This window comes from Micromonospora sp. WMMD1120, from assembly GCF_029626235.1.
Lineage (GTDB): Bacteria > Actinomycetota > Actinomycetes > Mycobacteriales > Micromonosporaceae > Micromonospora.
The window spans coordinates 3340258-3397928 of the sequence record NZ_JARUBO010000005.1; the positions used below are offsets into that span (position 1 = coordinate 3340258).

Consider the following 57671-nt stretch of genomic DNA (forward strand, 5'->3'; position numbering starts at 1 on the left):
GTGGGCTGCTCGCCGCGTTGCGGGACGACCTGCACACGCCCGTCGTCTTCGAGAACGACGTGAACCTGGCCGCGGTGGCCGAGGCGCAGTCCGGCGCCGCACAGGGGTTGACGGACTTCGTGCTGGTCTGGGTCGGCGCCGGTGTCGGTCTGGCGATCATGCTGGGCGGTCGGCTGCACCACGGCAGCAGTGGCGCGGCGGGCGAGATCGGTTACCTGCCGGTGCCCGGCGTGCCCATCCCGCGCGACGTCTCCCGTCGCGCCAAGCCCGCCTTCCAGCAGCTGATCGGCGCGGACTCGGTGCGGGCGGTGGCCCGGGAGCACGGCTACCCGGACGCCGACGCCGCCGAGGCGGTCCGTGCGGCTGTCGCGGCCGGGGCGGACGGTGGGCCGATGCTCGACGAGTTGGCCCGCCGGCTCGCCCTCGGTGTGGCCAGCACCTGCGTGGTGCTCGACCCGCCGCTGGTGGTGCTGGCCGGCGAGGTGGGACAGGCCGGCGGCGCCGCGCTCGCCGACCGGGTGCAGCAGGAGGTGTCCGCGATCACCCTGGTCCAGCCCCGGGTGGTGACGACCGGGCTGACCGAGGAGCCGATCCTGCACGGGGCGCTGCGCACCGCGCTCGACGCCGTCCGCGACGAGGTCTTCGGCTCCACCGTCGGCTGAGCCCGCTGCGGCGGTCATGCGAAGAAATATTTCACCGCTCGGCCGTGCGCTGCAAGCTGTTGCCGTCGACGGGCCGGCCGGGGTTCGCCGGTCGCCCGGACGGGGCGACCGGCGAACCGCGACTCAGATCAGATCCCGGCGACGGAAGGCGGCGAACGCCGCCACCGTCAGCGCGCCGGTGAGGGCGAGCAGCACCAGCAGCGACGGCCCCCAGGTGAGGGCGTAGAAGCCGGCGCAGTCGCTGGCGCCGCTGCCGGTGCAGATCCGGCCGTCGAAGAATTCCGTCCTACCGCTGAGCCACGTCGCGATGTGGCTGGAGAGCATGAACCGGTCCGGCCGCGCGGCGTCGACGATCTCCAACACCAGACGGCCGCCCAACTCCCAGAGCACCGCGTACGCCGCCGCCGCCCCCAGCGCCGCCGCGGTGTGCCGGCCCAGCGTGGCGATCGCGAAGCCCACCGCCGAGGCCATCAGCACCAGCACCAGACCGCGGCCGTGCACCGCGCCGAGAGAGCGCCAGAACTCGCCGTCCAGCCGGCCCGGCAAGCCGGCGGTCTGCCCGATCGTCCAGAACGTCGCCAGGTAGGCCAGCGACGCCAGCACCGAGAGAGCCAGCACCGCCGCGAGCAGGGTGCCCAGCTTGGCCGTGAGGACCGCCAACCGGCGCGGTCGCCAGAGCAGCAGGTTCACCACGCCGCCGGAGTTCAGGTCCGCGCCGATGTAGGACGCGCCGACCAGGAAACCGAACAGCGCCAGGAACGCGATGAGGAAGTAGAGCAGCGGCCGCGCCTGCCCGGCGAAGCTGAAGACACCCGGCAGGAAGTCGGCCGCGACCGGCAGCCGATCCTGCCGGATCGGGTCGATCGACGCGCACTCCTCGGGGAAGTAGTTCCCCATCTCGCTCTGCGGAAGCGTGCCGTTCTGGCGGGCCAGACACTGCTGGTAGGCGAGTTCCATACCCTGCCGCGACTCGGCCGCCTGTGCGCGCGCCGCGTTCATCTCCTCGGCGGTCGGCCGGTGTGAGCCGGCGAGCGTCGTCGCCGCCGTGACGGCGAACGCCGCCACCAGCAGGACGACCATGAGTTGTACGAAGCGACGCGCGGACAGTCGCTCCACCTCGGCACGTACCAGATTCACGCGTCCACACCCCGATCGAGTTCGATGACCGCATCGTCGGCGCCGGCGTACGACCGCGCCGAGTCGTCGACCTGCCGGGGCACCGACGGGTCCGCCTGCGCGCCGGTCAGTTCGAGGAAGACGCTCTCCAGGTCCGGCCGGAGCGGCGTCAGCTCACCCACCCACAGCCCCTGCTCGCCGAGCACCCGGCTGACCACCGTCGGATCGCCCACCCCGCTCACCACCAACGCGTCACCGTCGACGACAGCCGTCAACCGGGCGGCTTCCAGCAGTTCGACGGCGCGTTCCGGCTCGGCCACCCGCACCAGGAACTCGTGCCGGTCGTGGCCCGCCAGCACCTCGTCCACCCGGCCGAAGGCCACCCGCCGCCCGCGCGAGATGATCGTGACGTGGTCGCAGATCAGTTGGATCTCGGCCAGGATGTGACTGGACACCAGGACGGTGACCCCGTTCGCCGCGAGCGACAGCATCAGGTCCCGCATCTCGCGGATGCCCGCCGGGTCCAGCCCGTTGGCCGGCTCGTCGAGGATCAGCAGCCGGGGGTCCTTGAGCAGCGCCGACGCGACAGCGAGGCGCTGCTTCATGCCCAGCGAGTAGCCCTTCACCCGCTCGTCGCCGCGGTCGCGCAGGCCGACCAGCTCCAGCGACTCGTCCACCCGGGAGACCGGCACCCCACCGGCCCTGGCCAACAGGCGCAACGTGCGATGCCCGGTGAAGTTGCCGAAGAACTGTGGACTCTCGACGATCGCGCCGACCTGGCCCGCCACCCGGGGCAGCAGCTCCGGCGACGGTTCGCCGAGGATCCGCATCCGTCCCGCGTCGGCGCGTACCAGCCCGAGCAGGGCCCGCAGCGTGGTGGTCTTGCCGGAGCCGTTGGGGCCGAGGAAGCCGTGCACCTGGCCCGCCTCGACCAGCAGGTCGAAGCCGTCCACCGCCACCCGCCGACCGTCGCGAACGCTGTGGAAGGTCTTGCGCAGACCCTCGATCTCGATGACCGCGCTCATTTACGCGGCTCTTTGACTCGGCGGGGCATGGACCGTCCTTCGGGCTGGGTGATCAATGACACGGCGTTTCAGCCTAGGGCGGGAGTGCCGCCCATGGGGGGCGTCACCGGCCTGCGTGGTTGGATGGAGCGGTGACTGGTGATCTGATCCCCGGCGCTGCCGGCGCCGCGCCCGCCGCCGCCCCCGTGGACCCGGATCTGGTGGTCAGCCTGGACAGCGTCGGCGTACGCCGCTCCGGCACCGCCCTGCTTGAGGATCTGACCTGGCGCGTCGAACTCGACGAGCGGTGGGTGGTGCTCGGCTCCAACGGCGCCGGCAAGACCACCCTGCTGAACATCGCCGCCGGCCGGCTGCACCCCACCACCGGTGTCGCGCACGTTCTCGGTGAGCGGATCGGCCGCACCGACGTCAACGAGCTGCGCACCCGCATCGGGCTCACCACCGCCGCGATCGCCGAGCGGCTGCCCGCCGACGAGCGGGTCACCGACGTCGTGGTGACCGCCGCCTGGTCGGTGGTCGGCCGCTGGCGGGAGAACTACGACCCTGGCGACGAGGCGCGAGCGCGGGCCCTGCTGAGCCAGCTCGGCGTCGGTGGTCTCGCCGAGCGCCGCTACGGCACCCTCTCCGAGGGCGAGCGCAAGCGGGTGCAGATCGCCCGGGCCCTGATGACCGACCCGGAGCTGCTGCTGCTCGACGAGCCCGCCGCCGGGCTGGACCTGGGCGGTCGGGAGGACCTGGTCGCCCGACTGGCCGAGCTGGCGTACGACCCGGACGCTCCGGCGATGGTGCTGGTCACCCACCACGTGGAGGAGATCCCACCGGGGTTCACCCACGCGCTGCTGCTGCGTGAGGGCGGCGTGGTCGCCCAGGGGCTGCTCGCCGACACGCTCACCGGTGACAACCTCTCCAAGACCTTCGGCCTGCCCCTGGTGGTCGAGCGGTCGGGCGACCGCTTCACCGCCCGCGCCGCCTGATCGTCGCGCCGGACGGGAACGACGATGCCGCAGACCCAGGTCGCCGTGGTGGGCAGCGCCAACATGGATCTGGTCGCGATGGCGCCTGCGCTGCCGAAGGTGGGCGAGACCATGCTCGGCACCGACTTCGTGATGGTCCCCGGCGGTAAGGGCGCCAACCAGGCGGTCGCCGCCGCTCGTGCCGGCGCCGCCTGCTCCTTCCTCGGCGCGATCGGCTCGGACGCCTTCGGCGTCACCCTCAGGGCGCGCATCACCGCCGCCGGTGTGGACACCGAACACCTGCGCGTGGTCTACGGCACGTCCGGCGTGGCACTGGTCATGGTCAACGCTCAGGGGGAGAACGCCATCGTGGTCACCCCCGGCGCGAACGACGCGCTCGTCGACCTGACCGAGCAGGAGTTGGCCACGGTACGCGCGGCGGACGTCCTGGTCGCCCAGTTGGAGGTCCCGGTCGAGACCGTGACGGCCGCCGCGGTGGCCGCCCGCGAGGCCGGCACCCGGGTGATCCTGAACGCCGCCCCGGCGCGGGACCTCCCGGCCGAACTGCTCGCCGCAGTGGACCTGCTCGTGGTCAACGAGGGCGAGGCCCAGACGCTCGCCGGCCGGGGTCGAGAGGAGCCCCGGGCGCTTCTCGACCTGACCCCCCGGGCCGTGCTCACTCTCGGCGGCGCGGGCGCCTGGTACGTCGACCGGGACGGCATCCAGGCGCACGTGCCGGCGGTGCCCGTCGACGTGGTCGACTCCACCGCCGCCGGCGACGCGTTCACCGCCGCGCTGGCCGTCGGCTGGGGTGAGGGCCGTGACCTGGTCGACGCCGTGCGCTGGGCCTCGGCTGCCGGCGCCGCCTGTGTCCGCAGGCTCGGCGCGTCGGTGGCGCTCCCGCACCGCGCCGAGATCGACGAGCTGTACTCGCCCGCCTGACCCGCCCCGCTCAGCCGACGGATTCGTCGCTGATCTTCTCGCCCCGACGGCGCAGCATGCCCAGCCCGGGGATGCCGGCCACGGCGAGCTTGAGGTCGCGGGTCACGTCCAGCAGGTCGTGCAGGTCGGGGCCGACCCGGTCCAGGGTGGCCAGGATGGGCAGGATGTCGGCGGTCAGGTGCTCCTTGAGCTTGGGCAGTTCGTCGATCAGGTGGATGGCCGCGCTGATCTCCTCGTGGCTCAGCTCCCGCACGAACCTCCCGGCCATCGGCGCGGCCCGACGCAGCGCCGGCTCGTACGCCGACAGCAGCTCGGCCGCGGTGGCGGCGGCCTCCGCCGCGGTGCCCACGGTGTCGGTGGCCCGGCCGGCCACTCCGTCGGCCTTCGCGACCACCGTCGCGGCGGTCCGGGCCACCCGGTCGGCCTCGGCCACCACGACGGCGGCGGAGGCGGCCACCTCGGTGGCGGTGTCGATGGCGGTGGTCGCGGCGGCGCTGATCACGGCCACCTCACGGACCGCCGCCTCGGCGTCGGTGAGCACCTGGTCGGTCCGTTCCAGTGTGGTTTCGATCCGGTCGACCACGCCGTTGATCCGGGCCAGCAGCGCCTCCACCCCGTCCAGCACCGCGAACGCGCGGGCGGGCACGGCGGCGAACGAGGCGGCCGAGCCGAGCGCCTGGTCGAGGGCGGAGCGGGTCAGGCCGACGACAGCGGTCGGGTTGGGGAGGGGGATCGCCATGGGATCAAGTGTGCGTCGGCCATGCGAGAACCGCCCGACGGGCAGGTGGTCACCCCTCGCCGTGCTGTTCGACGGCACGCTGCACAGCCCGGTAGATCTGCCCGAACCGCAGCGCGTCCGGGGTGCGCACCAGCAGATCCTCCCGGCCGTGGTGCTGCACCCACAGCTCGTGCACGTGGCTGCCGCGCTCGTAGGAGCGGTCCAGCCAGCCGAGCGGGATCTCCAGGAACGGGGTGAGCGCCAGCGCCCCCACCGCGCAGGCGGCGAGGATGATCAGCGCGAGCTGCCAGTTGCCGCGATCCTGTGCCGACCAGGCGAGCGAGAGGACGCAGACCACGGCGACCAGCGGCGGCAGCGAGAGCAGCAGGACCAGGACACCGCGACCCAACACCCGGCCGCGTACGGCCAGGGTTTTCTGCCCTCGGGCGTGCCAGACGAACGTCACGTCGGAGAGAGCGATCACGTGTCCGCCGGCCCGGATCGACTCGGAGGTCACCTGCACCGCGTCGTCCCGGTAATAGAGGGTCATCACTAAGCCTAACCACCGGACGGCAACCCCGCCGAGCGCGGCGAGGGGGCCGAGCGGGCTCCGCGCTAGCGGCGGAGGGCGGGGCGGGCCGGTTGGCTGTGCTCGACCGCGCGCTGCACCGCCCGGTAGATCTGCCCGAACCGCAGCGCGTCGCCGGTGCGCAGCAGCCGCACCGGCTGACCGCGCCAGCGGGCCCAGATCTCCAGTTGGCGGCTGCCCCGGGCGTACGAGCGGTCCAGGTGCTCGAACAGGAAGTCGGCGACCGGGCCGACGGCCAACCCGACCAGCACCGACGCTCCGACGATGGCGATCGTCACGGTGAGTGAGCGGTGCAGCCAGACCGCCACGCCGATGCCGAGCACGGCGGCGACGAGTGGACCGGCCATGGCGGCGCCGAGCGCGCCCCGCCCGGCGAGCACCCGCCAGGAACGGCTGCCCCGGTGGTGCCAGATCGTGGTGATGTCGGCCAGGGCGTAGGCGCGGCCGTCGACCCGGATGGTGGTGGACGTGACCTGCACCGACCTGTCGTCGTAGTACGTCATCATGGCTGGACTCCCGTCCACGGCGCTGACACCACAGTACTTACCCAAACGAGCCGGGTCGTAAGGTTGGCACGCGACTTCGACGAGGAAGTGAGGGCAGCGTGGGCGAGTTCGTTCGGCTGGAGACCAGTGGCGGCGTCGGCACCATCCGGTTGGAGCGGCCGCCGATGAACGCGCTCAACACCCAGGTGCAGGAGGAGTTGCGCGCCGCCGCCACGGCGGCCACCGCCGACCCCGAGGTCCGCGCCGTCGTGGTGTACGGCGGGGAGAAGGTCTTCGCCGCCGGCGCGGACATCAAGCAGATGGCCGAGATGTCCTACGTGGACATGGCCGACCGGGCGGCTGCCCTGTCCAGCGCGCTCGGCGCGATCGCCCGGATCCCGAAGCCGGTCGTCGCCGCGATCACCGGGTACGCCCTCGGTGGCGGCTGTGAGCTGGCGTTGGCCTGCGACTGGCGGGTGGTCGCCGAGGACGCCAAGCTCGGCCAGCCGGAGATCAAGCTCGGCATCATCCCGGGCGCGGGCGGCACCCAGCGGCTGGCCCGTCTGGTCGGCCCGGCCCGCGCGAAGGATCTGATCATGTCCGGCCGGATGGTGGACGCGCAGGAGGCGCTGCGGATCGGCCTGGCCGACCGGGTGGTGCCGGCCGCCGAGGTCTACGACGCGGCCGTGGCGCTGGTCACCCCGTACCTCACCGGGCCGGTGCAGGCGCTGCGCGCGGCCAAGCTGGCGGTCGACGGCGGCCTGGACATGGACCTGAACTCGGGGCTGGCCTGGGAGAGTCAGCTCTTCGCGGCGCTGTTCGCGACCGACGACCGGCGGGAGGGCATGGCGGCCTTCGTCGAGAAGCGCAGGCCGGGCTTCACCGGCCGCTGACACGGCTTAGCCGAGAACGGTTCACATTGTTCCTACCGGCCAGTAGCGTGATGCCTCGGTCACGAGGAACGAAAGGGAGCGGCGAATGACGGAGCGGATCGAGGGTCACGGCGGCGAGCTGGCGCTCGCGGCACTACGCGCGCACGGCGTACGGGAGATGTTCACGCTGTCCGGCGGGCACGTCTTCCCGCTCTACGACGCCGCGTACAAGACCGAGTTCCCGATCTACGACGTCCGGCACGAGCAGTCGGCGGTCTTCGCCGCCGAGGCGGTGGCCAAGTTGCAGCGCCGTCCCGGCCTCGCGGTGCTCACCGCCGGGCCGGGTGTCACCAACGGCATCTCCGGCATGACCAGCGCGTTCTTCAACGCCTCGCCGGTGCTGGTGCTCGGCGGTCGCGCGCCCGCGTTCCGGTGGGGCTCCGGCAGCCTCCAGGAGATGGACCACCTGCCGCTCGTCGCCCCGGTCACCAAGCACGCCGAGACGGTGTTCAGCACCGACGACATCCCGCGCGCGGTGGACGCGGCGCTCACCGCCGCGCTCACCCCGCACCGCGGCCCGGCCTTCCTCGACTTTCCCCTGGAGACGGTCTTCTCGGTCGCCGAGGCGGACCTGCCCGACGTGACCGGCGTCGACCCGGTCGTACCGGACCCGGACGAGGTCGGCCGCGCCGCGCTGCTCGTCGCCGGGGCGCAGCGGCCGGTGATCATCGCCGGCTCCGACGTGTACGCCGGCGACGCGGTCGCCGCCCTGCGCGAGGCGGCCGAGTCGTTGCAGGTGCCGGTCTTCACCAACGGCATGGGTCGCGGCTCGCTCCCGCCGGAGCACCCGCTCGCGTTCGCCAAGGCCCGCCGGGCCGCGCTGGCCGGCGCGGACGTGGTCGTGGTGGTGGGCACCCCGCTCGACTTCCGGCTCAGCTTCGGTGACTTCGGCGACGCCAAGGTCGTGCACATCGTCGACGCGCCCAGCCAGCGCGCCACGCACGTGCAGCCGGCCGCCGCCCCCGCCGGCGACCTGCGGCTGATCCTCTCCGCGCTGGCCGACCACGCGGGCGACCGGACCGACCACGCCGACTGGATCGCCGACCTGCGGGTCGCCGAGGACGCGGCGAAGGCGCGCGACGCCGCCGAGATGGCCGCCGAGACCGACCCGATCCGCCCGGCCCGGATCTACGGCGAGCTGCGCCGGGTGCTCGCCCCGGACGCGATCACCATCGGCGACGGCGGCGACTTCGTGTCGTACGCCGGCCGCTACCTGGAGCCGGCCCAGCCCGGCACCTGGCTGGACCCGGGCCCGTACGGCTGCCTGGGCACCGGCATGGGCTACGCGATGGGGGCCCGGGTCAGCCACCCGGACCGACAGATCTGCGTGCTGATGGGCGACGGCGCGGCCGGGTTCTCGCTGATGGACGTCGAGTCGCTGGTCCGGCAGAAGCTGCCGGTGGTGATCGTGGTCGGCAACAACGGCATCTGGGGTCTGGAGAAGCACCCGATGCGGGCCATGTACGGCTACGACGTGGCCGCCGACCTCCAGCCGGAGCTGCGCTACGACGCGGTGGTCAGCGCGCTCGGCGGGGCGGGGGAGACGGTCGCCAAGGCGGCGGACCTGGGGCCGGCCCTGCAACGGGCCTTTGACTCCGGGGTGCCGTACCTGGTCAACGTGCTCACCGACCCGAGCGACGCGTACCCCCGCTCGTCGAACCTGGCCTGAGTCGCGCCCGCCGCCGTCGCTCCCCCCGGGGTGGCGGCGGCGCGCTCACACCTCGGGCCGGTCACCCTCGCGCGGCGGCTCGCCGTCGCGGCGGCGCAGGTCGTCCTCGCGGCGACGCAGGTCTTCCTCCCAGCGGCGAAAGAGCTCCTCGTCCTGCTTCCTGGTCCGCTCGTGCACCGACCGCAGGAACTCCGGGTCGTCGTCCGGGGCCACCGGCCGCCGGCGCTGCGGCTTGGCGCCACCGCCCGGCCAGCCCTCGCGGCGGCCGGCGCCGCGCTCCCGCCCGACGACGAACCAGGCGATCGAGCCGATCAGCGGGAAGAACAGGATGATCAGCACCCAGGCGATCCGGGGCAGGTTGCGGATCTGGCCCTCCTCGGCGGAGAGGCAGCTGATCAGCGCGCAGACCGCGAGGACGATCTGCACCAGGAAGAGGAGTACGCCAAGCCGGGCCATGCACCCATCATGGCGCACCGGGTCCCGTCACCACACTCCCGGCAGCACCAGCAGCACTCCCAGTGCCGCGAGGCCGACGGCCCCCAGCGCGGCCGCGGGGAGCGTCCGTCCGCCGGAGCGGGCCGGCCCGGCGCCGGTGGCGCGCGGCCAGCACACCAGGAGCAGGCCACCCCAGAGCAGCACCGCGACGCCGGCGACCGCCGCTCTGGTCGGGCCGCCCGACGACGCCAGTCGCACGGCGAGCGCGACCACAACGGTCAGCGTGAGCAGGGTGCGCCGCCAGGCCAGCCGGGTGCGCTCCGGTTGCAGCCCCCTGTCGCGGCCCGCTGTCACCGCCCACCGACCGCGCGGAGCAGGACGGCGACCACCAGCAGCACCGCGCCGACGCCGACGGCGAGGGCGAGGATGGCGGGAAACCGGGACGCGGGTAGCTCCTCACCGAGCCGGATGGCCCGCTCGGTGCGTGCCCAGTGGTCCACGGCGCGGATCGCGACGGCGCCGCCGAGCAGCAGCAGGGCCACGGCAATGATCTCGCGCAGGTGGCTCATCGGCAGGGGCGGCAGGAACTGTGCGGCGGCCAACCCGCCGCCGACCAGTGCCAGCCCGGTGCGCAGCCAGGCGAGGAAGGTCCGTTCGTTGGCCAGGGAGAACCGGTAGTCCGGGGTCTCACCGACCGAGCGCAGCTCCGCCGGGTCGAACCATCGCCTGATCGCCTCCCACACAGTGGGAGGATATCCACTTCCCGTGCCGCTTAGCCTGGGTCGGTGACCGATCTCGACGTACAGACGCTGCGCGACGCCTACGACAACCAACTCCGCCCGGAGATCCCCGACCCGGTTCCGGCCGGTGTGACGGTGGAGCGGGACGGGCCGCTGGTCCGCATCCTCGGGCTCGACGCCGGTGGGTTCCTCACGTACCGCGACCTGGGCGGGTTGACCGGCGCCGCGCTGGACGAGTTGATCGCCCGGCAGGTGCGGTTGTTCCGGGAGCGGGGGCAGTCGGTGGAGTGGAAGCTCAACGAGCACGACGAGCCTGCCGACCTGGGCGACCGCCTGCGCGCCGCCGGTTTCGTGCCGGAGGACCGGGAGACCGTCGTGGTCGGTCCGGTCGCCCCGCTGGCCGCCGCGCTGCCCGCCGTTCCCGAGGGGGTACGCCTGCGTGAGGTGACCGCCCGGGCGGACCTGGAGCGGATCGCCGCCATGGAGGAGGAGGTCTGGCAGGCGGACCGCTCGCACCTGGTGACGGGTCTGGCCAAGGAGATCGACGCCGACCCGAACTCGATCACGGTGGTGGTGGCCGAGGCGGACGGGACGGTGGTGAGCGCCGGCTGGGTGCGGTTCCCGGCGAACACCGGCTTCGCCACGATGTGGGGTGGTTCGACGCTGCCGCAGTGGCGGCGCAGGGGCATCTACCGGGCGCTGGTCAACTATCGGGCCCGGCTGGCCGAGCAGCGGGGGCGGACGCTCATGCAGGTCGACTGCTCCGAGGACAGCCGGCCGATCCTCCAGCGGCTCGGCCTCGTCCCGGTCACCACCACCACCCCGTACGTCTACACTCCGTGATCATGGAGCAGCGGCTGACGGACGACGAGCGGTTGACCCTCAAGACCGGGGCGTTCGGCGCGGTCTTCCTGGTCTCGAACGCCGATCCCGGTGTGCTCGGGGTGATCAAGGAGAGCATCGCCGCGTCCGGAGCGCTCGCCGACGCCAGCGGGACGGTCAAGGAGGCGCTGACCACCGGTCCGCTGCCCAAGCTGCCCCGGGACTCGCAGTTGGAGATCGAGTCGGTGGTCCTGCCGGCGCTGCGCCGGGCGGTGGTGATCCTGCGGGAGAAGTCGCCGGGCGACGTGCCGGCGTACCGCTCCCTGGTGTTGGCCGCGGCGGACCGGGTGGCCCGGGCGCACGACGGGGTGGCGCCCGCCGAGGCGGCGGCGATCGACCAGATCCGCGACGCGCTCGTCGAGTCGGCCTGACCCGGTCGCCCGTCGGTGAGCTGTGTCACCCTGAGTGCTCCGGGAGCGCAACCTACTGGCAGGTAACATTGCTCCCGTGGGCAACCGCACACCAGCCCGCGGTTGACCTGGCGTCGACCGACGCGCGACGCTGCGCCCCAGACCGGGCGAGCGAATCGCAACACCACACAGGAGGGTCGTCGAAGCGCGATGAACATCGTCGTACTCGTCAAGCAGGTGCCTGATTCGGGCGCGGACCGCAACCTGCGCAATGACGACAACACCGTCGACCGCGGTTCGGCGAACAACGTGATCAACGAGATGGACGAGTACGCCATCGAGGAGGCCCTCAAGATCAAGGAGGCGCACGGCGGCGAGGTCACCATCCTGACCATGGGTCCGGACCGGGCGACCGAGTCGATCCGCAAGGCGCTCTCCATGGGCCCGGACAAGGCGGTGCACGTGCTGGACGACGCGCTGCACGGCTCCTGCGCCGTCGCCACCTCGAAGGTGCTCGCCTCCGCCCTCGGTCAGCTCAACGCCGACCTGGTGATCTGCGGCGCCGAGTCCACCGACGGTCGGGTCCAGGTCATGCCGCACATGATCGCCGAGCGGCTGGGCGTCGCGGCGCTGACCGGCGCCCGCAAGCTCACCGTCGACGGTGCGACGCTCACCGTCGAGCGGCAGACCGAGGAGGGCTACGAGGTGGTCACCGCCGCCACCCCGGCCGTGGTCTCCGTGTGGGACACCATCAACGAGCCGCGCTACCCCTCCTTCAAGGGCATCATGGCGGCCAAGAAGAAGCCGGTGCAGACGCTCTCCCTGGCCGACCTCGGCGTCGCGCCCGACGAGGTGGGCTTCGACGGCGCGACGAGCGCCGTCGTCGAGCACACCAAGCGTCCGCCGCGCTCCGGCGGTGCCAAGATCACTGACGAGGGTGAGGGCGGCGTCAAGCTGGTCGAGTTCCTCGCCACCGAGAAGTTCGTGTGAGAGCGGGGTCTGCCATGTCTGAGGTTCTCGTCGTCGTCGAAGCCACCAAGGAGTTCGGCGTCAAGAAGGTCACCCTGGAAATGCTCACCCTCGCCCGTGAGCTGGGCACCCCGAGCGCCGTGGTGCTCGGCGGGGCCGGCGCTGCCGAGGCGCTGAGCGGCAGGCTCGGCGAGTACGGCGCGGAGAAGATCTACGCCGCCGAGGGTGACGAGATCGACGGCTACCTGGTGGCTCCCAAGGCCACCGTGCTCGCCGACCTCGTCAAGCGGGTGCAGCCGGCCGCCGTGCTGCTCGCGTCCGCGCAGGAGGGCAAGGAGATCGCCGCCCGGCTCGCCGTCAAGCTCGACAACGGCATCCTGACCGACGTGGTCGGCCTGGACGCCGACGGCACCGCCACCCAGGTCGCCTTCGCCGGGTCCACCATCGTCAAGTCCAAGGTGACCAGGGGTCTGCCGCTGGTCACCGTACGGCCCAACTCGGTCACCCCGAGCCCGGCCGCCGCCAGCCCCGCGATCGAGCAGCTCACCGTGTCGGTCACCGACACCGACAGGCTCGCCAAGGTCGTGGAGCGGGTCGCCGAGCAGAAGGGCTCCCGCCCCGAGCTGACCGAGGCCGGCGTGGTCGTCTCCGGCGGTCGTGGGGTCGGCAACGCCGACAACTTCAAGCTGGTCGAGGAGTTGGCCGACCTGCTCGGTGGCGCCGTCGGCGCGTCCCGCGCGGCCGTCGACTCCGGCTTCTACCCCCACCAGTTCCAGGTGGGCCAGACCGGCAAGACGGTCTCCCCGCAGCTCTACGTGGCGCTCGGCATCTCCGGCGCCATCCAGCACCGGGCCGGGATGCAGACCTCGAAGACGATCGTCGCGGTCAACAAGGACGGCGAGGCGCCGATCTTCGAGCTGGCCGACTTCGGCGTGGTGGGCGACCTCTTCAAGATCGTCCCGCAGGCCGCCGAGGAGATCCGCAAGCGCAAGTGAGCGTGTGACGAGGAAAGTGGCCGCCCGTGGTGACGGGCGGCCACTTTCTCGTTGGGAGCTGATCGGCGGGCCGGGGAGCTGAGCCGGCCCGCCGATCAGCCCGTCAGGGTGCCCCTCAACAGGCTGTCGCCGGAGTGGCGGGTGTTGTTGTCGTACTCCTCGGCGGACACGTCGACCACCGAATAGCTCTTGAGATCGACATTCGGGGGCAGCGGCAGCAGAGCGTCCGCGTCACCACCGAGGGTGCCGATCGAGAACATCTCCATGGTCGTCGGGTTGATGAGCCAGACCTCGTAGTACCCCGGCACGCGCGGGAGATTCGCCACATGCAGATGCAGTTGGCCTCCCTCCAGGACGCGCGCGTCGCCCTGGGCCGACTTCGGCGTCGAGCCGAACGCGGCCAGCGGCGCGTTCGCCAGCACCGTCGGCGTCTTCGCCGGCTCCGGTTCCGTCGGCCGCAGCACCGACACCGTGCCCACGACACCGATCGCCGCCGCCGCGACGGCGGTCACCGCGGTGGCCGCCCAGCGCGACCAGCCGCGCCCTCGGCGCGACGGGCGCGTCGGGTCCAGCCGGGTGACCGTCGCCGAGGGGGTGACGTCGGTCGTCCCGTTGCCCTGCGCTCCGACCGGCTGCCGACCGGCACCGGTCGACACCGCCCCGGGGGCCGGCAAGGTGTCGACCTCGGCCGCCCGGATCTGGGCGTGGATGCCCTGCCAGATGTGCTCCGGCGGGTCGGGTAGGTCGCCGAGGCCCTGCGTCTCGGCGCCGAGCCCGGCCACCTGCCGCAGGGTCGTCAGCTCCGTCCCGCAGTGCGCGCAGGTGTCGAGGTGGGCATGCTCCCCGTCGTCCGCCTCGCTCTCACCGAGCGCCAGAAAGACCAGCCGCTCGTGCTCCAGGTGCTGCACCATCCACCTCCCATCTGCGTTTCAAGCTCGCCATGCCGCGTCGGATGTGACTCTTCACGGTGCCCAACGGCACCCCTGTCACCGCGGCGATCTGCTGGTGTGTCAGGTCGTCGTAGAAGGCCAACTCCAGCATGCGTCGCTGGTCGTCCGGGAGGCGTGCCAGCTCGTCCGCGATCACCAGCCGGTCCACCACCCGGTCCGGGTCCGGGCCGGTCTGCGCCGGTTCGGGCAGTTGCCGGACCGTCTCCACCACCCGGGTCTCCCGCGCCGAGGCGCGCATCCGGTCGATCACCTTGCGCCGGCCGATACCGAGCAGCCAGCCGACCAGCGAGCCCTTGGCCGGGTCGAAGGTGTCCCGACCCAACCAGGCGCCCACGAACGTCGCCTGGGTCACGTCCTCGGCGTCGGCCCGATTGCTCAACATGGAGGTCGCCAGGTGCAGGACGGCACGGCCGTAACGGTCGTACGCCTCACGGAGCGCCGCCTCGTCGCCGGCCCGGAACCGGGCCGCCAGGTCGTCCGCCGGTGGGTCCGGTTGCGGTGGCAGCGCCGTCATGGGGCCGCCCACCTTCGATGGGGCATGCCCGACTGTAACTCCCACAGCCCTCGCCCCACTCTCCCGGTCAGAGTCATCTCACCTGCTGTTCGTCCGCCACCGGGGATCTGGATGCGCTCGGGGCCGGAAAAGAAATCGCGTCGCCGGCGCATCCAACCGGCGCGGAGCCGGCGTAACCCGTTCTGCAAGCCAAGCCTGACGAACCAGTACCAATCACCAGGAGGCAGACATGCAGCTCTCGTACTTCCGTCGGGCCGCCGCAGGCGGCGCGGTCGCCGCACTGGCCTTCGCCGGTGTCGGCGCGTTCACCGCCACCCCCGCGTACGCCGCGACGTCGAAGGTCTCCGTCGTGCACGGCATCCCGGACACCCCCGTCGACGTCTACGTCAACGGCAAGAAGACGCTCGACAACTTCAAGCCCGGCGACGTGGCCGGCCCGCTCAACCTGGAGGAGGGCGACTACGACATCGCGCTCACCAAGCCCGGCGAGCCGATCGGCAGCGCGATCCTCAAGGCCGACGACGCCAAGGTGCCGGGTGGGGCGAACATCAGCATCGCCGCGCACCTCGACGCCGCCGGCCAGCCGAAGATCACTCCGTTCGTGAACGACGTCTCCAAGGTCGACGCCGGCAAGGCCCGCCTGATCGTCCGGCACACCGCCGCCGCTCCGGCGGTCGACGTACGCGCCGGTGGCACCCCCGTCTTCGAGAACCTGACCAACCCGAACGAGGCCAAGGGCGACGTCGACGCCGGCAACGTCAAGGCGGACGTGGTGCTCGCCGGCACCGAGACCGTCGCCATCGGCCCGGCGGACCTGAACCTCAGGGAGGGCACCGCGACGATCGTCTACGCGATCGGCTCCGCCGAGGGCAAGACCCTCGACGTGGTGGCCCAGACCATCACCGGCCTGCACTCCGCTCCGGGCGGCGTGCCGAGCGGCGACGGTGGCCAGGCCGGCACCGGCGTGAACACCTGGTGGTACGCGCTCACCGGCGCCGGCGTACTCCTGCTGCTCGGTGGTGGGGTGCGGCTGGCGACCGCGCGGACCGGCCGCAAGTGACGGTGCGCAACCGCGGCGCGCTGGCGGCGGTAGCCGCCGGCGTTGCCGCGCTCACCGTCGCCACGTTGGTGGCGTGTGGCGCCCAGCCGGCCGAGGACGTGGGCGCCGACGAGGCGGCCACCCTGGCCAGCGCCACCCCGACCCCGTCGGCCTCCGCGGCCGGGGGACCGTCGGTTCCGGTGACCGCCGGAGAGCTGCCGGCCGCGGCGACGATCGTCCCGCCGGTCCGACTGGTGATCCCCGGGATCGACGTCACCGCCACCGTAAACGCGGTCGGGATCAACAGCCGCACCAACGAGTTCGAGGTGCCGCCGAGCGTCGACCAGATCGGCTGGTACCGCTACGGTCCCGGCCTGGAGACCGACGCCGGCTCGGTGGTCATCGCCGGTCACGTGGACAGCGCCAGCCAGGGCAGGGGCGCGTTCTTCCGGCTCCGCGAGCTGGACCAGGGCGACACGGTGACCGCGACCGGCAGCGACGGCAGGGAGCGGCGGTACCGGGTCGTCGCCCGGGAGGAGTACGCCAAGACCGAGATCCCGTTGGACCGGTACTTCGCCCGGGACGGCAAGCCACGGCTCACCCTGATCACCTGCGGCGGGCCGTTCGACGCAAAGGCCCGCAAGTACCGCGACAACATCGTCGTGACAGCGGTGCCCGCCTGAGCCGGCTCCGCCCGCTTCGTGCCGGGGTGCCCGTCGCACCCCGGCGCGGGGCGTGGAGTCCCCTCCGGCATCCGCGCTCCCAGGCGTCGGCCGTAGGCTGAACGGCGATGGCTTACCTGGATCACGCGGCGACGACTCCGATGCTCGACGAGGCGCTGGAGGCGTACGTCGCCACCGCCCGCGAGGTCGGCAACGCGTCCTCCCTGCACGCGGCGGGTCGCCGTGCCCGCCGCCGGGTCGAAGAGTCCCGCGAACGGGTGGCCGCGGTGCTGGGCGCCCGACCGTCCGAGGTGATCTTCACGGGTGGCGGCACCGAGAGCGACAACCTCGCCGTCAAGGGCATCTTCTGGGCCCGCCGGGCAGCCGCCGCCGACCGCCGCCGGGTGGTCTCCAGCGCCGTCGAGCACCACGCGGTGCTGGACGCCGTCGACTGGCTGGCCCAGCACGAGGACGCCGAGGTCGGCTGGCTGCCGGTGGACGCCGCCGGCCGGGTCGACCCGCAGACGTTGCGCGCCGAACTGGGCGCGCACGCCGACCGGGTGGCGGTGGTCACCGCCATGTGGGCCAACAACGAGGTGGGCACCCTCCAGCCGGTCGCCGAGCTGGCCGCCGTCGCCGCCGAACACGGTGTGCCGTTCCACACCGACGCCGTCCAGGCGATCGGGCAGGTGCCCGTCGACTTCGGCGCCAGCGGCGTCACCGCGCTGACCGTCACCGGTCACAAGCTGGGCGGCCCGGCCGGGGTCGGCGCGCTGCTGCTCGCCCGGGACGTTCCCGCCACGCCGTTGCTGCACGGCGGCGGCCAGGAACGCGACATCCGCTCCGGCACCCTGGACACCGCCGGCATCGTCGCCTTCGCGGTCGCCGTCGAGGCCGCGGTCAAGGGCCAACAGGAGTACGCGGCGAGGGTCGCGACGCTCCGCGACGATCTCGTCGAGCGGGTCCGCCACGCCGTGCCCGAGGTGATCTACAACGGCGACCCGACCGATCGGCTGCCCGGCAACGCGCACTTCTCGTTCCCCGGCTCCGAAGGTGACGCCCTGCTGCTCCTGCTGGACGCCCAGGGGATCGCCTGCTCGACAGGCTCGGCCTGCTCGGCGGGTGTGGCCCAACCGTCGCACGTGCTGCTGGCCATGGGCGCCGACGACGACCGGGCCCGCTCCTCGCTGCGCTTCTCCCTGGGTCACACCAGCACCCAGGCCGACGTCGACGCGCTCATCGCGGCGCTCCCCGCCGCCGTCGACCGAGCCCGCCGAGCCGCAGCCCTCCGAACCCCCCGCTAACCGCATCCCCGCCGCCCGTACCCCGGCCCGCCCACCCCCGCGCTCGTACCCCCGCGATCTCCCGCGCTCGTACCCCGCGATCTTGCACTTTCGGTCGACGTTATGTGGCTTTCGTGGCTTATGTCGGCGCAGAAACTGCAAGATCGCGGGGGCCGGGGCCGGGGCCGGGGCCGGGGTGGGGTGGGGTGGGGGCGGGGGCGGGGGTGGGGTGGGGGTGGGGTGGGGTGGGGGTTTGGGGTGACGGGTTTTTCGGGGGTGCTGGGCTGGTGGTTAGGGTTGATGGGCGGCCTGGGGCGCGGGGGCCGGGCTGTCGGGGTGGGTGGGGAAGGGAGTTGCGGTGAGGGTTCTGGCGGCGATGTCGGGCGGGGTTGACTCGGCCGTGGCGGCGGCGCGGGCGGTGGCGGCCGGGCACGACGTGACCGGAGTGCACCTGGCCCTGGCCCGCAACCCACAGACCTACCGCACCGGGGCACGTGGCTGCTGCACGCTGGAGGACTCCCGGGACGCCCGGCGGGCGGCCGACGTCATCGGCATCCCCTTCTACGTGTGGGACATGGCCGACCGCTTCCACGAGGACGTCGTCGACGACTTCGTCGCCGAGTACGCTGCCGGCCGTACGCCGAACCCCTGCCTGCGCTGCAACGAGAAGATCAAGTTCGCGGCGGTGCTGGACCGGGCGGTGGCCCTCGGATTCGACGCCGTGGTCACCGGTCACCATGCCCGGCTGGGCCCCGACGGGCTGCTGCGGCGCAGTGTCGACCTGGCCAAGGACCAGTCGTACGTGCTGGCCGTGCTCACCCGCGAGCAGTTGGACCGTTCGATTTTCCCGCTCGGTGACTCGACCAAGGCGCAGGTGCGCGCCGAGGCCGCCGAGCGCGGGTTGGCGGTGGCCGACAAGCCGGACTCGCACGACATCTGCTTCATCGCCGACGGGAACACCCGCGGCTTCCTGGCCGAGCGGCTGGGCGAGGCGCCCGGCGACGTGGTGGACGCCACCACCGGCGCGGTCGTCGGCAGCCACGGCGGCGCGTACGCGTACACAGTAGGGCAGCGCCGGGGCCTGCACCTCGACCGGCCCGCACCGGACGGCCGGCCGCGTTACGTGCTCTCCATCACGCCGAAGACCAACACGGTGACGGTCGGCCCGGCCGAGGCGCTGGAGGTGTCCGACGTACGTGCGGTCCGTCCGGTCTGGACCGGTGGCCCGGTTCCGGACGCGCCCGTCGAGTGCGAGGTGCAGCTGCGCGCCCACGGTGACGTGGTACCAGCGACAGTGGCCCTCGACGGTGACCGGTTGCACGCCGAGCTGCGCCGGCCGGTCCGTGGCGTCGCCGCCGGTCAGGCCGTCGTGGCGTACCGGCCGGACCCGGCCGGCGACGTGGTCCTCGGCTCGGCCACCATCGCCGACTGACCACCTACCCCGGGTGGGCGCGGGATAGCCTCTTGGCCGTGACAGATCAGGTGTGGCCCTGGCCGGCCGGCGCGGCGACCGGCATCGGTTCGCTGCCCGGCACCGACATCGGCGAAGCGCAGCGGGTGGTCCTCGGTGAGCTGCCCGACCTGCCGCACCTGCCCGAGCTGCCGGCCCGGGGCCCCGGTGCGGACCTGGTCGGGCGTTCCGCCGGGCTGCTCGTCGACCTGCCCGTCGAGGTGTACGCCGGGCGGTGGCGGGTCGCCCCACGTGCCGGGCGTGACCTGCGGCGGACCCGGGACCTGATGGAACGCGACCTCGACCAGCTCGCCGAGCAGGCCGAGGAGTACGCCGGGCCGATCAAGGTCCAGGCCGGCGGCCCGCTCACCCTGGCCGCCTCACTGGAACTGCCGATCGGTGGCCGCCTGCTGCGGGACCCGGGCGCCGTCCGCGATCTGACCGGCTCCCTCGCCGAAGGGCTACGCGCCCACGTCGCCGCCGTGACCCGGCGGCTGCCCCGGGCGTCCGTGCTGCTCCAACTGGACGAGCCGTCGCTGCCGGCGGTGCTGGCCGGTGCGGTGCCGACCGAGAGCGGGCTGGGCGCGTACCGGGCGGTCGAGTCGGTGGACGCCGCCGCGCTGCTGCGCACGATCGTGGAGGCGGTCGGCGTGCCCGTTGTCGTGCACTGCTGCGCCCCGGACGTGCCGCTGGAGCTGATCCGCTCCACCGGGGCCGTGGCGGTCGCCCTCGACCTGGACCTCGTCACCGACCTGGACCCGCTGGGCGAGGCGATCGACGCCGGTCTCGGGTTGTTCGCCGGGGCCGTGCCGACCCGGCCGCCGTCGGCCGGCGCCGGGCCGACCTCCGCGCAGGTCGCCGATCGGGTACGCCAGCTCTGGGACCGCCTCGGCTTTCCCCGCCGGCAGCTCGCCGAGCAGGTGGTGGTCACCCCGGCCTGCGGCCTCGCCAACGCCACCCCGCGGTACGCGCGGGCGGTGCTCGCCGCCTGCCGGGACGCCGGCCGGCGGTTCGTCGAGTCCTGAGGTATCCGGTCGCCTCGGGGTTACCTGTCGTACCGGGTGGGCAGGATGACGGTCATGATTGGACAGCTGCGTTCAGTGGTGATCGACTGCCCGGATCCCCGGGCGCTGGCGGGGTTCTACGCCGAGCTGCTCGGCATCTCCTTCGCCGAGAATCAGTCCGACGATGACGAGTGGGTGGTGCTCGGCGGGCCACCCGGGCACCAGCCTCGGCTCGCGTTCCAGCGGGCGCTCAACCTCCGCCCGCCGGCCTGGCCGGACCCGGAGCGTCCCCAGCAGTTCCACCTCGACGTGACGGTGGACGACATCGAGGCCGCCGAGAAGGCGGCGCTGGCGCTGGGCGCCCGGCGACTGCCGGGTGAGGGCGAGGGCTTCCGGGTCTACGCCGACCCGGCCGGCCACCCGTTCTGCCTCTGCTGGGACTGAGCCGACGGTGGGGGTTGCGGCGGCCGGGCATGATGGCCGCCGTGATCCACACCACCGCGCTGCGCGCCTCCGGCTCGCTGTTCGGCCTCGCCTACGGCGACGCGCTGGGCAAGCCGGCCGAGTTCCTGACCGTCGCCGAGATCGAGCGTCGCTACGGCCCGGCCGGGCCGCGTGACCTGTCCGGCGAGCCGGCACTGGTCACCGACGACACCCAGATGGCCCTGGCGGTCGGCTGGGCGTTACACGAGGCCCCGTCGTTCACCCCGCAGGCGGTGGAGCCCCTGCTGCGGCAGCGCTTCCTGGCCTGGGCGGTCAGCCCGGACAACAACCGCGCCCCGGGAATGACCTGCCTGCGGGCCTGCGCCGAGCTGAGCCGTGGGCTGCGCTGGCAGGAGGCGACCGTGGCCGGGTCGAAGGGCTGTGGCGCCAACATGCGGGTCACCCCGGTCGGGTTGCTCGACGTCGATCCGGACACCCTGGCCGGGTTGTCCCAGTTGCAGGCCGGTCTCACCCACGGCCACCCGACCGGGCTGGCGGCCAGCGAGCTCACCGCGTACGCGGTCGTCGCGCTGCGCGGCGGCGGCACGCTGGCCGAGTTGCCGGCCCTCCTGCACGAGCGGGCGCTGTCTGAGCGCCTGGTCTACCGGGAAGACTGGCTGGGTGACCTTTGGCAGCGCTCCGGTGCTCAGACACCTGAGGCGTTCATCGCCCAGGGCTGGGACGAGTGCCTCGCGGTGCTAAGCCGACTGACCAAGGCCCTGGCGCAGCCGGACGACGGCGGCGACCCGTGCCGGTCGACGGGGGAGGGCTGGGTGGCCGAGGAGGCGTTGGCGACAGCGCTGCTCTGCGCCGTCCGGCACGCGGACGACCCGGTCGCGGCACTGGCCCGAGCCGCCACCACCGCCGGCGACTCCGACTCGATAGCCGCGCTGGCCGGCGCGTTCCTGGGCGCCGCGCACGGGATGGCCGCCTGGCCGGACGGGTGGGCCGACCGCATCGAGTACGCCGACCAGCTCGCCGCGCTCGGCGCGGCCTGGGACTGACCGGCGGCCCGGCGCGGTGGCCCGGCCCGGCGGCCCGGCCCGGCGGCCCGGCCCGGCGGCCCGGCCCGGCGGCCCGGCCTGGTGGTCTGGCTTGGCCTGGTGGTCTGGCTTGGCCTGGTGGTCTGGCTTGGCCTGGTGGTCTGGCTTGGCCTGGTGGTCTGGCTTGGCCCGGCGGTCTGGCCTGGCCCGCCGGCCTGGTCCGGCCCGGCGTGGCTGATTGATCGACTCGGGTTTCTGGACGTCGGGGTATCCCGGCTCTTGGGTTAGCCCGACTTTCAGGAACCCGAGTCGCTCAAGGTCTTTCCGGGCGTGGCGGGGCCGATCGGGCGTGGCGGGGCCGAGGGCGATCGGGCGCGCCGCTGGTCAGGGGGTGCGGAGGTGGCGCAGGCTGCGGACCTCGCGCCACAGGTCGGCGTCGCACCGGCCGGCGTGGTCGGCGAAGTCGGCGAGGCTGAGTCGGATCGGCTCGGCCAGGCTGAGATAGCTGTCGTGTTCCGCACCCGGGTCCCACTCCCGGGTGGGGATGCGCACGTGGTCGTCCCGGTCGCTCTTGTCCTGGCTGGTGATCTTCAGGACGTCGGCGCCCCGGGAGTCGACGCGCAACACCAGGCAGGGGCGCACCTTGGACCCGCTGCCGTCGGCGTACGGCACATCGGCCCACCAGATCTCACCGGGCGCCGGGCTGTCGTCCCGTGCCGAGCGGGGTTCGGCGGTCGGCCGGCCGGCGTTCCGGGGCCGGGGCGGGGTGGGACGACGGTCACCGGCGCCGCGCTCCGGCCGGGTGCCCGGACGCCGCTCGGTCACCCGGCGCCGCCAACTGTTCCACGCCCATCCTGCGGCCACCGTCAGCGGGATCGCCACCGACCAGAGCAGCGCCTCGGCCATCCGTACCTCCACCTCCGGCCATCCGCGGGCCGCCACCGTCCGGCGATCCTCGCACGCCGCGGCCCACGTCGCCCGCCAACCACACCGCTGCCGTCCCCGACACCCGGACGCGCTGGCGGCACGGGCGGGCGACGGATTGTCCCACCGGCCCGATACCGTGCCGGAGTAGCGTGATCAGGGAGGTCGCAGGCGTGTCCGAAGGTGGCGGTGTGTCCGAGGAGCAGATCGGTCAGGAGGTCAGCCCGGCGCAGGAGAAGGCGGCCGGGGCCGAGCCGACGCCGCAGGCCCGGGAGCGGCACGCCACGCTCAGCCAGGAGCTGACCGAGCACCAGTACCGCTACTACGTGCTGGACGCGCCGATCATCACCGACGCCGAGTTCGACAGGCAGTTGCGCGAGTTGGAGGCGTTGGAGGCGGAGTTCCCGGCGCTGCGGACGCCCGACTCGCCGACCCAGCGGGTGGGCGGCACCTTCTCCACCGACTTCACCCCGGTCACCCACGCCGAACGGATGCTCTCCCTCGACAACGCCTTCGCCGACGAGGAGTTGGCGGCGTGGGCCGAGCGGGTCGAGCGCGACGCCGGCGGCCCGGTGCCCTACCTGTGCGAGCTGAAGGTCGACGGGTTGGCGATCAACCTGACCTACGAGAAGGGCCGGCTGGTGCGGGCCGCCACCCGGGGCGACGGGCGCACCGGCGAGGACGTCACCGCCAACGTGCGCAGCATCCGCGACGTGCCGAGCCAGCTCACCGCGTCCGCCGAGTTCCCGGACATTCCCGAGCTGGTGGAGGTCCGGGGCGAGATCTACTTCCCGGTCGCCGCGTTCGCCGATCTCAACGCGGGTCTCGTGGAGCAGGGCAAGGCGCCCTTCGCCAACCCCCGCAACGCCGCCGCCGGCAGCCTGCGGCAGAAGGACCCACGGGTCACCGCCTCCCGGCCGCTGCGCCTGGTGGTCCACGGCATCGGCGCCCGCCGAGGGTTCCAGCCGACCGCCCAGTCCGAGTCGTACGCGGCGCTGCGCGCCTGGGGGCTGCCGACGAGCGACCGTTGGCGGGTGGTGCCCGACCTGGGCGGCGTGGCGGAATACATCGCCTACTACGCCGAGCACCGGCACGACGTCGAGCACGAGATCGACGGCGTGGTAGTCAAGGTCGACCCGGTCTCCATCCAGGGCCGGCTCGGGTCGACAAGCCGTGCCCCCCGCTGGGCGATCGCCTTCAAGTACCCGCCGGAGGAGGTCACCACCAAGCTGCTCGACATCGACGTCAACGTGGGGCGCACCGGCCGGGTCACCCCGTTCGCCGTCCTCGAGCCGGTGCGCGTGGCCGGGTCCACCGTCGCGCTCGCCACCCTGCACAACGCCCGCGAGGTGGAGCGCAAGGGTGTGTTGATCGGTGACACGGTGGTGCTGCGCAAGGCCGGGGACGTCATCCCCGAGGTGCTCGGCCCGGTGATCGACCTGCGGCCGGTCGACGCCCGGCCGTTCGTCATGCCGACCAGTTGCCCCGCCTGCGGCACCCCGCTCGCGCCGTCGAAGGAGGGCGACGTCGACATCCGGTGCCCCAACGCCCGCAGTTGCCCCGCGCAGTTGCGCGAGCGGGTCTTCCACCTCGCCGGCCGGGGTGGGTTCGACATCGAGGTACTCGGCTACAAGGGCGCGGCCGCCCTGCTCGACGCGGAGATCATCACCGACGAGGGTGATCTCTTCCAGCTCGACGCCGAGCAGTTGTCCCGTTCGCCGTTCTTCGTCAACAAGGACGGCACGCTCGGCAGCAACGCGGTCAAGTTGCTGGACAATCTGGCGGTCGCCCGGGAGCGGGACCTCTGGCGGGTGCTGGTGGCGCTCTCCATCCGGCACGTCGGCCCGACCGCGGCGCAGGCGCTCGCCCGGCACTTCCGCTCGATGGACGCCATCGACGCGGCGTCGGAGGAGGAGCTGTCCTCGGTCGACGGGGTCGGTCCGACCATCGCGGCCAGCATCCGCGAGTGGTTCGCGGTGGACTGGCACCGTGCGGTGGTTCGCAAGTGGGCCGAGGCGGGGGTGCGGATGGCGGAGGAGGCTGTCGACGAGGGGCCGCGCCCGTTGGAGGGGCTGACCGTGGTGGTGACCGGCACGCTCGCCGGGTTCTCCCGGGACCAGGCGGCCGAGGCGGTGCAGAGTCGGGGCGGCAAGGTCAGCGGGTCGGTCTCCAAGAAGACGAGCTTCGTGGTGGTGGGCGACAATCCGGGGTCCAAGGCGGACAAGGCGGCCAGCCTGAAGGTGCCGGTGCTCGACGAGGACGGGTTCCGGCTGTTGCTGGACGCGGGCCCGGACGCCGCACGGGACGTCGCCCGGGTGGGTGACTGATCTCCATCCGCGCCCGCGCGGCGGCCGGGTCGCGTATACCAACTTAATTACGACTACGACCGATTCGTGACTGTCATACCGGGAATCCGGGGGCCGAGGGCGTTTCATTAGGTCACGGCGTGCGCACCGGCACGCGGCACGGTCGGTCGGGAGGTGTGGTGGAGGTCGCCGACCCACGCAACTCGCTTCCGGCGGGACGGGTGGCACCGTTCGCCGCCTTCGTCGGCGGCATCCTGGTGGTCGCCGCGTCGACCGCCGCCGTACCCCTGGCGACGCTCCCCGACGACCTGCCGGGGCTGCCGCTGGCGTTCTGGACGATGGCCGTGCTCGCCGTCGTCTGCGACGCGCGCCCGTTCGTCCCGCCGGGGCGTCGGCAGACGTCCGCCGTCTTCCCGTCCACCTGCTTCACCTTCGCGATCCTGCTCGGCTGGGGTCTCGGCCCGGCGGTGCTGGTGCAGGCGGTGGGGGTCGTCGTCGCGGGCTGGCGGATGCGACACGCCGCCTGGCGGACGGCGTTCAACGTCGGCCAGTACGCGTGCGCCCTCGCCGCCGCCTACGGGGTGATCCAGCTCGGGTCGGGCACCATCTTCTCCGGCGGACGGTTGCACTGGACCGACGTGGCCGCCGTCGGCGGTGCCACGGTGGCCTGGTTCGTCGTCAACTACGGGCTGGTCAGCTGGGCGGTGCGGCTGCGTTTCGGCGACCGGTGGTGGCCCACCCTCCGTGCGGGTCTCGGCTTCGAACTGCTCTCCACCGGTTCGCTGCTGCTGCTGGCCCCGGTGCTGGTCGCCGCCGCCCGGGTCAGCGCGGCGCTGATCCCACTGGTGCTGGTGCCGCTCTTCGCCGTCTACCGGATGGCCCGGTTGACTGTCGAACAGCAGCACCTCGCCGCCGCCGACCCGCTGACCGGTCTGCCGAACCGGAAGGCCCTGCTGGTCGAGGTGGCCGAGCAGGTGCACCTGCACGCGGAGCGGACGGCCCGGGGCGAGCCCGACGGGCAACTGGCGCTCCTGCTCATCGACCTGGACCGGTTCAAGAACGTCAACGACGCTCTCGGTCACGCCGTCGGCGACCGGCTGCTGGTCGAGGTCAGCGCCCGGCTCGCCGAGGTGCGGCCCCGGCCGCAGATGATCGCCCGGCTCGGCGGCGACGAGTTCGCCGTCGTGATGACCGGCCTGACCGACGTGGGTCAGGCACGCGACATGGCCGACCAGGTGGTCCAGGCGTTGGCCGAGCCGGTGCCGATCGACGGGTTGCCGTTGGACGTGGGCGGCTCGATCGGGATCGCCCTCTTCCCCGAGCACGGCGAGGACTTCGCCACCCTGATGCGACACGCCGACGTCGCCATGTACGACGCCAAGCACCGCAACGACACGGTGGCCGTCTACGCCCCCGAGTCCGACCACAACTCCGCCGAGCGGCTCGGCCTCCTCGCCGACCTGCGCCGCGTCCTCGAGCGTGGCCCGCACGGCGACCTGTCGTTCGACGCCGATCCGGCGGGCCGGGGGCGTGCCGAGGGGGAGCAGGGCGACGAGAACGGCCGACACGGCGCGTCGGGTGACGCGGAGCGGACTGTCGACGTACCCCTGGGTGCGACGGCTGGGGTGCGCGGCGGTGACGGCGCGGCGTTGCCCAGCGCCACGACGCCCGATGCCGTGCTGCCGGCGGTCGTCGGCGCGCCGCCGACCGGTGGACGGTGGTGGACGCGGCGTCGGCGCACGGACCCGGCGCTGGCGCACGCCGATGAGCTGATCAACCGGATCGCCACCGGAGCCGACCCGATCCGGGGCCGCGACGCCCGGGCCACCGTCACCGGCGCCCGTTCCGGCGCCGCCCGGGACCGGCGCGCCGGGAGCGGCGGACGGCGGTCGCGCAACGCCGGTGTGCTGCCCGTGCCGAACGACGGAAGCGGCCCGCTGCGGCGCAACGCGGGGCCGGGCTCGGGTGGGCACCCGATCGGGACGACCGGCTGGGCGAGCCGCGACGGCGAACCGGCCGACGACGCCGGGGACATCACCATGTACTACCAGCCGCAGATCGCCATCGCGACCGGCGAGGTGGTCGGCGTGGAGGCCCTGCTGCGGTGGCGGCACCCACGGCGGGGCATGGTCGACCCGGAGGAGCTCATCCGGGTCGCCGAGCAGAGCGCCGTCATGCGGCTGCTCACCCGCCGCGTGGTCGACGACGTGGTGGAGCAGTTGGCGAAGTGGTCGGCGGCCGGGATCGGCCTGCGCGCCTCACTGAACGTCAGCGTGCGCGACCTGCACACCGGCGAGATCGCCGACCAGATCGCGGACCGGCTGGCGCGCTACGGGGTGCCGGCCGAGCGGTTGCAGGTGGAGATCACCGAAGGTGCGTTGATGGCCGACCCGCGCCGGGTGCTGGCCACCATCTCGCACCTGCACCGGATCGGGGTGGCCATCGCGCTCGACGACTTCGGCACCGGCTACTCGTCCCTGCAACACCTGCGCCGGTTGCCGCTGTCCGAGGTGAAGGTGGACCGGTCGTTCGTCCTCGGCATGGCCGACGACGCCGACGACGCCGCGATCGTCCGGTCGATGATCGAGTTGGCCGGGGCGCTGGGGTTGCGGGTGGTCGCCGAGGGAGTCGAGGACGAGCGGACGTGGCGGATGCTGCACGCGGCCGGGTGCGACGCCGCGCAGGGTTGGTTCTACGCCCGGCCCATGCCGGCCGAGGAGTTGGTCACGTGGTTGGCCCGGTACCGGCCCGTCCGCCCGACCGGCGGGCAGCCGCGCGCCGCCGCCGATCGTCGCCCCACCCGCTGACCCGGACACCGCACGGCGGCGGAGCCGCCCGCCGCCCGCCGGTCCGCCCGCCGTCGGACGCCGTCGGACGCCGTCGGCCGCCGAGGCGGCGGTGGGGGAGTCGAGGACGTCGGCGCCGGAGCGGAACAATAGACTCGCTCCGGTCATCGCGCGTCACGCTCCATCGGCCGCGCGGCCGGCACACCGCAGACCAGCAGGACTTCAGAAGGGGGCACTGATGGCCGCCATCTCCCGCGAGGAGGTCGCGCACCTGGCGCGCCTGTCGCGGCTCGCCGTCACCGAGGAGGAGCTGGACACGTTCGCCGGCCAGCTCGACGTGATCCTCCAGGCGGTCGCCCAGGTCGGTGAGGTCGCCGCCGCGGACATCCCGCCGACGTCGCACTCGGTGCCGCTGACGAACGTCTTCCGGGAGGACGTGGTCACGCCGTGTCTCACGCCCGAGGAAGCGCTGTCGGGCGCTCCCGACGCCGAGGACCAGCGGTTCCGCGTCCCGCGGATCCTGAGCGAGGATGTGGCCTCATGAGTGACCTGATCAAGATGACCGCGACGGAGATCGCGGCACTGGTCGCCGGCGGGGAGACCTCCGCTGTCGAGGTGACACAGGCGCACCTCGACCGGATCGCCGCTGTCGACGAGCGGGTGCACGCCTTCCTGCACGTCGACGCCGACGGCGCGCTGGCCGCTGCCCGCGCGGTGGACGAGCGCCGGGCCGCCGGCGAGGAGTTGGGCCCGCTCGCGGGGGTGCCGGTCGCGGTCAAGGACGTGCTGGCCACGCGGGGTGTGCCGACCACCGTCGGGTCGAAGATCCTGGAAGGGTGGCGTCCGCCGTACGACGCGACGATCATCCAGCGGTTGCGCGACGCCGGCACGGTGATGCTCGGCAAGACGAACATGGACGAGTTCGCGATGGGCTCCTCCACCGAATACTCGGCGTACGGCCCGACGCACAACCCCTGGGACCTGAGCCGGATTCCGGGTGGCTCGGGAGGTGGCAGCGCCGCCGCGCTGGCCGCGTACGAGGCGCCGTTGGCGATCGGCTCGGACACCGGTGGCTCGATCCGCCAGCCGGGCGCGGTGACCGGCACCGTGGGGGCGAAGCCCACCTACGGCGGCACCTCCCGCTACGGGCTGGTCGCCTTCTCCTCGTCGCTGGACACCCCCGGCCCGTGCGCCCGTACGGTGCTCGACGCGGCCCTGCTGCACCAGGTGATCGGCGGGCACGACCCGCGCGACTCCACCTCGATCCCGCAGCCGGTGCCGGACGTGGTGGCGGCGGCGAAGCTCGGCGCGACCGGCGACCTGACCGGGGTGCGGCTCGGCATCGTCAGCGAGTTCGGCGGCGAGGGCGCCGAGCCGGGCGTGATGGCGGCGTTCCGCGAGTCGGTCGACACCCTGGCGAAGCTCGGCGCGGAGATCGTCGAGGTGTCCTGCCCGACGTTCGCGTACGCGCTGCCGGCGTACTACCTGATCGCCCCGAGCGAGTGCTCCTCCAACCTGGCCCGGTTCGACGGCGTCCGGTTCGGCCTGCGGGTCGGCGACGACGGCAACCGGTCGCTGGAGGAGGTCATGTCGCTGACCCGGGAGGCCGGCTTCGGCCCCGAGGTCAAGCGCCGCATCATGATCGGCACGTACGCGCTGTCGTCGGGTTACTACGACGCGTACTACGGGCAGGCGCAGAAGGTGCGGACGCTGATCACCCGCGACTTCACCGCCGCGTTCGAGCGGGTGGACGCGCTGATCTCGCCGACCACCCCGTCGGTGGCGTTCCCGATCGGCGCGCGGACGGCCGACCCGTACCAGATGTACCTGGCCGACCTCTACACGATCCCGACCAACCTGTACGGCGGGCCGGGCATCTCGGTGCCGTGCGGGCTCTCCGAGGGGCTGCCGGTCGGCCTCCAGGTGATGGCGCCGACGCTGGCCGACGACCGGATGTACCGGGTCGCCGCCGCGCTGGAGTCGGCGGTCGGCACGTTCACCCCGCCGACGCTCTGAGGGCGGGCGGGATGCTGACGCGGATCGGGATCGACGGCTGCACGTCTTTCCGTGATCTCTCGTTGGACATCCCGCCCTTCCTCGTGATCATCGGCCGGTCGGGTTACCGCCCAGCCTGATCAGGGGCCGGCTGGGAGAGGTAGCGCCGGGCGCGCCGGATGGCAACCCAGTGCAGACCGAGCGCAGTCGCCCAGGCGAGTACGCCCAGCCCGGACACCCACCGGGTGGACGTCCTGTCGGTGCCGACGACCAGCAGCACCTGTGCCGCCAGCGCCGCACCGTAGATCCAGCTCACCCACCTCTGGGAGACCTGGCGCTCCGCCTCCTTACGGGCCAGCGCGTCGATCCGCGGGTCGGTGGTTCGCCCGTCGCGTAGGGCCGCCTTCACCTGGCGCAGGCTGCCCGGGACGGAGCCGACCGACCGGGTGGGGTCGCTTCGCCTCCAGCGGGTCACCAGCAGGGCGACGGCGGCACCCACCATGGCGGGGGCCGAGATGACCAGCAACCAGGCCAGCGGGCCACTCGAAGCCACGTCGCCGTCGTCGATGAGCGCCCCGACGGCGAACGCGGCCGCGACGGCGGCCAGCAGCAGCGTTATCGCGACGACGGTCAGTCCACGCGTGCGCCGCCGAGCCGCCGTGCCGTCCCCCGTGTTCGTCATGACCGATACCTACCCTGCTGGCCGTTGCGCTACGCGGGGGGTGGGTCGGTCACGACGTGTGCGGCGAAACCCCGGCGAACCGGGGGTGGGCAACCCGATTAGGCTGGACAGGTTCTGTCCGGATCGCGCCTGGAGCGTCTCATGACCACGACACTGCCCGCGTACGACGAGGTCGTCGCGCGCTACGAACCGGTGATCGGCCTGGAGACCCACGTCGAGCTGGGCACGAACACCAAGATGTGGTGCGGCTGCCCGACCGACTTCGGTGGTGAGCCGAACACCCGGGTCTGCCCGGTGTGCCTCGGCCTGCCCGGCTCGCTGCCGGTGGCCAACAAGGCCGCCATCGAGGCGATCATCCGCATCGGTCTGGCCCTGAACTGCTCGATCGCCGAGTGGTGCCGGTTCGCCCGGAAGAACTACTTCTACCCGGACATGCCGAAGAACTTCCAGATCAGCCAGTACGACGAGCCGATCTGCTTCGACGGTTACCTGGACGTCGAGGTGGGCGGCGAGACGGTGCGGATCGAGATCGAGCGGGTGCACCTGGAGGAGGACACCGGCAAGACGCTGCACGTCGGTGGCGCGACCGGTCGCATCCACGGCGCGACCGAGTCGCTGGTCGACTACAACCGGGCCGGCATCCCGCTCGTCGAGATCGTCACCAAGCCGATCACCGGCACCGGCGCGCTCGCTCCCGAGGTGGCCCGGGCGTACGTCGCCGAGCTGCGGGACGTGATCCGTGGCCTCGGCGTCTCCGACGTGCGGATGGAGGAGGGTTCGCTGCGCTGCGACGTGAACACCTCGCTGAACCTGCCGGGCGCGGAGTGGGGCACCCGCACCGAGACCAAGAACGTCAACTCGCTGCGCTCGGTGGAGCGGGCGGTCCGCTCGGAGATGCTGCGGCAGGCGTCGGTGCTCGACGCGGGGGGCCGGATCACCCAGGAGACCCGGCACTTCCACGAGGACACCGGCGACACCACCCCGGGCCGGTCGAAGGAGACGGCGACCGACTACCGCTACTTCCCCGAGCCGGACCTGGTGCCGATCGCCCCGGACCGGGCCTGGGTCGCCGAGCTGAAGGCCGCCCTGCCGGAGCTTCCGCGGGTGCACCGGCGTCGGCTCCAGGAGCAGTGGGGCCTGTCGGACCTGGACATGCAGTCGGTGCTCAACGCCGGCGCCGTCGAGCTGATCGAGGCCACCGTCGCCGCCGGCACCACCCCGGCCGCCGCCCGCAAGTGGTGGCTGGGTGAGCTGTCCCGCCGGGCCAACGAGAGCGGCGTGGAGCTGGCCCAGGTCGGCGCCACCCCCGCCCAGGTCGCCGAGTTGCAGGGGCTGGTCGACGCCGGCAAGCTCAACGACAAGATGGCCCGTACCGTGCTGGAGGGCGTGGTCGACGGTGAGGGCTCACCCACCGAGATCATGACCGGCCGGGGCCTCGAGGTCGTGTCGGACACCGGCGCGCTCACCGCCGCCGTGGACGAGGCCATCGCCGCCAACCCGGGCATCGCCGACAAGATCCGCAGCGGCAAGGTCGCCGCGGCCGGCGCGCTGGTCGGCGCGGTGATGAAGTCGACCCGTGGTCAGGCCGACGCCGCCGCCGTCCGCACGCTGATCCTGGAGCGCCTCGGCGTCCAGGGCTGAGACCCACCCCGGAAGGCCGCCGCCGCGACCCGGCGGCGGCCTTCCGTCACCCCTGCCGACCACGCGGCCACCCCGCACCCCTCGCGAGGGCGTCAACGGCGACGCCCGGATGGAGCCACAGTGACCCAGCACGACCTTGCCGTCCTCGACGAGATCCAGCGGCGGGTGCTCTGGCTCGCCACCCGCATCGTGGACGCCGCCAACCACGACCGGGCCACCGGCGACGGCGTCAAGGTCGGCGGGCACCAGGCGTCCAGCGCCTCCCTGGTCACCGCGATGACCGCGCTCTGGTTCGCGCACCTGGACGCCGAGGACCGGGTCGCCGTGAAGCCGCACGCCTCCCCGGTGTTCCACGCCATCCAGTACCTGCTCGGCAACCTGGACCGCTCCTACCTGCCCCGGCTGCGGGCGCGCGGCGGCCTCCAGTCGTACCCGTCGCGCACCAAGGACCCGGACGCCGTGGACTTCTCCACCGGTTCGGTCGGCCTGGGCGCGGCGGCCCCGCTCTTCGCCGCCGCCACCCGGCGGTACGTCGACGCGCACTTCGGTGCCCGGCCGCACTCCCGGTTCGTGGCCCTGATCGGTGACGCCGAACTGGACGAGGGCAACATCTGGGAGGCGGTGGCCGACCCGGCGACCACCGGGCTGGGCAACGTCATGTGGCTGGTCGACTTCAACCGGCAGTCGCTGGACCGTGTGGTCCCTGGCATCCGGATCAACCAGTGGCGGGGTCAGTTCGAGGCGGCCGGCTGGCACGTCGTGGAGGTCAAGTACGGCCGCCGGCTCGCCGAGGCGTACGCCCGGCCGGGTGGCGAGGCGCTGCGTGACTGGATCGACGCGATGCCCAACGAGCAGTACCAGTCGCTGTTCGGGCTGACCGGGCCGGCGCTGCGCAAGCAGTTCCTCGACGGCGCGCCGGCCGGCATCGCCGAGCTGATCGCCGACGTCACCGACGAGGATCTCGGCCCGCTCGTCACCGACCTGGGCGGGCACGACCTTCAGGCGATGCTCGACGCGTACGCCCAGTGCGACGCGGTCACCGACCGGCCCAGCGTCGTCTTCGCGTACACCGTCAAGGGTTGGGGGTTGCCCATCGCCGGCAACCCGCGCAACCATTCGGCGCTGCTCAGCCCGGAGCAGGTCGACACGCTGCGCGCCGCGCAGGGGTTGACCGCCGAGACCGAGTGGGACCGCCTCGACCCGGCGTCCCCCGCCGGGATCACGGCCGGCGCCCGCCGGGAGGCGCTGTCCCGCGCGCCCCGCGAGCGCGCGTTGGGGGTCACCGTTCCGGAGAGCACGGGAGTACGCGCAACCAAGCCGATCTCCACCCAGGAGGTCTTCGGCCGGGTGCTGGTGGACCTGGCGCGGGACCGGGAGGTGGGCCGCTACCTGGTCACCACCGCACCGGACGTGGCCACCTCCACCAACCTCGCCGGGTTCATCAACAAGACCGGCGTGTTCGCGCCCACCGAGCAGCGCTCCTGGACCGAGGACCGGATGCTGCGCTGGACGGAGAGCCCGGCCGGGCAGCACATCGAGCTGGGCATCTCGGAGATGAACCTGTTCCTGCTGCTCGGTCAGCTCGGCCTGTCCTGGGACCTGTCCGGGCAGCCGCTGCTGCCGGTGGGCACCGTCTACGACCCGTTCGTGCTGCGCGGCCTGGACGCGTTCCTGTACGGCACGTACTCCGGCTCCCGGTTCGTGGTGGCCGGCACGCCGTCCGGCATCACCCTGGCCCCGGAGGGCGGCGCGCACCAGTCCACGATCACCGCTTCGGTGGGCCTGGAGCTGCCCGGGGTGACCTTCGTCGAACCCGCGTACGCGGCCAGCCTGGACTGGCTGCTCTGCGACGCGCTCGGGCAGATCGCCGGAGGTTCGGCCCCGGCCGCGACCGCCGCTCCGGCCGAGGACGGCGCGTACTACTTCCGGTTGAGCACCCGGCCCCTGGACCAGGCCCCGTTCGAGGCGGCTCGGGTCCGGCTCGGCGACGCGGTGCTGCGCCGGCAGGTGGTCGCCGGGGCGTACCGGCTGGTCGACGCGCACCAGGCGTACCCGCACCTGGCCGACGCGCCGGTGGTGCAGCTCGCCGCCTCCGGAGCGGTGCTGCCCGAGGTGCTGGCCGCCGCGGCGGAGCTGGCCGACGAGGGCATCGCCGCGCACGTCGTGGACGTGACCTCGCTGGACCGGCTCTACCGGGCCTGGCAGCGCACCCTGCGCCAGGGCGTCCGCACGGCCACCGTGCCGAGCGTGCCGGGCGCGCTGCGGTCCGCGTTCGCCGACCGGGTGCCGGTGGTGACGGTGCACGACGCCGCGTCGCACGCGATGGCCTGGCTCGGGTCGGCTCTCGGCGCTCCGGCGGTGCCGCTCGGGGTGGACGAGTTCGGCCAGTCCGGCAGCGTCGCCGAGCTGTACGAGCTGCACGACCTGCTGCCCGGCAGCATCGTCAACGCCGCCCTGGCCGCGCTCGCCCTGCGCTGACCCGACCCCGGCGAGGAGTGCTGTCACTCTGAGTGAGATGCACGGGTGACGCGCGTTCGCAACCCACGGTGCTGACAGCCGCCGACAACGCCAAACCCCATGCGCCCTTTGCTCTGCCGCCGCCGATGCGCCACGAGCTTGACCAGCGCGGACAGGTCGTGGTCACGCCGGCGGCAACGTGGCCGCGTTCACCGACAGTGACTGGTGCGGATTGGGCGGCAGAGCAAAGGGGGTGAGGGGGCGGTTTCGGGGTTCCTGTCTGTCTACTGTCCGTGACGTTCGAGGGGGAGGTCGCCCTTCCGGCCGCCCGCCGGCTCAGCCGGTCGGGGTGGGCGTGGGCGCGCCGGTGCCGCCGCCGCTCGGGGTGGGCGTGGGCGTGGGCGTGGCGGAGACACCCGCGGCCGGGTTCTCCACCAGGCGTCGCTCCAGGTTGACCTGAGCCTGCCCGGTCCCGCCGACGGTGATGGTGTCGTACGCCTGGAGCATCTTCTGCTGGTCGAAGTAGAGCACGCTCATCGACAGCGGGGTCGGCTTCTCACCCTCCAGGCCGCGTAGCCCGGCGCCGCCGGTGGAGCCCTCCACCATCAGCGTGGTGCGCTGCTGCCCGGGGACCTGCGGCAACTCGGACACCTGCCGGGAGTGGGTGTGCCCGGCCAGCACCAGCGGGCAGGTGCCGGAGAGCGGCCCGGCCGACGCCGGGTCGTGCACGAGGGCGATGGTGACCGGCCGCGGCGAGTTGCGGACCGTCGTGGCGAGCTGCTGACCGGCCCCGATCACCTGGTCGGCGACCTGCTGGGTCAGCCCGCTGCCGGCGGGCGACGTGTTCTTGTCCGGGGTGAACCGTGGGTCGCCGATGCCGGCGATGGTCAGCCCGGCGACCGTCGTCGTCGAGTTGTTCAGCACTATCGCGTTCGGCTGGCGGGCCACCGCGGCGGCGGTCTTGCCGGAGTCGTGGTTACCCCTGATGAACACGTACGGCTTCTTGAGCAGGCTGATCGAGCCGACGAAGGACGCCTCCGGTTCGCTGCCCCAGTCGGTGATGTCACCCGTGTCGATCACCACGTCGATGCCGAACTGCTCCACCACCGTCCGGATCAGCTGCCAGCCGGTCGGGTTGAGGTGCATGTCGGAGACGTGCAGGACGCGGGTGGTGCCCGGGGCCGGCTCGTACACCGGCAGCGCGGAGACGGTGGTGTAGAGCTGGCTGACGTTGCCGACCAGGCGTTGGAGCTGCTCGGCGTACTTGGTGTAGTCGTTGGCGATCCGCCGGGCGTCACCGACGATGGCCGGCGCGTTGACCAGCAGACCCTCGTAGCGTGGTTCCTCGATCGATTGTGGCCGCAGTGTCGCCGCCGCCGTGCCGAGGCTACCGGCGGTGATGAGTAGGGCCAGCCCGCCCGCCCAGGCGGTCCGGCGGGTGTTGCGGAAGATCAACCCGGCCAGGAGCACTGTGACGAGCACCGACGCGCCGAGGGTCCGCAGGCCGAGTCGCATGACACCGGAGCGGACGTCCTCCACGGCGCTCTGGCTGGCCCGGCTGATGCTCGCCGGGTCGTCCAGCAGCGCCTCGGTGCGCCCCTGGTCGAGGGCGCCGAGCCGGACGGTGAGATGGGCCGGCCCGCCGTGGCTGTCGAGCAGCAGCGCGCCGAGCGGCGGGATGTCGACGGTGGTGCCGCCGTCGCGGGCGGGGGACAGGCTGAGGGTGGCCCGGAACGGGCCGATGTCGGTGTCCACCTGACCGCCGGCGAGCACCCCGAGCAGCGTGCCGGCGACCGTCACGGCGAGGACCGCGACGATCAGCCCGACGCGACGCACCGGGCCGGCGGCGGCTGCCCACCAGCCAGCCGGTCGCGTCCGGCCGCCGCCGCTGACCGGATCGTCCCGGTCGTCGGCGTCGTCGTGTCGCTCGTCGCGCTGCCCGTCCATGCTGAAATTCTGACCTGCCCGTTCAAAGATCTTGGCAAACCTGAACGGATGGTGACGAAATCAGCTGCGGCCGCCGTCCCCACCCGCGAAGACCACCCGCAGGAGCCGGTCGTCGTCGCCGGCCGGGTCGCCCCGCCCGTCGTGGTTGGAGGTGCCCACCCAGAGCGAGCCGTCCGGCGCCGCGGCCACCGCGCGCAGTCGACCGTACCGGTTGGTGAACAGCTCACTGGGCTGACCGAGCAGCGTGCCGGTGTCGGTCAGCTCCAGCACCCACAGGCGCTTGCCGCGCAGGCAGGCGGTGACCAGTAGCCGGTCCACCGCCGCGAGACCGGAGCAGGACGCGTCGGAGGTGGCCCACTGCGCGATCGGATCGGTGAACCGTTTGTCCCCGGCCCGTCCCTCGACCTCCGGCCAGCCGTAGTTGCCGCCCTTGGTGATCTGGTTGACCTCGTCCCAGGTGTTCTGGCCGAACTCGACGGCGTACATCCGCTTGGCGGCGTCCCAGGTGAAGCCCTGCACGTTGCGGTGACCCAGGGACCAGACCGGGGAGTTGGGATAGGGGTTGCCGGGGGCGGGCCGGCCGGCCGGGGTGATCCGCAGGATCTTGCCGCCGAGGCTCTTCACGTCCTGCGAGAGCGGGCGTTCGCCCGCGTCACCGGTGCTCACGTAGAGCTGCCCGTCCGGGCCGAAGCCCAGCCCACCGCCGTTGTGCACGTTGGCCTTGGGGATGCCGGTGAGGATCGGGGTGGGCTGTCCGCCGAGTTGCAGTCGGGCGACCCGGTTGTCCCGCTCCGTCGTGTAGTAGACGAAGACCGCCCGGTCCGTGGCGTAGTCCGGGGAGACGGCGATGCCGAGCAGCCCACCCTCGCCCGCCGCCGCCACGTCCGGGACCGTCTGCACCGGGCGGACCCGCAGCCCGTCCGGCCCGGAATCCGGCCCCACCTGGAGGATCCGGCCGTTGTCCCGTTCGGTGACGAGCGCGCCGCCGTCCGGCAGGAAGGCGATGGCCCAGGGCACCCGCAGGCCCTTGGCCAGCACCGTCGTGACCGCCTGCTGGCCGGCCCTGCCGGGGTTCGCCGACGCGGACGGGGTGGGCAGGTTCGGTGGCTCGCCGGCCGGGTCGGGGTCCGGCTCGCCGAAGCTGCAACCGGTGGTGAACAGCAACGCCGCGCAGGACGCCGCGAGGGCCACCCGGAGGCGGCGGAGGCGAGGGTACGGGGGACGGGCGCTCACCCGGCCCAGGGTAGCCCCCGGAGCGCCCGGAAGGGCCGGTCGAGATCCATCCGGTGCCGACGGGCCGGCCCCGGTGACCGCTCAGCGCGCCCGCACGGCCAGCAGCGCGGTGTCGTCCTCCCGGCGCGGGATCGGGTCGAGCAGCAGGTCGCACAGCTCGTCCAGCGGCAGCGTGTCGGCGCCGGTCAACCGCTCCACCAGCTCGGCCACCCCCTCGTCGACCGAACGGTCCCGCCGCTCGATCAGCCCGTCGGTGTAGAGCAGCAGGGTGTCGCCGGCGGCGAGGCTCATCGATCGGCTGGTCCGGGGCATCGGACGGGCCAGACCGAGCAGCGGCTCCGGTGTCGCCTCGAGGATCTCGACCGCGCCACCGGCACGGACCACCAGGGCCGCCGGGTGCCCGGCGTTGGCCCAGCTCACCTCGTGCACACCCCCGCGCTGCGGGCGGAGCCGGACCAGCATCGCGGTGGCGGCCGTCGCCAGCCGCAGACCGCGGATCGCGTCGTCCAGGTTGCTCAGCAGGGCCCCGACCTCGTCCGACCGGCCGAAGGCGTTGCCCCGCACCAGGTTGCGCAACTGCCCCATGGTCGCCGCCGCCTCGATGTCGTGCCCGGCCACGTCGCCGATCGCGGCGATGACGTCGCCGTCGGGCTGCACGAAGGCGTCGTACCAGTCTCCGCCCACCTCCACCCGGTCAGCCGCCGGCTGGTAGCGGGCGGTCAGCTCCAGGTGTGCCACGACCGGCAGTCGGGGGAGCATGCTGTGTTGCAGGACCTCGGCGACGTGCCGCTGCTCGCCGTACATCGAGCTGTTGCCGACGGCCTGGCCGGCGCGGCGGCCGATGTCGACGGCGGTGAGCAGGTCGCGATCGTCGAACGGTTGCCGCTGCGGGCCGTTGACGAGGGTGATCGCCCCCAACACCGTGCCGCCGACGCCGCGCACCGGCACGCTCAGGTAGGAGGCGATGCCGAGGCGGCCTGCGATCGACGTCATCTCCGGGTCGGTGGTGCCGCGGGTCACGTCGGCCAGGGACGCCATGCTGCCGAGCCGGGGCTCGCCGGTGCGCAGCACCGCGCGGATGACCGACTCCGAGCTCAACCCGGTGCGCAGCAGCTCACCGAAGCGGCTGACATCCTCCGTGCGGGCCGGGTCCCGGTGCACCGAGACCACCTCGCGGTGCTGGCCGGTCGGCCCGATCAGGGTGAGTAGGCACCAGTCGGCGAGCGGCGGCACCATTGTCGAGGCGAGCCGTCGCAGCGCGGTGCCCACCTCGAGGGTGCCGGCCAGCGTCTCGCTCACCCCGGCCAGCAACTCCAGCCGCTCGTGCGCCTGCACGGCCAGCCGCTGCGCCTCCCGCGCGCCGTCCAGCGCGATCCGCAGTCGCAGCTCCGACGAGCAGGCGGCCGCGAGGTCGGCCAGCGTACGCAGCTGGGCCTTGGTCCACGCCCGGGGCTTGCTGTCGATGGCGCAGAGCGAGCCCAACACCCGACCGGAGAGGTCGGTCAACGGCATCCCCGCGTACGCGACCACGCCGAGGTCCTCGATGCCGAGGTTGTTCCGGACCCGGGGATAGATCCGGGCGTCCGGCAGCACCATCGGCACCTCGATGTCCACCACGTGCTGGCAGAACGAGTGGCTGAGGGGGGTCTGTCGACGCTCCGACCAGGGCTGCGGCAACCCGACCGCCCCCGGGAAGAACTGCCGGTCGGCGGAGACCAGGGAAACCAGCGCGATCGGCGTCTCCAGCAGGTCGCTGACCAGCCTGGCGAAGCGGTCGAACGCCTCGTCCGGTTCGGCGTCCAGTCCGGTGTCGGCGAGCGCGCGCAGCCGCGCCGGGTCGCCGAGCGACGCGGGCGGGTCGATCGAACGCCGGGTGGTGGCGGGGGAGCCGTCGGTCATCGGACACCTGTCTGCCGGGCGGAGGCGAACCCGCTCTCCGGCCCTTCGTTATACCTCGCCCGCCACCGAACCGAACATAGGTGTGCGCTGACTCGCTCGCCCGCCGACGCTGCGGGCCGGTGCTCGCCGTGCCCGCACGGTCGGCCCCGTCGGGGACTATCGTCGGCGGACGTGAAGGTATGGATTCCGCACCGGGCCGGCCTGGACCTCCTGGGCGAGTTGCCCCCGGACGTCACCGTCGAGGTGTTCGAGCACGCCGACCAGATGCCGTCCGAGGCTGCCGACGTCCGGGTCTGGGTGCCACCGTTCCTGGGTGGCTCGGACGCCACGGCGTTGCTGCGGGAGCTGCCCGACCTCGCGGTGGTGCAGTTGCTCTCCGCCGGGGCGGACGCGTGGGCCGGTCGGATGCCGCCCGGCGTCACGCTCTGCGACGCCCGGGGCGTGCACGACCCGTCCACCGCCGAGTGGGTGGTCACCGCGATCCTCGCGCAGCTCCGGGCGTTCCCGGCGTTCGTGCGCGCGCAGGCCGAGGGGCGCTGGGCGTACGAGGGGAACACCCCGACCGACGAGCTGACCGGCAAGCGGGTGCTCATCATCGGCGCCGGGTCGATCGGCACCGCGGTGCGCGACCGGCTGGCCCCCTTCGAGGTGAGCTTCACCCTGGTCGCGCGGAGGGCGCGGCCGGAGCAGGGGGTGCACGCGGTCGAGGAGTTGCCCCGGCTGCTGCCGGACGCGGACGTGGTGGTGGTGCTGGTCCCGCTCACCGACCAGACCCGTGGCCTGATCGACAAGGACTTCCTCGCCGCGATGCCGGACGGGGCGCTGCTGGTCAACGCCGCCCGGGGGCCGGTGGCGCACACCGAGGCGCTCGTCGCCGAGTTGGGCACCGGTCGGATCTCGGCCGCGTTGGACGTCACCGACCCGGAGCCGCTGCCCGCCGACTCGCCGCTCTGGGCGATGCCGAACGTGCTGCTCACCCCGCACGTGGCCGGGTCGGTGCGGGGACTGCTGCCCCGGGCCTACCGACTGGTGGGTGACCAGGTGCGCCGGTTCGCCGCCGGGCAACCGCTGATCAACACGGTGGTCGACGGCTACTGATCGGACGCGTCCGCCGGCGCGTCGGGTAGCGGCTGGCCGGTCGCCGCGACGACGCGGGGCAGATCCGCCCCCCGTACGGCCGGCAGGACGACGTCGTGGCCGTCGTCCAGCCGTGCCACCGCCCGCCCGCGGGTGTCGGTCACCAGTTCGAGCACCCGGTCCCAGCCGATCCGGCGTTGCCCGACCAGCGCCCGCACCCGCAGTTCACGCGCGTCGACGTCGGTGCCGGCCCGCCAGGCCCACACCGCGACGGCGAGCGGGACGAGCAGCACCGGCAGTAGGTAGACCCGGGCGCTGGCCAGCGGCAGGGCGCCGACGAAGGCGACGATCGCGGCCACCAGGATGGCCTGGTTGTGCCGGAAGCGGACGGTGCCGTGCTTACTCACAGTGCGATGATCCCACCTTCGGCCGGTCCGACTCGCGGCGGGCGGTGCCGGCGGCGCGCGGTACGTCGTACAGTGACACGGGTCGTTGTCTCCTCTGAGTGACCGACAAGTAACGAAACCCGGCCGTCCATCGTTGTCAATCGTGGACAGCAGGCTCACACCGCCCGCCGTCCCGCACCGCCGCACCGCCCCCGTGCCCCCTCACGAAGGCGACCGCCGTGCTCCTCGCGTACCCGTCCCTCGTCACCCGCCGCGCGGCCCCGGAGGTCGCGACGTCCACGGCGGTGGCGCTGCTCCTGATCGCCGGTGCCGCCGACCTGGTCCCGACCTCGGTGGTGATCGCGCTGACCGCCGGTGCCGGCGCCACGGTCGCCGGCCTGCGGCTGTCCCGGCTGGCCACCCGGCGGTGCCCCGACCCGACTTCGCGGGCGCCGGGGGCGCTGCTCGACGCGGCGGTGGTGGCGGCCGGTCTCACCGCTGTCCTGCTGCCGCTGGTCGACCTCGGGCGCACCGCCGCCGTGCTGGTCGGACCGCTGGTCGTGGTGGTTCTCTCCGTGTTCGGTCTGCGTCGACTGCCGGGTCGTCCGCGTCCGGCGGTCGGAGTACGGGTGCGCCGGCTGGTCGAGTCCGCCGGCCCGGCGATCGGCCTGGCCCTCGCCGGCTGGCTCCTGCTGCCTCCGGGCGGTCTGCCGGTCCCCACCCGGTTGGCCGCCGCGTTGACACTCGGCGGGCTGGCCATGGCCGCGCTGAACGCGTTGGCGGGGCCACGGCGACGGTCCGGCCCGGCGCTCTGCCGGGGTGGCGTGTTGCTCATGGTGGGCGGGCTGGTGCTGCTGGCCACGCTGTCGTCCGCGCCGGCCGGTCGCGCGGCCCTGCTGGCCGTACCCCCGTTGGTGTCCGGCATGCTGCTCGTCGCCCTCGGCGCGGCCCGTGCGGTGGACGCCTGTGACGCGGCGGTGGCGCAGCCGGTCGCCGCGGCCTGGCCACGGCTGGTGCTGCCGGCGGCGGTGCTGCTGCTCGCCTCGGGTCTGCACCTGGGCACCGGTCGCGCACCCGACCGGACGAGCCTGTTGCTGGCTCTCGCGGCGGTGCCGCCCCTGGTGCTGCGGGAGCTGCTGGGTTCCGGTGACGCGTCCAACCCGGTTCGGCGGGCAGCCCACCGCCGGGCGGCCGGCAGCACGGTCCGCCATCGCCATGCGACACCGACGCGTTGGCCGGCGCCGGCGGCCCCGCCGTCCGTCGGCAGCGGCGCCCGAGGTGACCGGGTGGCCCTGCTGGACGCCCTCGCGGCGATCGGTGACGTCCCGGTGCCGACCGGCGCGCTCCTGCTTGTTGACCTGCACGGCGCCGACGCCCTCGGTCCGACCGCCCGGGAGGACGTGCTGGCCGAGGCGGCGCATCGGACGCGCGGGGTGATCGGCGCCGACGACCTGGTCACCGGGTGCGCCGGTAGCGGTTTCGGGGTGGTCACCGCCGCCGGCCCGGTGCTGGCGTACGCCCTGGGCACCCGCCTGTTGGGCGTGCTCAGCTCGCCGTACGCGGTGGCCGGCGCGGTGCTGCGGGTGCAGCCGAGCATCGGGTTGGCCGAGGTGAGCGGGGCCGGGCCGGCGGACGTGCTCCGGCAGGCCGAGCTGGCCCGACGACGGGCGGTGCAGCTGGGCCGGGACCGGGTCGAGTGGTACGACGCGTTTCTGGAGGAGCAACTCGTGCGCCGGCTCGACCTGGAACGCGAGCTGCCCGGCGCGGTGGCGCGCGGCGAGCTGGACCTGGTCTACCAGCCGGTGGTGGATCTCGTCGACGGGCAGCCGGTGGGCGCGGAGGCGTTGCTGCGCTGGCGCAGTCCGGTGCTCGGCACCGTGCTCCCGGCCGAGTTGCTGCCGGTGGCGGAGGACCTGGACCTGGTCGGCGAGCTGGAGTGGTGGGTGCTGGACCGGGCGTGCCGGCAGCTGTCGAACTGGTCGGTGGGGGTGCGGGAGCTGTGGATGGCGGTCAACGTCACCACCCGGGAGCTGACCACGCCCGACTTCGTCCAGCGGGCGGCGGCGGTGCTGGCCGCGTACGGGGTGCCGCCGGAGCGCCTGGTGGTGGAGGTGAGCGAGCCCCGGGTCGGCGGTGACCTGCCGACTGTGGTGGCGCGGCTGGCCGGGCTGCGGTCGCTGGGCGTGCGTACCGCGCTGGACGACTTCCGGGCCGAGCACGCCTCGTTGGCCCAGCTCCGCCGGCTGCCGATCGACCTGCTCAAGGTCGGTCCGGAGCTGGTGGGGGCCCGGTTGGACGGGCAGCCGCCGCTGATCGACGTTGTGGTCAACGTCGGCGAGCGGCTGGGCGTCGAGATCGTCGCCGAGGAGCTGGAGTCGTCGGCCCAGGTCGAGGGGGCGCGTCGGGGCGGTTGCCGGTACGGGCAGGGGTTCGCGGTGGCGCGTCCGGCGACGGCCGAGCGGGTGGAGGCGTACTTCGAGGAGTTTCCGTCGGCGTCCCGGTGACGCTGCCGGCTTAACCGGTTCAGTCGTGTCGGGGTGGGGCGGTGCTGCCGCGCGGCGTCAACCGGGGCGTCTCGTCCTGCACCCGGCTGGCCGGCTGCCCGGCGACGACGGCGAGCAACTGCCGGGCGGCGTGCGCGCCGTACGCCGAGATGTCCCGGCCCAGGGCGGTCAGCGGCGGGTGCACCAGTCGGCACAGCGGCGAGTCGTCCCAGGCCACGATGGACAGGTCGGCGGGGACGGTCAGCCCCATCTCCTGGGCGACCGAGAGCCCGGCGACGGCCATCACGTCGTTGTCGAAGATGAGCGCCGTGGGTCGCTGGGCGGCGCTGAGCAGACGACGGGTGGCCCGCCCGCCCTCTTCGCCGGTGTAGTCGGACGAGACGGTCACCGCGTCGGCCAGGCCGAGCCGACGGCAGACCGCCACGAAGGCGTCGGTGCGGATGGCGGTGTGCCGCAGGTCGGGCAGGCCACCGACCCGGGCGATCCGCCGGTGCCCGAGCGCCACCAGGTACTCCACCGTCTCGGTCAGCGCCGCCGCGTCGTCGGACCAGAGGCTGGCCAGCTCGCCGGTGCCGTCCGGGCCGCCGATCACCACCGCCGGCAGGCGCAGCCGCTCCAGAGCAGGGATGCGGATGTCGTCGGTGCGCAGGTCGCAGACGAGCACCCCGTCCACCCGGCGTTCGCCCCACCACCGCCGGTAGACGGCGATCTCGGCGTCGTGGTCGGCGACCACCTGGAGGGTCAGCGCGTACGAGCGGGCGGAGAGCTCCGCCTCGACACCACTGATCAACGCCATGAAGAACGGCTCGACGCCGAGGGTCCGGGCCGGCCGGCACAGGGCCAGGCCGATCGCCCCGGCGGTGGCGGCGGAGAGGGCGCGGGCGGCGCTGCTCGGGCTGAACCCGATCTCCGCGGCGATGGCCAGGATGCGCTGCCGGGTCGCCTCGGAGACGCCGGGCTGCCCGTTCAACGCGTACGACACGGCGCCCTTGGACACCCCGGCGCGTCGGGCGACGTCGGCGATTGTCGGCCGCTTCACCGGCGTGCTCCTTTGCTACGGTTGCTTGGCTTATCCGGTTCAGTCGCCATCGTTCGATGCGGAAGGTGCGGTGAGGTCGTGAGCCGACAGGCACTCTACGACGGTTGGACGGTGCAGGCGTCCCCCGGACCGCAGGTTCCCGCCGAGATCGCCGGCCGACCGGTGCCGGCGACGGTGCCCGGCTGCGTGCACACCGACCTGCTCGACGCCGGGCTGATCCCCGACCCCTTCCTCGACGACAACGAGCGGGCGGTGGCCTGGATCGGGCGCACCGACTGGGTTTACCGGACCACCTTCGTGCACCGGCCGGGCGGCGACGAACGGGTCGACCTGGTCTGCGCGGGGCTGGACACCGTCGCCACGCTCACCGTCAACGGCGTCGAGGTGGGCCGTACCGAGAACATGCACCGCGGCTACCGGTTCGACGTCCGGGCGCTGCTGCGCGACGGCGACAACGACCTGACGGTGCGGTTCGACTCGGCGTACCGCTACGCGGAGGCGCAGCAGGAACGACTCGGCGACCGGCCCAACGCCTATCCGGAGCCGTTCCACTTCATCCGCAAGATGGCGTGCAACTTCGGTTGGGACTGGGGGCCGACACTGGTCACCGCCGGCATCTGGCAGGACATCGGCCTGCACGCGTGGTCGACGGCCCGACTGGCCACCGTCCGTCCTCTCGTCACCATGGACGGTCGCGACGGCCGGGTGGAGCTGCACGTCGAGGTCGAGCGGGTCACGGACGTCCCACTGACCGTCCGGGCCGCCGTCGCCGGCACCCGCGCCGACGTGGTCATCCCGGCCGGGCAGAGCACGGCCGTGCTGACCCTCACCGTCCGCGAGCCCGCGCTGTGGTGGCCCCGGGGGTACGGCGACCAGGCGCGGCACCCGATCGACGTCACGCTGCACGCGCCCGACGACGCCGTCCTGGACAACTGGTCGCACCGGATCGGGTTCCGCTCGGTGCGCCTGGACACGACCCCGGACGCGCACGGCACCCCGTTCGTGCTCTCGGTGAACGACGTCCCGGTCTTCGTCCGAGGGGTCAACTGGATCCCGGACGACGCGTTCCCCACCCGGATCACCCGGGACCGGCTGGCCGAGCGGTTCGACCAGGCCACCGCCGCCAACGTCAACCTGCTCCGGGTCTGGGGCGGCGGCCGGTACGAGTCGGCGGACTTCTACGACCTCGCCGACGAGCGCGGGCTCCTCGTGCAGCAGGACTTCCTCTTCGCCTGCGCGGCGTACCCGGAGGAGGAGCCGTTCGCCACCGAGGTGGCCGCGGAGGCCGCCGAGCAGGTCACCCGGCTCGCGCCGTACCCGTCGCTGGTGCTCTGGACCGGCAACAACGAGAACATCTGGGGCTGGCACGACTGGGACTGGCAGGCGGCCCTCGCCGGGCGCACCTGGGGACGCGGCTACTACCTCGACCTGCTGCCCCGCATCGTCGGCGAACTGGACCCGACCCGCCCGTACTGGCCGGGCAGCCCCTGGTCGGGCACCGAGGAGATCCACCCCAACGACCCGGCGCACGGCACCACCCACATCTGGGACGTGTGGAACACCGACGACTACACCAAGTACCGGGAGTACGTGCCGCGCTTCGTCGCCGAGTTCGGCTACCAGGGCCCACCGGCGTACGCCACCCTGCGCCGGGCGGTGAGCGACGAGCCGCTGACACCCGACTCACCGGGCATGGCACACCACCAGAAGGCGGCCAACGGCGACGCCAAGCTCCAGCGCGGCCTCGACGCGCACCTACCCGCCCCGGGGGACTTCGACGACTGGCACTACCTGACGCAGCTCAACCAGGCCCGCGCGATCCAACTCGGGGTCGAGCACTTCCGCTCCCACCGGGACGTCTGCGCGGGCACCATCGTGTGGCAGCTCAACGACTGCTGGCCGGTGACCTCCTGGTCGGCGGTGGACGGCGACGGCCGTCGCAAACCACTGTGGTACGCGCTGCGCCACGCGTACGCCGACCGGCTGCTCACCGTGCAACCCCGCGACGGAGGCCTGGCCCTGGTCGCGGTCAACGAGACCGCCGAGGCGTGGACCGCGCCGGCCACCGTCACCCGGGTCACCCTCACCGGGGAGCCGAGGGCGAAGACCTCGGTCCACCTCGACGTTCCGGCGTACTCCTCGGTGGTGCTGGCGCTGTCGACGGAGCTGGCGCGGCCGGACGAGGGCCGGCGCGAGCTGCTGGTCGCGGAGGCCGGGGACAGCGCGGAGCGGGCGCTGTGGTTCTTCGCCGAGGACCGGGAGATCGACTGGCCGGCGGCGGAGTGGGACGCGACAATCGAGGCGGTCGACGGCGGGCAGCGGGTGCGGATCACCGCCGGCACGGTGCTGCGCGACCTGACGCTCTTCCCGGACCGGCTCGACGCGTCGGCGTCGGTCGACAAGGCCCTGGTCACGCTGCTGCCGGGCGAGTCGACGACCATCACCGTGCGGTCCGGCGCCACGGTGGACCCCACCGCCCTCACGAGCCGGCCGGTGCTGCGCTGCGTCAACGACCTGGGCCGCGCCTGAGTGGAGGCGTCACCGGTCACCGTCGGCAAGATCGTGCTTGATCCATGAAGTAGTGGTCTCCCGTACTGAGGAGGCCACTACTTCCGTGTTCGAGCGCGATCATCGCCTGCGGGTCGGCCGGGCGCGACGGGAGCGCGGCCGGGAACGGCGCTGCCCGGCCGGGCGAGTCTCCGCGCCGACCGGGCAGTCCGTCGATCGTGCTCAGTTGCCGGCGGTCAGGCCCTGCAGACCCTTGAGCATCTCGGCGAAGTCGAGGGTCTCCGCCGTCGGCGGCGTCTCGATGGTCACCGGCTTGCCGTAGTCGGTGTAGTCCATCACCAGGTCGCCCAGCGGGCCCATCTTCATGGCCGCCCGGCGGGGCCGGTACTGCTCGTCGACCCACAGGTCGGTGGTGATCTCCTTGACGCCCATCTTGGTCATCTGCTGCTGGACACCCGCCCGCAGCTTCTCGTCGACCTGCTGCAGGTAGGTCGCGATCGGGCTGGTGACGGTGTAGTGGACGGTGGCCGCCCCGTTGACCGTCTCCTGCCCCACCACCTTCGTGCCCTCGGTGGCGAGCAGCGTCTTGACCTGCTTGGTCGGGTCGACGTCCTCGAACTGCTTGCCGAGGTTCGTCCCGGACTGCTTGCCGGCTTCGCTGAGGTCCATCTTCATCCAGCGCTTGCCGTCCATCTCGGCGCGGTCCTTCTCCGCGATCTCGACGTAGATGACGGCGCCGATCATCCGGACGACGGTGGCGTCGCCATTCGGGTCCTTCGTCGTCATCTCGGCCTTGACCGGCTCGCCGAGGTCGAGGACGCCACGCATCTCGACCTTCTCGCCGCCCGCGGTGCCCGACATCGAGACGGTCACCGAGTCGCTCTTGTCGGTGGCCTCGGCGGTCTTCTGCAGCGACCCCTTGAGGTCACTCGCCAGCAGCTCCAGGACGCTGGGCTGCTTGGGCGAGTCGGACCCGCCGGACTCGTCGGACGTCGTGCCGCACGCGGAGACGGCGAGCGCGGTGAGCGCCGCGACCGCAACCGCCGCGGACTTCCTGCCAAATGACACGGACATGCCTCTTCCCCGTAGGAATCCGGGGCTCACCCCCGGATAGACCGACGACACGCTAGTCGACACGACCGACATCCGGGGACCGCGTTTCGTCGAGCCCTCCGCCGGGCGCGCGCTTCGACAGCGCCGGCATCAGGGATATTGGGATTTCCCGGTGGCGTGGATACCCCGATATCGATGTTTTTGTTGTGACTGAACGGGGATCGGACCGTTACTCGGGCACCCGGCGGTAGGCGCCGTCGCTGGCCGAGGTGGCCATCGAGGCGTACGCCCGCAGCGCCGCCGACACCGGGCGCTGCCTGTCGGCCGGGGTGTACGGCCGGTCGCGCTTCTCCTCCGCCACCCGTCGTGCCTGCAACTCCTCGGCGGGCACGTTCAGCTCGATCGACCGGTTGGGGATGTCGATGACGATCTCGTCACCCTCGTGGACCAGCGCGATCAGGCCACCGGAGGCGGCCTCCGGCGAGGCGTGGCCGATGGAGAGGCCGGAGGTGCCGCCGGAGAAACGGCCGTCGGTGAGCAGCGCGCAGGAGCGACCCAGCCCGCGTCCCTTGAGGAAGGACGTGGGGTAGAGCATCTCCTGCATGCCCGGCCCGCCCTTCGGGCCCTCGTACCGGATGACCACCACGTCGCCCGCCACGACCTCCTTGGCGAGGATCGCGGTCACCGCGTCGTCCTGCGACTCGTAGACCTTGGCCGGGCCGCGGAACGTCAGGCACTCCTCGGGCACGCCCGCGGTCTTCACCACGCAGCCGTCCGGAGCCAGGTTGCCGTGCAGGATGGCCAGACCACCGTCGGCGGAGTAGGCGTGCTCGCGGTCACGGATGCAGCCGCCGGCCGCGTCGGTGTCCAACGACGACCACCGGTTGGTGGTGGAGAACGGTTCGGTGGTGCGGACCCCGCCCGGGGCGGCGTGGAACAGCTCGACGGCCTCCGGCCTGGGGGAGCCGCCGCGCACGTCCCAGTCGGTGAGCCACTGCGCCAGCGAGGGGGAGTGCACGGCGTGCACGTCGCGGTTGAGCTGCCCGGCCCGGTCCAGCTCGCCGAGGATCGCCGGGATGCCGCCGGCCCGGTGCACGTCCTCCATGTGGTAGTTCGGCGAGTTCGGCGCGACCTTGGCCAGGCACGGCACCCGCCGGGAGATGGCGTCGATGTCGGCCACGCCGAAGTCCAGCTCCGCCTCACGGGCGGCGGCGAGCAGGTGCAGCACGGTGTTGGTGGAGCCGCCCATCGCCACGTCCAGGGCGACGGCGTTCTCGAAGGCGGCCCGGGAGGCGACGTTACGCGGCAGCACCGAGTCGTCGTCACCGTCGTACCACCGCTTGGCGATCTCCACGGCGGTGCGGCCGGCCTCGACGAAGAGCGACCGGCGCGCGGCGTGGGTGGCGAGCGTCGAACCGTTACCGGGCAGCGCGAGCCCGATCGCCTCGGTGAGGCAGTTCATCGAGTTGGCGGTGAACATGCCGGAGCACGATCCGCAGGTCGGGCAGGCGGAGCGCTCGATCTCGCCGAGCTGCTCGTCGGTGACCGCCTCGTTCGAGGACGCGATCATCGCGTCGATCAGGTCGATCTTGCTGTGCACGACACCCTCGATCGCCATCGTCTTGCCGGCCTCCATCGGGCCGCCGGAGACGAAGACGGTCGGGATGTTGAGCCGCAACGCGGCCAGCAGCATCCCCGGCGTGATCTTGTCGCAGTTGGAGATGCAGACCAGGGCGTCCGCGCAGTGCGCGTTGACCATGTACTCCACGGCGTCGGCGATCAGCTCCCGGCTGGGCAGCGAGTAGAGCATGCCGCCGTGGCCCATCGCTATGCCGTCGTCCACGGCGATGGTGTTGAACTCCCGGCCCACCCCGCCGGCCTCGGCGACCGCCTCGGCCACCAGGCCACCCATGTCCTTGAGATGGACGTGACCGGGCACGAACTGGGTGAAACTGTTGGCGATGGCGACGATCGGCTTACCGAAATCGTCGTCGGTCATCCCGGTGGCCCGCCAGAGGGCCCGGGCGCCGGCCATCGTCCGACCGTGTGTGGAAGTCCTCGACCGCAGCTCAGGCATGCGTACCAGCATGACACCGCAAACCCGTCAGCCCACCCCGGTAGGCCCTGTGTCCCAACAGATGCACACTCAGCCCCCCATGACGAGCACGCATCCGGCACTCTTGGAGGCGTGCATTTTCCACCGGGCATGGTCGCTGTCGCGGCGCTCAGCGGGCTCGTCGCCGCCGTGGCCAGCGGGCTGTTGACCGTCGTCGCCCGGCGGCGCACCGGGCCGCGCCGACCGGCGTACCTGCTGCTCGCGGCGGCGTCCGGGGTCGCCCTGCTCAGCCTCCTGCTCGGGGTCCTCGCCGCGCTCAGCGCGAGCGACCACTGGGCCCACGAGCAGGGTCCACGCACGGGCTGGGCGACGCTGGTGGCGATCGGCACCGCGCTGAGCGGCCTTGCCTTCGCGGCCGGCCTGCTCCGGCTGCCCGGGGTGGTCTCCACCGCGGCGGGCACCGCCCGGCTCGCGCTGGACGGGTTGGTCATGGCGGCGGCGCTGTGGTTCGTCGGCTGGGTGCTCTTCTCCGAGCCGACCCGACTGCTCGGCGCCGCCACCCCGATGGCCTGCCCGGCGATCCTGGTCGCCACGGTGAGCGCCGCGCTCGGCGCCGGGCTCGCCGTGATCATCGTCTTCCGGGCCGCCATCCCCCGGCGACGGCTCGCCGCGCTCGGCGTCGGCATCAGCGCGGTGAGCTGCGGCGGGCTCGGCCTCAGCGCGGGGCTCTGCCAGGCCGGGCCGACAATGGCCCTCGCCGGCGCGGCGGTGCTCGGCGGCGGCCTGTTGACCGTCGCGCTCGCTGTCCACCAGGCCGACCGGCCGGGGCAGATCGACCTGGACGTGGTTGGTCGCGACGGCGAGTACGCGATCGCCCCGATGCTGGCGATGGCCGCCTCGGCGATGTACCACCTCGCCCAGGACGGTCGGTTCACCGCGGCCGGCATCGTGGCCGGGAGCGTGGAGGGCTTCGCCCTGGTCGCGCGGCAATACCTCACGCTGCGCGACGTCCGGGGGTACGCGGGTCGCCTGGCCGAGCGGGAGGCGCACTTCCGTGAGCTGGCGCACACCGACCCGCTGACGTCGCTCGCCAACCGGCGGGGCCTGCTCCGGGCGCTGCACCGCAACGCCGCCGACCACAACCCGTGCGTACTGCTCGGTCTCGACCTGGACGGCTTCAAGAACGTCAACGACATGCGCGGCCACGACGTGGGTGACGCCGTGCTGGCCGAGGTGGGGCGACGGCTGCGCGGCAACCTGCGCCCCGGCGACGTGGCCGCCCGGCTGGGCGGCGACGAGTTCGCCGTCCTCATGCAGGGCCGGTCGACCGAGGCGGACCGGGTGGCCGAACGGCTGCTCGGGGTGCTCAACCGGCCGTACGACCAGCCGGACGGCGCGGTCTTCCTGTCGGTGAGCATCGGTGTGGCCGGCTGGACCGACGAGCCGGACGTGGAGTTGCTGCTGCGCCACGCCGACCTGGCGCTGCGCTACGCCAAGCAGCGCGGCAAGAACCGGATCGAGCGTTACGACGCCACGTACGACCAGTTGCTGCGCCGGCGCACGACAGTGGAGCACGAGTTGCGCGGGGCCATCGACCGCGACGAGCTGCGCCTGGCGTTCCAGCCGGTGGCGTCGCTGCCGTCGGTGCGGCCGGTCGGCGCCGAGGCGCTGCTCCGCTGGCACCACCCCGAGCTGGGCAACGTCCGCCCGGACGAGTTCATCCCGCTCGCCGAGGAGTGCGGCATGATCGCGCCGCTCGGCGCCTGGGTGCTGCACCAGGCCTGCTACCAGCTCTCCCGCTGGCTGGCGGACGGGCACGACGTCTGGGTGTCGGTCAACGTCTCCCCGCGCGAGCTGCACGCCCCGGAGTACGTGGTCCAGGTCGCCGAGGCGCTGCGCGCGCACCACGTGCCGCCGCAGCGGTTGGTGCTCGAGGTCACCGAGCACGCGGTCGCCACCGACCTGGACGAGCTGATCCGGCGGCTGACCGCGCTGCGGCTGACCGGCGTCCGCATCGCCCTCGACGACTTCGGCGCGGGTTACTCGTCGCTGGGGCAGCTGCGCCGGCTGCCGATCGACATTCTCAAGATCGACCACAGTCTGGTCGCCGAGCACGAGCCGGTCCGCCCCGTCGGCCAGGACGGTCCGGCGTTCGCGCCGATGGTCGACATCGTGATGCGACTGGGTCACCAGCTGGGCCTGGAGGTGATCGCCGAGGGGGTGACCAACCCGACCGAGCTGGCCGCGGTGGTGGCCGCGGGCTGCCGGTTCGGCCAGGGCGCGCTCTTCGGCTGGGGGGTGCCGGCCGAGCACCTGGAGGCGATGCTGGAGGCGGCCACGTCGCCAGGCGCGCGACCCGCGTCGGTGCCCGCCCAGCGCCGATCCTCGGGTGGGTCCGGGCAGGTCACAACCCCCGCCGATGGCGCGTCGCAGCCCGACGCGCCGTCGGCCGTTAACCAACATGTGGGATCAGTTGACTCATCGCGTGAGATGCGTCAGGCTTAGCCCCATGTCGTCGTACCGGTCGCTGCGAGTACTTACCTGAGCGCACTCTCCCTCACCGAGAGTGCGCTGGCCCCGTGCATCTGCACGAGGGCCGTTTTTATTGCCATCGGAATCTGGCGAGGTGGGCCCCGCCCGCGTCGCACCGCTTGATCAGCTAACAGCCACTCCAGCCGAAGGCCAGAAACCGTCATGACGAGACCCACGCCCGAGACCCTCGCCCACACCGTCCGCCGGGCCCGCGCGGCCGCCGATCCGGCCGTCGACGCCGATCCGGCAGCCGCGCGCACCCCGGCCACCCCGGCCGTTTCGGCGGTACGGCCCTCCGCTCCGGCCCAGGTCTCCGGGGCCGGCTCGCTCGTGCGGTCGCTCGAGGCGCTCGACGTCGACGTCGTCTTCGGTATTCCGGGCGGCGCGATCCTGCCGGCGTACGACCCGCTCTACGACTCGTCGCTGCGGCACATCCTGGTCCGTCACGAGCAGGGCGCGGGGCACGCCGCGACCGGATACGCGCAGGCCACCGGCAAGGTCGGCGTCTGCATGGCCACCTCCGGGCCGGGCGCGACGAACCTGGTCACCCCGATCGCCGACGCGTACATGGACTCGGTGGCGCTGGTGGCGATCACCGGGCAGGTGGCCCGCCCGCTGATCGGCACCGACGCCTTCCAGGAGGCCGACATCCAGGGCATCACTCTGCCGATCACCAAGCACAACTTCCTCGTGCAGAACGCCGAGGAGATCCCCCGGGTGCTGGCCGAGGCGTTTCACCTGGCCAGCAGCGGGCGCCCCGGCCCGGTGCTGGTCGACATCCCCAAGGACGTGCTCCAGGCGTCGACCACCTTCACCTGGCCGCCGACCCTCGACCTGCCCGGCTACCGGCCGACCCTGCACCCGCACGGCAAGCAGATCCGGGAGGCGGCGCGGCTGATGGCCGGCGCCCGCCGTCCGGTGCTGTACGTCGGCGGTGGGGTGCTCAAGGCGGGCGCGACCGACGGGCTGCGCCGGCTGGCCGAGTTGACCGGCATCCCGGTCGTCACCACGCTGATGGCGCTCGGCGCTTTCCCCGACTCGCACGATCAGCACCTGGGCATGCCCGGGATGCACGGCACCGTCGCCGCGGTCTACGGCCTGCAGAAGGCGGATCTGATCGTCGCCCTCGGCGCGCGCTTCGACGACCGGGTCACCGGTCGGCTGGACTCCTTCGCTCCGGACGCGAGCGTGGTGCACGCGGACATCGACCCGGCCGAGATCGGCAAGAACCGGCACGTGGACGTGCCGATCGTGGGGGACGCCAAGCACGTCATCGACGAGCTGATCACCGCGGTGACCGCCGAGCGGGCGGCGGGACGCACCGCCGACCTCGGCGACTGGTGGACGCAGTTGAACGACCTGCGCACCCGCTACCCACTGGGGTACGACGAGCCGGCCGACGGGACGCTGTCCCCGCAGTACGTCATCAAGCGCCTCGGTGAGATCGCCGGCCCGGACGCGATCTTCGTGGCCGGGGTGGGTCAGCACCAGATGTGGGCGTCCCAGTTCATCTCCTACGACAAGCCGTACACCTGGCTCAACTCCGGCGGTCTCGGCACGATGGGCTACGCGGTGCCGGCGGCGATGGGCGCGAAGGTCGGCAAGCCGGACACGGTGGTCTGGGCGGTGGACGGGGACGGATGCTTCCAGATGACCAACCAGGAGCTGGCCACCTGCGCGCTGGAGGGCATCCCGGTCAAGATCGCCGTCATCAACAACGGCAACCTCGGCATGGTCCGGCAGTGGCAGACGCTGTTCTACAACGAGCGGTACTCGAACACCGAGCTGGGCACGCACAAACACCGCATCCCGGACTTCGTCAAGCTCGCCGAGGCGCTGGGCTGCGTCGGGCTGCGGTGCGAGAACGCTGACGACGTGGACAAGACCATCGCCGCCGCCATGGAGATCAACGACGCCCCCGTCGTGATCGACTTCGTGGTCGGCAAGGACGCGATGGTCTGGCCGATGGTCGCCGCCGGCACCAGCAACGACGAGATCATGTTCGCCCGGGGCGTCCGCCCGGTCTTCGACGAGGATGACATCTAGTCATGACCGAATGCACCGAGCGCAGCGAGGGCCATGAGGGCATGACAAAGGAGACGCCGTCATGACCGAGTGCACCGAGCGCAGCGAGGGCCATGAGGGCATGACAAAGGAGACGCCGTCATGACCGAGTGCACCGAGCGCAGCGAGGGCCATGAGGGCATGACAAAGGAGACGCAGTGACAATGCACACTCTGTCCGTGTTGGTGGAGAACAAGCCCGGCGTGCTCGCCCGGGTCTCCGGCCTGTTCTCCCGGCGCGGCTTCAACATCGACAGTCTCGCCGTGGGCGAGACCGAGAACCCGGACGTCTCGCGGATCACCATCGTGGTCAACGCCGACTCGTCCCCGCTGGAGCAGGTCACCAAGCAACTGAACAAGCTGGTCAACGTACTCAAGATCGTTGAGCTGGACCCGCAGGTCTCGGTCGCCCGGGAGTTGCTGCTGGTCAAGGTCCGGGCCGACCGGGCGGCCCGGTCCCAGGTGGTGGAGACGGTGAACCTGTTCCGCGCCCGGGTGGTCGACGTCGCACCGGACACCCTGACCATCGAGGCCACCGGCACCCCGGACAAGCTCGACGCGCTCCTGCGCGACCTCGAGGCGTTCGGCATCAAGGAAATGGTCCAGTCCGGCCTGGTGGCCATCGGGCGCGGCTCGCGGTCGATCACCGCCGGCCCCGCGCTGCGCGCCGCCTGACCCGCCGGTCGGCCCCGGTGGGCCGTCTCGGCGAATCCATCCGCACAGACCACGACGGGCCGCCCCGGCCGTCGTACGAAAGGGAAGTTCTCATGAGCGTTGAGGTGTACTACGACGACGATGCCGACCTCGGCCTGATCCAGGCCAAGAAGGTCGCGGTGATCGGCTATGGCAGCCAGGGTCACGCCCACGCGCTGTCGCTGCGGGACTCCGGCGTCGACGTGGTGATCGGTCTGCCGGAGGGCTCGAAGAGCCGTCCCAAGGCCGAGGAGCAGGGCCTGCGGGTGCTCACGCCGGCACAGGCCTCCGCCGAGGCTGATCTGATCATGGTGCTCGCGCCGGACACCGCCCAGCGTTCGATCTACGCGGAGTCGATCGCCCCGCACCTCGCCCCGGGCAAGGCGATCTTCTTCGGCCACGGCTTCAACATCCGGTACGGCCTGATCAAGCCGCCGGCCGAGGTGGACGTGGCGATGGTCGCGCCGAAGGGCCCCGGCCACCTGGTCCGCCGGCAGTACGTCGACGGCAAGGGTGTGCCCTGCCTCGTCGCCGTCGAGCAGGACGCCAGCGGCAACGCCCTCGCCCTCGCGCTCGCGTACGCCAAGGGCATCGGCGGCACCCGGGCCGGCGCGATCAAGACCACCTTCACCGAGGAGACCGAGACCGACCTCTTCGGCGAGCAGGCGGTGCTCTGCGGCGGCGCCTCGGCGCTGGTGCAGACCGGCTTCGAGGTGCTGACCGAGGCGGGTTACGCCCCGGAGGTCGCCTACTTCGAGTGCCTGCACGAGTTGAAGCTGATCGTCGACCTGATGTACGAGGGTGGCATCGCGAAGATGCGCTACAGCATCTCCGACACCGCCGAGTACGGCGATCTCTCCCGTGGCTCGCGCATCATCGACTCCCGGGTCAAGGACGAGATGCGCAAGATCCTGGGTGAGATCCAGTCCGGCGAGTTCGCCCGCGAGTGGGTTGCCGAGGACGAGGCCGGTCGGCCCAACTTCACCAAGTGGCAGGCCGAGGGCGCGGCGCACCCGATCGAGGAGACCGGCAAGAAGCTGCGCGGCATGATGAGCTGGGTCGACCGCCCGATCACCGAGACCGCCTGACCACCCGAAAACCACATCCCGCGGCCCCCCGGTCGCGCGCTCTCCCCAGCGCGCGCCCGGGGCCCCGCCCTCCCCGCCCCCCCGCCCCGCCCTCCCCGCCCTCCCCGCCCCCCCGCCCCGGCCCGCCAACCCCTCGCCGATCTTGCACTTTCGGATGGCGATTTGTGGGGGTTGGCCCCTTACGTCGCAGCAGAAACTGCAAGATCGCGGGGTGGGGGGTGGGGTGCTGCGCGTTTCGGGGTGGTGAACTGTCGATGTCCGCCGGCCGGCGACGCGTGTGAGGGCACTCACCCCGCAGACCGGAACACGCCGGCCAGCGTGCCCCCTACGATCGCGGGTAGGTGCGCAGCCCGGCACCTGACGGCCACGGCACGGAGCAGCGCAGGGCGCAGTGCGGCGTCCCACCGCCCCGGCCGATCGCATACACGACCTCTACGAGGACCGATGAATCCTGTCGTACTGATCGCCGAAGAACTCGCCCCCGCCGCCATCGAGGTGCTCGCCCACGACTTCGACGTCCGTCACGTTGACGGCACCGACCGTCCGGCTCTGCTCTCGGCGCTCTCCGAGGCCGACGCCGTCATCGTGCGCAGCGCGACCCAGATCGACGCCGAGGCGGTCGCCGCCGCGCCGCGACTGAAGGTGGTCGCGCGGGCGGGCGTCGGGCTGGACAACGTCGAGGTGCCGGCTGCCACCGCGCGGGGCGTCATGGTCGTCAACGCGCCCACCTCCAACATCGTCTCCGCCGCCGAGCAGGCCGTCGCGCTGCTGCTGGCCGTCGCCCGCAACACCGCGAGCGCCAGCGCCGCGCTCAAGGCGGGGGAGTGGAAGCGGTCGAAGTACACGGGCGTCGAGGTGCAGGGCAAGACCGTGGGCGTGGTCGGGCTCGGCCGCATCGGGGTCCTGTTCGCCCAGCGCATCGCCGCGTTCGGCACCCGGCTGATCGCGTACGACCCCTACATCCAGCCGGCC

At 72.8% G+C, this 57671-nt stretch carries 49 protein-coding genes (2 of these 49 only partly in view); 30 read left to right on the forward strand and 19 right to left on the reverse strand.

The window, feature by feature from the left end; translation table 11 throughout:
- Positions 1 to 662, forward strand: the 3' portion of a protein-coding gene (locus tag O7634_RS15795; protein ID WP_278150885.1) for an ROK family transcriptional regulator. The gene continues 514 nt to the left of window position 1, outside the view; only the last 662 of its 1176 coding nucleotides appear in the window; its start codon lies beyond the left edge, outside the window; the stop codon is at positions 660 to 662.
- Between the two features lie 123 nt (positions 663 to 785).
- On the opposite strand, the gene O7634_RS15800 is transcribed toward O7634_RS15795, so the two are convergent.
- Together O7634_RS15800 and O7634_RS15805 are read right to left on the reverse strand one after the other, a co-directional pair.
- On the reverse strand, positions 786 to 1799 hold the full coding sequence (locus tag O7634_RS15800; RefSeq protein WP_278150886.1) for an ABC transporter permease subunit: 1014 nt from the start codon (positions 1797 to 1799) through the stop codon (positions 786 to 788).
- Positions 1796 to 2803, reverse strand: coding sequence for an ATP-binding cassette domain-containing protein (locus O7634_RS15805; protein ID WP_278150887.1), 1008 nt, complete (start codon positions 2801 to 2803; stop codon positions 1796 to 1798). The genes O7634_RS15800 and O7634_RS15805 overlap by 4 nt, the downstream gene beginning before the upstream one ends.
- 131 nt (positions 2804 to 2934) lie before the next feature.
- On the opposite strand from O7634_RS15805, the gene O7634_RS15810 reads away from it, so the two are divergent.
- Positions 2935 to 3777, forward strand: a complete 843-nt coding sequence (locus tag O7634_RS15810; protein WP_278150888.1) for an ABC transporter ATP-binding protein — start codon at positions 2935 to 2937, stop codon at positions 3775 to 3777.
- Between the two features lie 24 nt (positions 3778 to 3801).
- On the forward strand, positions 3802 to 4698 hold the full coding sequence (locus O7634_RS15815) for a ribokinase (protein ID WP_278150889.1): 897 nt from the start codon (positions 3802 to 3804) through the stop codon (positions 4696 to 4698).
- A gap of 10 nt (positions 4699 to 4708) precedes the next feature.
- Here O7634_RS15815 and O7634_RS15820 read toward each other — a convergent pair whose 3' ends face one another.
- From O7634_RS15820 to O7634_RS15830, 3 genes are all read right to left on the reverse strand, one after another.
- Entirely contained in the window at positions 4709 to 5437 is a 729-nt protein-coding gene (locus O7634_RS15820) for a hypothetical protein (protein WP_278150890.1), read from the reverse strand.
- Between the two features lie 49 nt (positions 5438 to 5486).
- Entirely contained in the window at positions 5487 to 5966 is a 480-nt protein-coding gene (locus O7634_RS15825; RefSeq protein WP_278150891.1) for a DUF6232 family protein, read from the reverse strand.
- Positions 5967 to 6031: 65 nt separating this feature from the next.
- Entirely contained in the window at positions 6032 to 6511 is a 480-nt protein-coding gene (locus O7634_RS15830) for a DUF6232 family protein (RefSeq protein ID WP_278150892.1), read from the reverse strand.
- A 98-nt stretch (positions 6512 to 6609) separates the two neighbouring features.
- Between O7634_RS15830 and O7634_RS15835 the strand changes: the two genes are divergently transcribed.
- A complete protein-coding gene (locus tag O7634_RS15835; RefSeq protein WP_278150893.1) occupies positions 6610 to 7383 on the forward strand; it encodes an enoyl-CoA hydratase-related protein in 774 nt (257 codons plus the stop codon).
- An 85-nt stretch (positions 7384 to 7468) separates the two neighbouring features.
- Positions 7469 to 9091 carry an acetolactate synthase gene (locus O7634_RS15840; protein ID WP_278150894.1) on the forward strand — a complete coding sequence of 541 codons (1623 nt, stop codon included), beginning with the start codon at positions 7469 to 7471 and terminating at the stop codon, positions 9089 to 9091.
- A 45-nt stretch (positions 9092 to 9136) separates the two neighbouring features.
- On the opposite strand, the gene O7634_RS15845 is transcribed toward O7634_RS15840, so the two are convergent.
- Genes O7634_RS15845 through O7634_RS15855 form a run of 3 tightly spaced genes read right to left on the reverse strand, consistent with a single transcriptional unit; the run spans position 9137 to position 10269 of the window.
- Positions 9137 to 9547 carry a PLD nuclease N-terminal domain-containing protein gene (locus O7634_RS15845; RefSeq protein WP_278150895.1) on the reverse strand — a complete coding sequence of 137 codons (411 nt, stop codon included), beginning with the start codon at positions 9545 to 9547 and terminating at the stop codon, positions 9137 to 9139.
- Between the two features lie 27 nt (positions 9548 to 9574).
- Positions 9575 to 9880: a DUF202 domain-containing protein gene (locus O7634_RS15850; RefSeq protein ID WP_278150896.1), complete on the reverse strand. Its 306-nt coding sequence runs from the start codon at positions 9878 to 9880 to the stop codon at positions 9575 to 9577.
- Positions 9877 to 10269, reverse strand: coding sequence for a DUF202 domain-containing protein (locus O7634_RS15855; protein WP_278150897.1), 393 nt, complete (start codon positions 10267 to 10269; stop codon positions 9877 to 9879). Before O7634_RS15855 ends, O7634_RS15850 begins: the two co-directional genes overlap by 4 nt.
- 42 nt (positions 10270 to 10311) lie before the next feature.
- On the opposite strand from O7634_RS15855, the gene O7634_RS15860 reads away from it, so the two are divergent.
- From O7634_RS15860 to O7634_RS15875, 4 genes are all read left to right on the forward strand, one after another.
- A complete protein-coding gene (locus O7634_RS15860) occupies positions 10312 to 11109 on the forward strand; it encodes a GNAT family N-acetyltransferase (RefSeq protein ID WP_278150898.1) in 798 nt (265 codons plus the stop codon).
- Entirely contained in the window at positions 11106 to 11519 is a 414-nt protein-coding gene (locus O7634_RS15865) for a hypothetical protein (RefSeq protein ID WP_278150899.1), read from the forward strand. Before O7634_RS15860 ends, O7634_RS15865 begins: the two co-directional genes overlap by 4 nt.
- A gap of 189 nt (positions 11520 to 11708) precedes the next feature.
- Positions 11709 to 12488 (forward strand): electron transfer flavoprotein subunit beta/FixA family protein, encoded by a 780-nt coding sequence (locus O7634_RS15870; RefSeq protein WP_278150900.1) that lies wholly within the window; start codon positions 11709 to 11711, stop codon positions 12486 to 12488.
- Positions 12489 to 12502: 14 nt separating this feature from the next.
- A complete protein-coding gene (locus tag O7634_RS15875) occupies positions 12503 to 13462 on the forward strand; it encodes an electron transfer flavoprotein subunit alpha/FixB family protein (protein WP_278150901.1) in 960 nt (319 codons plus the stop codon).
- 95 nt (positions 13463 to 13557) lie between these two features.
- On the opposite strand, the gene O7634_RS15880 is transcribed toward O7634_RS15875, so the two are convergent.
- Positions 13558 to 14370, reverse strand: coding sequence for an anti-sigma factor (locus O7634_RS15880; RefSeq protein ID WP_278153984.1), 813 nt, complete (start codon positions 14368 to 14370; stop codon positions 13558 to 13560).
- Positions 14324 to 14926, reverse strand: a complete 603-nt coding sequence (locus O7634_RS15885; RefSeq protein ID WP_278150902.1) for a sigma-70 family RNA polymerase sigma factor — start codon at positions 14924 to 14926, stop codon at positions 14324 to 14326. The genes O7634_RS15880 and O7634_RS15885 overlap by 47 nt, the downstream gene beginning before the upstream one ends.
- 229 nt (positions 14927 to 15155) lie before the next feature.
- Here O7634_RS15885 and O7634_RS15890 point away from each other — a divergent pair, with 229 nt between their 5' ends.
- The 7 genes from O7634_RS15890 (at position 15156) to O7634_RS15920 (ending at position 21851) form a co-directional block, all read left to right on the forward strand.
- Positions 15156 to 15986 (forward strand): DUF4397 domain-containing protein, encoded by an 831-nt coding sequence (locus O7634_RS15890; protein ID WP_278150903.1) that lies wholly within the window; start codon positions 15156 to 15158, stop codon positions 15984 to 15986.
- A complete protein-coding gene (locus O7634_RS15895; protein WP_278150904.1) occupies positions 15983 to 16648 on the forward strand; it encodes a class F sortase in 666 nt (221 codons plus the stop codon). The genes O7634_RS15890 and O7634_RS15895 overlap by 4 nt, the downstream gene beginning before the upstream one ends.
- Positions 16649 to 16755: 107 nt before the next feature.
- Positions 16756 to 17931 carry a cysteine desulfurase family protein gene (locus tag O7634_RS15900; RefSeq protein WP_278150905.1) on the forward strand — a complete coding sequence of 392 codons (1176 nt, stop codon included), beginning with the start codon at positions 16756 to 16758 and terminating at the stop codon, positions 17929 to 17931.
- Between the two features lie 337 nt (positions 17932 to 18268).
- Positions 18269 to 19342 carry a tRNA 2-thiouridine(34) synthase MnmA gene (gene mnmA, locus O7634_RS15905; protein WP_278150906.1) on the forward strand — a complete coding sequence of 358 codons (1074 nt, stop codon included), beginning with the start codon at positions 18269 to 18271 and terminating at the stop codon, positions 19340 to 19342.
- 38 nt (positions 19343 to 19380) lie between these two features.
- Positions 19381 to 20385 (forward strand): methionine synthase, encoded by a 1005-nt coding sequence (locus O7634_RS15910; protein ID WP_278150907.1) that lies wholly within the window; start codon positions 19381 to 19383, stop codon positions 20383 to 20385.
- Positions 20386 to 20439: 54 nt separating this feature from the next.
- Positions 20440 to 20808, forward strand: coding sequence for a VOC family protein (locus O7634_RS15915; protein ID WP_278150908.1), 369 nt, complete (start codon positions 20440 to 20442; stop codon positions 20806 to 20808).
- A gap of 29 nt (positions 20809 to 20837) precedes the next feature.
- Entirely contained in the window at positions 20838 to 21851 is a 1014-nt protein-coding gene (locus O7634_RS15920) for an ADP-ribosylglycohydrolase family protein (protein ID WP_278150909.1), read from the forward strand.
- Between the two features lie 363 nt (positions 21852 to 22214).
- Here the strand turns inward: O7634_RS15920 and O7634_RS15925 are convergent, their stop codons facing one another.
- Complete coding sequence (locus O7634_RS15925) at positions 22215 to 22772, reverse strand: type II toxin-antitoxin system PemK/MazF family toxin (RefSeq protein WP_278150910.1); 558 nt, start codon at positions 22770 to 22772, stop codon at positions 22215 to 22217.
- A gap of 173 nt (positions 22773 to 22945) precedes the next feature.
- Here O7634_RS15925 and ligA point away from each other — a divergent pair, with 173 nt between their 5' ends.
- From ligA to gatA, 4 genes are all read left to right on the forward strand, one after another.
- Entirely contained in the window at positions 22946 to 25081 is a 2136-nt protein-coding gene (gene ligA, locus O7634_RS15930; RefSeq protein ID WP_278150911.1) for an NAD-dependent DNA ligase LigA, read from the forward strand.
- A 158-nt stretch (positions 25082 to 25239) separates the two neighbouring features.
- Entirely contained in the window at positions 25240 to 27867 is a 2628-nt protein-coding gene (locus O7634_RS15935; RefSeq protein ID WP_278153985.1) for a bifunctional diguanylate cyclase/phosphodiesterase, read from the forward strand.
- 217 nt (positions 27868 to 28084) lie between these two features.
- Positions 28085 to 28390, forward strand: coding sequence for an Asp-tRNA(Asn)/Glu-tRNA(Gln) amidotransferase subunit GatC (gene gatC, locus O7634_RS15940; protein ID WP_145785167.1), 306 nt, complete (start codon positions 28085 to 28087; stop codon positions 28388 to 28390).
- Complete coding sequence (gene gatA / locus O7634_RS15945) at positions 28387 to 29862, forward strand: Asp-tRNA(Asn)/Glu-tRNA(Gln) amidotransferase subunit GatA (RefSeq protein ID WP_278150912.1); 1476 nt, start codon at positions 28387 to 28389, stop codon at positions 29860 to 29862. The genes gatC and gatA overlap by 4 nt, the downstream gene beginning before the upstream one ends.
- A gap of 103 nt (positions 29863 to 29965) precedes the next feature.
- Here gatA and O7634_RS15950 read toward each other — a convergent pair whose 3' ends face one another.
- Positions 29966 to 30523, reverse strand: a complete 558-nt coding sequence (locus tag O7634_RS15950; protein WP_278150913.1) for a hypothetical protein — start codon at positions 30521 to 30523, stop codon at positions 29966 to 29968.
- 141 nt (positions 30524 to 30664) lie between these two features.
- Between O7634_RS15950 and gatB the strand changes: the two genes are divergently transcribed.
- Entirely contained in the window at positions 30665 to 32164 is a 1500-nt protein-coding gene (gatB, locus tag O7634_RS15955) for an Asp-tRNA(Asn)/Glu-tRNA(Gln) amidotransferase subunit GatB (protein ID WP_278150914.1), read from the forward strand.
- A 120-nt stretch (positions 32165 to 32284) separates the two neighbouring features.
- On the forward strand, positions 32285 to 34642 hold the full coding sequence (locus O7634_RS15960; RefSeq protein WP_278150915.1) for a pyruvate dehydrogenase: 2358 nt from the start codon (positions 32285 to 32287) through the stop codon (positions 34640 to 34642).
- A gap of 315 nt (positions 34643 to 34957) precedes the next feature.
- Here O7634_RS15960 and O7634_RS15965 read toward each other — a convergent pair whose 3' ends face one another.
- The 3 genes from O7634_RS15965 to O7634_RS15975 form a co-directional block, all read right to left on the reverse strand.
- Entirely contained in the window at positions 34958 to 36568 is a 1611-nt protein-coding gene (locus tag O7634_RS15965; protein ID WP_278150916.1) for a metallophosphoesterase, read from the reverse strand.
- 60 nt (positions 36569 to 36628) lie between these two features.
- Entirely contained in the window at positions 36629 to 37801 is a 1173-nt protein-coding gene (locus tag O7634_RS15970; RefSeq protein WP_278150917.1) for a PQQ-dependent sugar dehydrogenase, read from the reverse strand.
- 81 nt (positions 37802 to 37882) lie between these two features.
- Positions 37883 to 39700: a GAF domain-containing SpoIIE family protein phosphatase gene (locus O7634_RS15975; protein WP_278150918.1), complete on the reverse strand. Its 1818-nt coding sequence runs from the start codon at positions 39698 to 39700 to the stop codon at positions 37883 to 37885.
- 171 nt (positions 39701 to 39871) lie between these two features.
- Between O7634_RS15975 and O7634_RS15980 the strand changes: the two genes are divergently transcribed.
- Complete coding sequence (locus O7634_RS15980; protein ID WP_278150919.1) at positions 39872 to 40798, forward strand: 2-hydroxyacid dehydrogenase; 927 nt, start codon at positions 39872 to 39874, stop codon at positions 40796 to 40798.
- Here the strand turns inward: O7634_RS15980 and O7634_RS15985 are convergent.
- A complete protein-coding gene (locus tag O7634_RS15985; RefSeq protein ID WP_278150920.1) occupies positions 40792 to 41184 on the reverse strand; it encodes a PH domain-containing protein in 393 nt (130 codons plus the stop codon). The genes O7634_RS15980 and O7634_RS15985 overlap by 7 nt on opposite strands.
- Before the next feature lie 218 nt (positions 41185 to 41402).
- Here O7634_RS15985 and O7634_RS15990 point away from each other — a divergent pair, with 218 nt between their 5' ends.
- Positions 41403 to 43667: a GGDEF domain-containing phosphodiesterase gene (locus tag O7634_RS15990; RefSeq protein WP_278150921.1), complete on the forward strand. Its 2265-nt coding sequence runs from the start codon at positions 41403 to 41405 to the stop codon at positions 43665 to 43667.
- A 19-nt stretch (positions 43668 to 43686) separates the two neighbouring features.
- On the opposite strand, the gene O7634_RS15995 is transcribed toward O7634_RS15990, so the two are convergent.
- The gene (locus O7634_RS15995) at positions 43687 to 44706 is read right to left on the reverse strand and encodes a LacI family DNA-binding transcriptional regulator (RefSeq protein ID WP_278150922.1); all 1020 of its coding nucleotides are present in this window, start codon (positions 44704 to 44706) and stop codon (positions 43687 to 43689) included.
- 78 nt (positions 44707 to 44784) lie between these two features.
- On the opposite strand from O7634_RS15995, the gene O7634_RS16000 reads away from it, so the two are divergent.
- Positions 44785 to 47235: a glycoside hydrolase family 2 protein gene (locus O7634_RS16000; RefSeq protein WP_278150923.1), complete on the forward strand. Its 2451-nt coding sequence runs from the start codon at positions 44785 to 44787 to the stop codon at positions 47233 to 47235.
- A gap of 201 nt (positions 47236 to 47436) precedes the next feature.
- Here the strand turns inward: O7634_RS16000 and O7634_RS16005 are convergent, their stop codons facing one another.
- Positions 47437 to 48288 carry a hypothetical protein gene (locus O7634_RS16005; protein ID WP_278150924.1) on the reverse strand — a complete coding sequence of 284 codons (852 nt, stop codon included), beginning with the start codon at positions 48286 to 48288 and terminating at the stop codon, positions 47437 to 47439.
- 208 nt (positions 48289 to 48496) lie between these two features.
- Positions 48497 to 50344, reverse strand: a complete 1848-nt coding sequence (gene ilvD, locus O7634_RS16010) for a dihydroxy-acid dehydratase (RefSeq protein WP_278150925.1) — start codon at positions 50342 to 50344, stop codon at positions 48497 to 48499.
- 111 nt (positions 50345 to 50455) lie between these two features.
- On the opposite strand from ilvD, the gene O7634_RS16015 reads away from it, so the two are divergent.
- From O7634_RS16015 to serA, 5 genes are all read left to right on the forward strand, one after another.
- Entirely contained in the window at positions 50456 to 52828 is a 2373-nt protein-coding gene (locus tag O7634_RS16015) for a GGDEF domain-containing phosphodiesterase (RefSeq protein ID WP_278150926.1), read from the forward strand.
- A gap of 189 nt (positions 52829 to 53017) precedes the next feature.
- The gene (locus O7634_RS16020; RefSeq protein WP_278150927.1) at positions 53018 to 54901 is read left to right on the forward strand and encodes an acetolactate synthase large subunit; all 1884 of its coding nucleotides are present in this window, start codon (positions 53018 to 53020) and stop codon (positions 54899 to 54901) included.
- Between the two features lie 176 nt (positions 54902 to 55077).
- Positions 55078 to 55593 (forward strand): acetolactate synthase small subunit, encoded by a 516-nt coding sequence (gene ilvN, locus O7634_RS16025; protein WP_278150928.1) that lies wholly within the window; start codon positions 55078 to 55080, stop codon positions 55591 to 55593.
- Positions 55594 to 55685: 92 nt separating this feature from the next.
- Positions 55686 to 56699: a ketol-acid reductoisomerase gene (gene ilvC / locus O7634_RS16030; protein ID WP_278150929.1), complete on the forward strand. Its 1014-nt coding sequence runs from the start codon at positions 55686 to 55688 to the stop codon at positions 56697 to 56699.
- Positions 56700 to 57143: 444 nt separating this feature from the next.
- Positions 57144 to 57671 carry the 5' end (the start) of a phosphoglycerate dehydrogenase gene (gene serA, locus O7634_RS16035; protein ID WP_278150930.1) on the forward strand. It continues 1071 nt past the right edge of the window, so only the first 528 of its 1599 coding nucleotides appear in the window; the start codon lies at positions 57144 to 57146; the stop codon falls past the right edge of the window.

Bases quoted from the DNA above. Each gene is read 5' to 3' on its own strand.
- O7634_RS15805 (WP_278150887.1), bottom strand. From the start codon at position 2,803: ATGAGCGCGGTCATCGAGATCGAGGGTCTGCGCAAGACCTTCCACAGC.
- O7634_RS15815 (WP_278150889.1), top strand. From the start codon at position 3,802: ATGCCGCAGACCCAGGTCGCCGTGGTGGGCAGCGCCAACATGGATCTG.
- O7634_RS15820 (WP_278150890.1), bottom strand. From the start codon at position 5,437: ATGGCGATCCCCCTCCCCAACCCGACCGCTGTCGTCGGCCTGACCCGC.
- O7634_RS15825 (WP_278150891.1), bottom strand. From the start codon at position 5,966: ATGACCCTCTATTACCGGGACGACGCGGTGCAGGTGACCTCCGAGTCG.
- O7634_RS15830 (WP_278150892.1), bottom strand. From the start codon at position 6,511: ATGATGACGTACTACGACGACAGGTCGGTGCAGGTCACGTCCACCACC.
- O7634_RS15840 (WP_278150894.1), top strand. From the start codon at position 7,469: ATGACGGAGCGGATCGAGGGTCACGGCGGCGAGCTGGCGCTCGCGGCA.
- O7634_RS15845 (WP_278150895.1), bottom strand. From the start codon at position 9,547: ATGGCCCGGCTTGGCGTACTCCTCTTCCTGGTGCAGATCGTCCTCGCG.
- O7634_RS15870 (WP_278150900.1), top strand. From the start codon at position 11,709: ATGAACATCGTCGTACTCGTCAAGCAGGTGCCTGATTCGGGCGCGGAC.
- O7634_RS15875 (WP_278150901.1), top strand. From the start codon at position 12,503: ATGTCTGAGGTTCTCGTCGTCGTCGAAGCCACCAAGGAGTTCGGCGTC.
- O7634_RS15885 (WP_278150902.1), bottom strand. From the start codon at position 14,926: ATGACGGCGCTGCCACCGCAACCGGACCCACCGGCGGACGACCTGGCG.
- O7634_RS15890 (WP_278150903.1), top strand. From the start codon at position 15,156: ATGCAGCTCTCGTACTTCCGTCGGGCCGCCGCAGGCGGCGCGGTCGCC.
- O7634_RS15900 (WP_278150905.1), top strand. From the start codon at position 16,756: ATGGCTTACCTGGATCACGCGGCGACGACTCCGATGCTCGACGAGGCG.
- O7634_RS15915 (WP_278150908.1), top strand. From the start codon at position 20,440: ATGATTGGACAGCTGCGTTCAGTGGTGATCGACTGCCCGGATCCCCGG.
- O7634_RS15920 (WP_278150909.1), top strand. From the start codon at position 20,838: ATGATGGCCGCCGTGATCCACACCACCGCGCTGCGCGCCTCCGGCTCG.
- gatC (WP_145785167.1), top strand. From the start codon at position 28,085: ATGGCCGCCATCTCCCGCGAGGAGGTCGCGCACCTGGCGCGCCTGTCG.
- gatA (WP_278150912.1), top strand. From the start codon at position 28,387: ATGAGTGACCTGATCAAGATGACCGCGACGGAGATCGCGGCACTGGTC.
- O7634_RS15950 (WP_278150913.1), bottom strand. From the start codon at position 30,523: ATGACGAACACGGGGGACGGCACGGCGGCTCGGCGGCGCACGCGTGGA.
- gatB (WP_278150914.1), top strand. From the start codon at position 30,665: ATGACCACGACACTGCCCGCGTACGACGAGGTCGTCGCGCGCTACGAA.
- O7634_RS15965 (WP_278150916.1), bottom strand. From the start codon at position 36,568: ATGGACGGGCAGCGCGACGAGCGACACGACGACGCCGACGACCGGGAC.
- O7634_RS15975 (WP_278150918.1), bottom strand. From the start codon at position 39,700: ATGACCGACGGCTCCCCCGCCACCACCCGGCGTTCGATCGACCCGCCC.
- O7634_RS16005 (WP_278150924.1), bottom strand. From the start codon at position 48,288: ATGTCCGTGTCATTTGGCAGGAAGTCCGCGGCGGTTGCGGTCGCGGCG.
- ilvD (WP_278150925.1), bottom strand. From the start codon at position 50,344: ATGCCTGAGCTGCGGTCGAGGACTTCCACACACGGTCGGACGATGGCC.
- O7634_RS16020 (WP_278150927.1), top strand. From the start codon at position 53,018: ATGACGAGACCCACGCCCGAGACCCTCGCCCACACCGTCCGCCGGGCC.
- ilvC (WP_278150929.1), top strand. From the start codon at position 55,686: ATGAGCGTTGAGGTGTACTACGACGACGATGCCGACCTCGGCCTGATC.